This window comes from Hylemonella sp. GW821-FHT12C09 (assembly GCF_058807395.1).
In genome coordinates this window covers 135,001-192,671 of sequence record NZ_JBXAQQ010000004.1, presented here as the reverse complement: position 1 = coordinate 192,671, position 57,671 = coordinate 135,001, and the positions used below count along the sequence as shown (strand labels likewise).

The 57,671-nt window shown below is 65.9% G+C and carries 45 protein-coding genes, 2 rRNA genes, 1 pseudogene and 1 riboswitch (2 of these 49 only partly in view); of the genes and pseudogenes, 9 read left to right on the top strand and 39 right to left on the bottom strand.

Annotated features, from left to right (window positions below; genetic code table 11):
* Positions 1-728 carry the end of a diguanylate cyclase domain-containing protein gene (locus AC1RRP_RS08840; protein ID WP_493035238.1) on the top strand. Its footprint begins 1,090 nt before the window's first position, so 728 of the gene's 1,818 nt are visible here — the last part of the coding sequence; its start codon lies off the left edge, out of view; its stop codon occupies positions 726-728.
* Between the two features lie 24 nt (positions 729-752).
* On the opposite strand, the gene AC1RRP_RS08835 is transcribed toward AC1RRP_RS08840, so the two are convergent.
* Together AC1RRP_RS08835 and AC1RRP_RS08830 are read right to left on the bottom strand one after the other, a co-directional pair.
* Positions 753-1,580, bottom strand: a complete 828-nt coding sequence (locus AC1RRP_RS08835; protein ID WP_493035236.1) for a DUF4399 domain-containing protein — start codon at positions 1,578-1,580, stop codon at positions 753-755.
* Positions 1,581-1,690: 110 nt separating this feature from the next.
* Positions 1,691-7,513: an excinuclease ABC subunit UvrA gene (locus AC1RRP_RS08830; RefSeq protein ID WP_493035234.1), complete on the bottom strand. Its 5,823-nt coding sequence runs from the start codon at positions 7,511-7,513 to the stop codon at positions 1,691-1,693.
* A gap of 141 nt (positions 7,514-7,654) precedes the next feature.
* Between AC1RRP_RS08830 and AC1RRP_RS08825 the strand changes: the two genes are divergently transcribed.
* Positions 7,655-8,758 (top strand): ABC transporter substrate-binding protein, encoded by a 1,104-nt coding sequence (locus AC1RRP_RS08825; RefSeq protein WP_493035232.1) that lies wholly within the window; start codon positions 7,655-7,657, stop codon positions 8,756-8,758.
* Positions 8,759-8,764: 6 nt separating this feature from the next.
* Here AC1RRP_RS08825 and AC1RRP_RS08820 read toward each other — a convergent pair whose 3' ends face one another.
* The 12 genes from AC1RRP_RS08820 to AC1RRP_RS08765 form a co-directional block, all read right to left on the bottom strand.
* Positions 8,765-9,220, bottom strand: a complete 456-nt coding sequence (locus AC1RRP_RS08820; RefSeq protein WP_493035230.1) for a hypothetical protein — start codon at positions 9,218-9,220, stop codon at positions 8,765-8,767.
* A gap of 317 nt (positions 9,221-9,537) precedes the next feature.
* Complete coding sequence (locus tag AC1RRP_RS08815; protein ID WP_493035228.1) at positions 9,538-9,729, bottom strand: hypothetical protein; 192 nt, start codon at positions 9,727-9,729, stop codon at positions 9,538-9,540.
* 101 nt (positions 9,730-9,830) lie between these two features.
* Positions 9,831-11,489: an MFS transporter gene (locus AC1RRP_RS08810; RefSeq protein ID WP_493035226.1), complete on the bottom strand. Its 1,659-nt coding sequence runs from the start codon at positions 11,487-11,489 to the stop codon at positions 9,831-9,833.
* Positions 11,490-11,670: 181 nt separating this feature from the next.
* Positions 11,671-12,297: a 2-hydroxychromene-2-carboxylate isomerase gene (locus AC1RRP_RS08805; RefSeq protein WP_493035224.1), complete on the bottom strand. Its 627-nt coding sequence runs from the start codon at positions 12,295-12,297 to the stop codon at positions 11,671-11,673.
* Entirely contained in the window at positions 12,294-12,518 is a 225-nt protein-coding gene (locus AC1RRP_RS08800; RefSeq protein ID WP_493035222.1) for a DUF1289 domain-containing protein, read from the bottom strand. Before AC1RRP_RS08800 ends, AC1RRP_RS08805 begins: the two co-directional genes overlap by 4 nt.
* A 5-nt stretch (positions 12,519-12,523) precedes the next feature.
* On the bottom strand, positions 12,524-13,429 hold the full coding sequence (locus AC1RRP_RS08795; protein WP_493035220.1) for a hydroxymethylglutaryl-CoA lyase: 906 nt from the start codon (positions 13,427-13,429) through the stop codon (positions 12,524-12,526).
* Between the two features lies 1 nt (position 13,430).
* Positions 13,431-14,351 (bottom strand): 2-hydroxyacid dehydrogenase, encoded by a 921-nt coding sequence (locus AC1RRP_RS08790; protein WP_493035218.1) that lies wholly within the window; start codon positions 14,349-14,351, stop codon positions 13,431-13,433.
* Between the two features lie 36 nt (positions 14,352-14,387).
* Positions 14,388-16,391 (bottom strand): acetyl/propionyl/methylcrotonyl-CoA carboxylase subunit alpha, encoded by a 2,004-nt coding sequence (locus AC1RRP_RS08785; protein ID WP_493035216.1) that lies wholly within the window; start codon positions 16,389-16,391, stop codon positions 14,388-14,390.
* Positions 16,384-17,073: a dethiobiotin synthase gene (gene bioD, locus AC1RRP_RS08780; protein WP_493035214.1), complete on the bottom strand. Its 690-nt coding sequence runs from the start codon at positions 17,071-17,073 to the stop codon at positions 16,384-16,386. The genes AC1RRP_RS08785 and bioD overlap by 8 nt, the downstream gene beginning before the upstream one ends.
* 4 nt (positions 17,074-17,077) lie before the next feature.
* Positions 17,078-18,259 (bottom strand): 8-amino-7-oxononanoate synthase, encoded by a 1,182-nt coding sequence (gene bioF / locus AC1RRP_RS08775; RefSeq protein ID WP_493035524.1) that lies wholly within the window; start codon positions 18,257-18,259, stop codon positions 17,078-17,080.
* A gap of 11 nt (positions 18,260-18,270) precedes the next feature.
* Positions 18,271-19,638, bottom strand: coding sequence for an adenosylmethionine--8-amino-7-oxononanoate transaminase (gene bioA, locus AC1RRP_RS08770; protein ID WP_493035212.1), 1,368 nt, complete (start codon positions 19,636-19,638; stop codon positions 18,271-18,273).
* Positions 19,639-19,689: 51 nt separating this feature from the next.
* Entirely contained in the window at positions 19,690-21,297 is a 1,608-nt protein-coding gene (locus AC1RRP_RS08765; protein ID WP_493035210.1) for a carboxyl transferase domain-containing protein, read from the bottom strand.
* A 136-nt stretch (positions 21,298-21,433) separates the two neighbouring features.
* Here AC1RRP_RS08765 and AC1RRP_RS08760 point away from each other — a divergent pair, with 136 nt between their 5' ends.
* Together AC1RRP_RS08760 and AC1RRP_RS08755 are read left to right on the top strand one after the other, a co-directional pair.
* Positions 21,434-22,111 carry a glutathione S-transferase family protein gene (locus tag AC1RRP_RS08760; protein ID WP_493035208.1) on the top strand — a complete coding sequence of 226 codons (678 nt, stop codon included), beginning with the start codon at positions 21,434-21,436 and terminating at the stop codon, positions 22,109-22,111.
* 84 nt (positions 22,112-22,195) lie between these two features.
* Positions 22,196-24,361 (top strand): putative bifunctional diguanylate cyclase/phosphodiesterase, encoded by a 2,166-nt coding sequence (locus tag AC1RRP_RS08755; RefSeq protein ID WP_493035206.1) that lies wholly within the window; start codon positions 22,196-22,198, stop codon positions 24,359-24,361.
* Here the strand turns inward: AC1RRP_RS08755 and AC1RRP_RS08750 are convergent.
* From AC1RRP_RS08750 to AC1RRP_RS08685, 14 genes and pseudogenes are all read right to left on the bottom strand, one after another.
* Positions 24,358-25,008 (bottom strand): HAD family hydrolase, encoded by a 651-nt coding sequence (locus AC1RRP_RS08750; RefSeq protein ID WP_493035204.1) that lies wholly within the window; start codon positions 25,006-25,008, stop codon positions 24,358-24,360. The two genes, AC1RRP_RS08755 and AC1RRP_RS08750, sit on opposite strands and share 4 nt — an antisense overlap.
* On the bottom strand, positions 25,005-25,406 hold the full coding sequence (locus tag AC1RRP_RS08745; RefSeq protein WP_493035202.1) for a YchJ family protein: 402 nt from the start codon (positions 25,404-25,406) through the stop codon (positions 25,005-25,007). Before AC1RRP_RS08745 ends, AC1RRP_RS08750 begins: the two co-directional genes overlap by 4 nt.
* A complete protein-coding gene (locus tag AC1RRP_RS08740; RefSeq protein WP_493035200.1) occupies positions 25,403-25,819 on the bottom strand; it encodes a rhodanese-like domain-containing protein in 417 nt (138 codons plus the stop codon). Before AC1RRP_RS08740 ends, AC1RRP_RS08745 begins: the two co-directional genes overlap by 4 nt.
* A 16-nt stretch (positions 25,820-25,835) precedes the next feature.
* Entirely contained in the window at positions 25,836-26,723 is an 888-nt protein-coding gene (locus AC1RRP_RS08735; protein WP_493035197.1) for an amidohydrolase family protein, read from the bottom strand.
* 31 nt (positions 26,724-26,754) lie between these two features.
* Positions 26,755-27,882, bottom strand: a complete 1,128-nt coding sequence (locus tag AC1RRP_RS08730; RefSeq protein WP_493035196.1) for an acyl-CoA dehydrogenase family protein — start codon at positions 27,880-27,882, stop codon at positions 26,755-26,757.
* 46 nt (positions 27,883-27,928) lie between these two features.
* Positions 27,929-28,603, bottom strand: coding sequence for an SDR family oxidoreductase (locus AC1RRP_RS08725; RefSeq protein ID WP_493035194.1), 675 nt, complete (start codon positions 28,601-28,603; stop codon positions 27,929-27,931).
* A gap of 1 nt (position 28,604) precedes the next feature.
* A complete protein-coding gene (locus tag AC1RRP_RS08720) occupies positions 28,605-30,125 on the bottom strand; it encodes a methyl-accepting chemotaxis protein (RefSeq protein ID WP_493035192.1) in 1,521 nt (506 codons plus the stop codon).
* Positions 30,126-30,225: 100 nt separating this feature from the next.
* Positions 30,226-31,407, bottom strand: a complete 1,182-nt coding sequence (locus tag AC1RRP_RS08715; protein WP_493035190.1) for an acetyl-CoA C-acyltransferase — start codon at positions 31,405-31,407, stop codon at positions 30,226-30,228.
* Between the two features lie 83 nt (positions 31,408-31,490).
* Complete coding sequence (thiC, locus tag AC1RRP_RS08710; RefSeq protein WP_493035188.1) at positions 31,491-33,377, bottom strand: phosphomethylpyrimidine synthase ThiC; 1,887 nt, start codon at positions 33,375-33,377, stop codon at positions 31,491-31,493.
* 112 nt (positions 33,378-33,489) lie between these two features.
* Positions 33,490-33,591, bottom strand: a riboswitch (TPP riboswitch).
* A 47-nt stretch (positions 33,592-33,638) separates the two neighbouring features.
* Positions 33,639-35,468: pseudogene (aceK, locus tag AC1RRP_RS08705) on the bottom strand (bifunctional isocitrate dehydrogenase kinase/phosphatase).
* A 22-nt stretch (positions 35,469-35,490) separates the two neighbouring features.
* Entirely contained in the window at positions 35,491-36,150 is a 660-nt protein-coding gene (gene can / locus AC1RRP_RS08700; RefSeq protein WP_493035185.1) for a carbonate dehydratase, read from the bottom strand.
* A 30-nt stretch (positions 36,151-36,180) separates the two neighbouring features.
* Positions 36,181-38,223 (bottom strand): LTA synthase family protein, encoded by a 2,043-nt coding sequence (locus AC1RRP_RS08695; protein WP_493035183.1) that lies wholly within the window; start codon positions 38,221-38,223, stop codon positions 36,181-36,183.
* A gap of 54 nt (positions 38,224-38,277) precedes the next feature.
* On the bottom strand, positions 38,278-39,456 hold the full coding sequence (locus AC1RRP_RS08690) for an isovaleryl-CoA dehydrogenase (protein ID WP_493035181.1): 1,179 nt from the start codon (positions 39,454-39,456) through the stop codon (positions 38,278-38,280).
* A gap of 29 nt (positions 39,457-39,485) precedes the next feature.
* Complete coding sequence (locus tag AC1RRP_RS08685; protein ID WP_493035178.1) at positions 39,486-39,887, bottom strand: MerR family transcriptional regulator; 402 nt, start codon at positions 39,885-39,887, stop codon at positions 39,486-39,488.
* Between the two features lie 116 nt (positions 39,888-40,003).
* Here AC1RRP_RS08685 and AC1RRP_RS08680 point away from each other — a divergent pair, with 116 nt between their 5' ends.
* The 3 genes from AC1RRP_RS08680 (at position 40,004) to AC1RRP_RS08670 (ending at position 42,603) form a co-directional block, all read left to right on the top strand.
* Positions 40,004-41,086 carry an MBL fold metallo-hydrolase gene (locus AC1RRP_RS08680; RefSeq protein ID WP_493035176.1) on the top strand — a complete coding sequence of 361 codons (1,083 nt, stop codon included), beginning with the start codon at positions 40,004-40,006 and terminating at the stop codon, positions 41,084-41,086.
* A 51-nt stretch (positions 41,087-41,137) separates the two neighbouring features.
* Entirely contained in the window at positions 41,138-42,250 is a 1,113-nt protein-coding gene (locus tag AC1RRP_RS08675; protein WP_493035173.1) for an HPP family protein, read from the top strand.
* A 128-nt stretch (positions 42,251-42,378) separates the two neighbouring features.
* Positions 42,379-42,603: a hypothetical protein gene (locus AC1RRP_RS08670; RefSeq protein ID WP_493035171.1), complete on the top strand. Its 225-nt coding sequence runs from the start codon at positions 42,379-42,381 to the stop codon at positions 42,601-42,603.
* A gap of 61 nt (positions 42,604-42,664) precedes the next feature.
* Here AC1RRP_RS08670 and AC1RRP_RS08665 read toward each other — a convergent pair whose 3' ends face one another.
* From AC1RRP_RS08665 to AC1RRP_RS08625, 9 genes are all read right to left on the bottom strand, one after another.
* On the bottom strand, positions 42,665-43,921 hold the full coding sequence (locus tag AC1RRP_RS08665; RefSeq protein ID WP_493035169.1) for an MgtC/SapB family protein: 1,257 nt from the start codon (positions 43,919-43,921) through the stop codon (positions 42,665-42,667).
* Position 43,922: 1 nt separating this feature from the next.
* Positions 43,923-44,885 carry a M48 family metallopeptidase gene (locus AC1RRP_RS08660; protein ID WP_493035167.1) on the bottom strand — a complete coding sequence of 321 codons (963 nt, stop codon included), beginning with the start codon at positions 44,883-44,885 and terminating at the stop codon, positions 43,923-43,925.
* Between the two features lie 20 nt (positions 44,886-44,905).
* Entirely contained in the window at positions 44,906-45,640 is a 735-nt protein-coding gene (locus AC1RRP_RS08655) for a lysophospholipid acyltransferase family protein (RefSeq protein WP_493035165.1), read from the bottom strand.
* An 11-nt stretch (positions 45,641-45,651) separates the two neighbouring features.
* Complete coding sequence (gmhB, locus tag AC1RRP_RS08650; protein WP_493035163.1) at positions 45,652-46,218, bottom strand: D-glycero-beta-D-manno-heptose 1,7-bisphosphate 7-phosphatase; 567 nt, start codon at positions 46,216-46,218, stop codon at positions 45,652-45,654.
* Positions 46,219-46,230: 12 nt separating this feature from the next.
* Entirely contained in the window at positions 46,231-48,432 is a 2,202-nt protein-coding gene (gene glyS / locus AC1RRP_RS08645; RefSeq protein ID WP_493035160.1) for a glycine--tRNA ligase subunit beta, read from the bottom strand.
* Positions 48,433-48,436: 4 nt separating this feature from the next.
* Positions 48,437-49,342 (bottom strand): glycine--tRNA ligase subunit alpha, encoded by a 906-nt coding sequence (gene glyQ, locus AC1RRP_RS08640; protein WP_493035158.1) that lies wholly within the window; start codon positions 49,340-49,342, stop codon positions 48,437-48,439.
* Positions 49,343-49,467: 125 nt separating this feature from the next.
* Positions 49,468-50,982: an apolipoprotein N-acyltransferase gene (gene lnt, locus AC1RRP_RS08635; RefSeq protein ID WP_493035156.1), complete on the bottom strand. Its 1,515-nt coding sequence runs from the start codon at positions 50,980-50,982 to the stop codon at positions 49,468-49,470.
* Positions 50,979-51,857 carry a CorC family transporter gene (locus AC1RRP_RS08630; protein WP_493035154.1) on the bottom strand — a complete coding sequence of 293 codons (879 nt, stop codon included), beginning with the start codon at positions 51,855-51,857 and terminating at the stop codon, positions 50,979-50,981. The genes lnt and AC1RRP_RS08630 overlap by 4 nt, the downstream gene beginning before the upstream one ends.
* Before the next feature lie 85 nt (positions 51,858-51,942).
* Positions 51,943-52,659, bottom strand: a complete 717-nt coding sequence (locus tag AC1RRP_RS08625) for a GNAT family N-acetyltransferase (protein WP_493035152.1) — start codon at positions 52,657-52,659, stop codon at positions 51,943-51,945.
* A 146-nt stretch (positions 52,660-52,805) separates the two neighbouring features.
* On the opposite strand from AC1RRP_RS08625, the gene AC1RRP_RS08620 reads away from it, so the two are divergent.
* Together AC1RRP_RS08620 and AC1RRP_RS08615 are read left to right on the top strand one after the other, a co-directional pair.
* Positions 52,806-54,491 carry an AMP-binding protein gene (locus tag AC1RRP_RS08620; protein WP_493035150.1) on the top strand — a complete coding sequence of 562 codons (1,686 nt, stop codon included), beginning with the start codon at positions 52,806-52,808 and terminating at the stop codon, positions 54,489-54,491.
* Positions 54,488-55,420 (top strand): MBL fold metallo-hydrolase, encoded by a 933-nt coding sequence (locus AC1RRP_RS08615; protein ID WP_493035148.1) that lies wholly within the window; start codon positions 54,488-54,490, stop codon positions 55,418-55,420. The genes AC1RRP_RS08620 and AC1RRP_RS08615 overlap by 4 nt, the downstream gene beginning before the upstream one ends.
* Before the next feature lie 63 nt (positions 55,421-55,483).
* On the opposite strand, the gene rrf is transcribed toward AC1RRP_RS08615, so the two are convergent.
* Positions 55,484-55,596 (bottom strand): 5S ribosomal RNA (gene rrf / locus AC1RRP_RS08610).
* A gap of 112 nt (positions 55,597-55,708) precedes the next feature.
* A 23S ribosomal RNA gene (locus tag AC1RRP_RS08605) occupies positions 55,709-57,671 on the bottom strand; it runs 914 nt beyond the window's last position.

The following is a 57,671-nucleotide window of genomic DNA, read 5'->3' as shown; positions in this document are numbered from 1 at the left end:
ATGCGCGCGATGTCGTGATCCCGCAAGCCAAGCGCAACGGCCGCTGCGACAACATCGAATACCAGATGCGCACGCGCGACGGCCGTGTGCTGGACGTTCTGCTCTCGGCCATCTGGCTCTACGACAAGGAGGGCCAGCCCCTGCACAGCCTGGCCGTGCTGCAGGACGTGACCGAGAAAAAACGCCTGCAGGCCCTGAGCTACTACGCGGCCCACGACCCGCTGACCGGACTGCCCAACCGCGTGCTGCTGCAGGACCGGCTGGAACGCAGCTGCGTGCAGCACGCGCGGCACGGCACGCGCTTTGCCATCGGCTTCCTGGATCTGGACCGCTTCAAGGCGGTCAACGACACCTACGGCCACGACGCGGGCGACCTGCTGCTCAAGCGCGTGGCGCGCCGCCTGCTGGCGGCGCTGCGCGCCTCGGACACGGTGTGCCGCCTGGCGGGCGACGAGTTCGTCCTGCTGTTCGCCGACGTCGAGCACAGCGAAGACCTGGCCCCGCTGGTGCAGAAGATCCTGGCCAGCGTGGCGCAGCCCTATCGCCTGGGAGACGGGCCGGAGTCCCCGGTCGTCAGCGTGGCCGCCAGCATGGGCCTGGCACTTTTCCCCGAGCATGGCCAGGATCCCCAGACCTTGATGGGCCATGCGGACAAGGCCATGTACGCGGTCAAGCGCAGCGGCCGCGGCCGTTACGAGTTCTACCGGCCTGACGATCCGTCCGCCTGAGCCGCGGCACCGCGCCGGCGTCGTTCAGCGGGCCACGACTTTCACGTTCACCGCTTCAGCGCGTGCCATCACGCTGGCAGGCTCCGTGGTGCTGGCCAGCTCCAGGCGCAGGGTGTAGTCATCGGCGGGTGGGTTGAGCCAGACTTCCGTCTGCCCCCCTGTGAAGTTCATCACCTCCGGTTTGCGGCCAGGGCGCTCCAGCAGCAAGCGGAAATGGCCGGTGTCAGGCACTTTGGCCCCGACGTGGGAGATGTTGTAGCCGCTGGCATGGAACTGGACCCGGAAGGGCGGGCGTACTGTCGCGCTGTCGGCCGGGCTCATGATCTCGATGCGCGCCGGGCCCTGCACGCTGGCTGGCGTCACACCCGCGTTCTGCTTGCCGATGGTCAGGGTCAGGGGTTTGCTGTAGACGAAAAAGGGGATGTGCCCCTGGTCGGCCAGCAGCATGCGCAGTTCGTACTTGCCGGGCGGCAGGTTCAGCACCGTTTCCATCTGCCCCTTGCCGAAGTGGATGTACTTCTCGGTGAAGGGCAGCGGCTGCTTGAAGTCCAGCGGCAGGGGCTGGTTCACCAGCAGATGGTGGTGTCCGGCGCGGCCGGCCGACTTGCCGGCCGGCACGATACCGCGCATGGACAGGCCGAAGCGCACCACCAACGGCGCCTCCTTCACGTCACCATCCTTGAGGTTGGTGAAATAGGACTCGGCCGTGCGCGTGCTCGGCAAGGTCACCCAGGGATGCGGCACAAGCTCGGGGGCCTCGCCGGCCGGGGCTGCCCCCTGGGCTGCGACCGGACCCGCGAACAGCAAGGCCGCGAGGGCCGGGAACAACAGCAGTGACTTCTTGTTTTTCATGCGGACTTCCAGCAATATGCCGGACGAGGCTAACAGGAAGCGATGGCTGTCTCGATCGTAAGGGCATAGGCTCCAGGATGGTGCACTGGTGTTCGCTGTCCTCGAGTTGATCAGCGTCGCGCCAGCACCGGCCCCAGCGCCTGTCCGGTATGGGTCCCCAGCCGCACCACCTCTTCCGGCGTGGCCGCAGCCACGATGCGGCCGCCTTCCTTGCCTCCCTCGGGACCGAGGTCCAGGATCCAGTCGGCCTCGGCGATCACGTCCAGGTCGTGTTCGATCACCACCACGCTGTGGCCGCCATCGACCAGGCGGTGCAAGACGCGGATGAGCTTGTCCACGTCGGCCATGTGCAGGCCCACGGTGGGCTCGTCCAGCACATAGAGCGTGTGCGGCGCCTTCTGGCCGCGCCGGCTCACCTCGTCGCGCACCTTGCTGAGTTCGGTCACCAGCTTGATGCGCTGCGCCTCACCGCCACTCAAGGTGAGTGAAGGCTGGCCCAGGGTCAGGTAACCCAGGCCCACGTCTTTGAGCAGCTGCAAGGGGTGCGCGATGCTCGGCATGGCGGCGAAGAAGTCCACCGCCTCGTCCACTTCCATCTGCAGCACGTCGCCGATGCTTTTTCCCCGCCAGGTGACGGCCAGCGTTTCCGGATTGAAGCGCGCGCCCTTGCAGGACTCACACAAGACCTTCACATCGGGCAGAAAACTCATCTCGATGGTGCGCACACCCTGGCCTTCACAGGTCGGGCAACGCCCCTCGCCGGTGTTGAAGCTGAAACGCCCCGCCGCGTAACCGCGTGCCTTGGCCTCCAGCGTCTCGGCAAAGAGCTTGCGGATGGTGTCCCAGAAGCCGATGTAGGTGGCCGGGCAACTGCGCGGCGTCTTGCCGATCGGGGTCTGGTCCACCTCGAGCACGCGATCCACGGCCTCGAAGCCGCTGACGCCCTCGCAGCCGCTCCAGTCCACACCCCGCGCCAGCGCGTCGCGCCCGGCCTTGGTGGCGCGCTTGGCCACGACGGCCGCGACATTGGCCAGCAGCACATCGCGCGCCAGCGTGGACTTGCCCGAGCCGCTGACCCCGGTCACGGCCACCAGGCGCTTGAGCGGCACCTTGGCCGTGACGCGCTGCAGGTTGTGCAGCTGCGCGCCCTGCACGGTGAGCCATTGCAGATCCTGCGCCAACACATCGCGGCGCGGCTGCAGCGGGTGCTTCATGGCGTGCAGCAGGTAACGACCGGTCTGCGAGTCGCTCGCATCGGTCACGTTCTTCACCGAGCCTTCGGCCACCAGCCGGCCGCCGCGCTTGCCGGCGCTGGGGCCGATGTCGATGATGTGATCGGCGCGGCGGATCGTGTCCTCGTCGTGCTCCACGACCACCAGGGTGTTGCCCTGGTCACTCAGGCGCTGCAAGGCATTGAGCAGGATCTGGTTGTCGCGCGCGTGCAGGCCGATGGTGGGCTCGTCCAGCACGTAGCACACGCCTTGCAGATGGCTGCCCAGCTGCGCGGCCAGGCGGATGCGCTGCGCCTCGCCGCCAGACAAGGTGGGCGCGCCGCGGTCCAGCGTGAGATAACCCAGCCCCACCTGCTCCAGGAATTCCAGGCGGCTCCTGATCTCGGGAATCAGGTCGCGCGCGATATCGCCTTCGCGCTGGGTCAGACGACCGATCACCTGCAGCGTTTCGACCCAGGCCCGCACATCGCTCACGCTCAGGCGCGCAATCTCGGTGATGCCCACGCCGCCGAACTTCACGGCGCGTGCCGTGGCGTTCAGGCGTGTGCCCTCGCAGCTCGGGCAAGCCTGGTCGGCCACGTCTTCCACCTCGGGTTCGGCAAAGGTCTGCTCGCGACCCTTCTCCTTGTCGTCGCGTACCGAGTCGTCGAGCAGCTTGCGCTGCTCCTTGCTCAGCTTGACGCCCGTGCCCACGCAATCCGGGCACCAGCCGTGTTTGCTGTTGTAGGAGAACAGGCGCGGGTCCAGCTCGGCGTACGACGTGGCACAGACCGGGCAGGCGCGCCGGGTGGAGTACACCTGCAGCGTACCGATGCCGGCGGTGGACACACCGCTCTTCATGGCATCAGCCAGGCCATCCAGGCTGCTGAGCACATGCAGCACGCCCTTGCCATGCTCCAGCGCAGTCGTCAGCGCCAGGCGCAGCGCGGCCTCGTTCTCGGGCTGCACCATGAGGCTGGCCACCGGCAACTCGATGGTGTGCTCCTTGAAGCGGTCGATGCGCGGGAAACCCGTGGTGGGCAGGAAATTGCCGTCCACGCGCAGGTGGGTGTAGCCGCGCGGCCGCGCCCACTCGGCCAGTTCGGTGTAGACGCCCTTGCGGTTCAGCACCAGCGGCGCCAGCAGGCCGACCTCCTGCCCACGGAACTGCTTCATGAGCTGGGCCAGGATGCTGTCGGGCGTCTGCGGCGCCACGGCGGCGCCGTCATGGATGCAGTGCTGCACGCCCAGCTTCACAAACAGCAGGCGCAGGAAATGCCAGACTTCGGTGGTTGTGCCCACCGTGGACTTGCGGCCGCCGCGCGAGAGACGCTGCTCGATGGCCACCGTGGGCGGAATGCCGTAGACCGCGTCCACCTCGGGCCGGCCCGCCGGCTGCACGATGCTGCGCGCGTAGGCGTTGAGCGACTCCAGGTAACGGCGCTGGCCCTCGTTGAACAGGATGTCGAAGGCCAGGGTGGACTTGCCCGAACCGCTGACGCCCGTGACCACATTGAACTTGCCGCGCGGGATGTTGACACTCAGGCTCTTGAGGTTGTGTTCCTTGGCGTTGACGATCTGGATCGCGTCCGGCGCTGTCGATGTGACCCGCACCGGCTTGTGCCCGGGCGTGAAGGCCTGCGGAATGAAACGCGCCGCCCCTTCGTGCGCCTCATGCACCTCGCCCATGGCCAGGGCGTATTCACGCAGCGCACGGCCGGTGTGGCTGCTGGGGTGCAGGCGCACCTCCTCGGGGGTGCCCACGGCCACCAGCTCGCCGCCGGCGTCGCCGCCTTCGGGGCCGAGGTCGATCAGCCAGTCGCTAGCGCGCATCACGTCCAGGTTGTGCTCGATGATCAGCAGGGAATGGCCGGCATCGAGCAGCTTGCGCAGCGCGCGCATGAGCTTGGCGATGTCGTCGAAATGCAAACCCGTGGTGGGTTCGTCGAACAGGAAGAGCGTGCCCTTCTTGCCCACCACTTGCCGGCTGGCCGTGGCGCTTTTGGCGGCCTCGGCCAGGAAACCGGCGAGCTTGAGGCGCTGCGCCTCGCCGCCACTGAGCGTGGGCACGGGCTGGCCCAGGCGCACGTATTCCAGGCCCACGTCGACGATGGGCTGGAGCGCGCGGATCACGTCGCGGTCGTTGGCGAACAGGCCGGCGGCCTCGCTGACGGTGAGTTCCAGCACGTCGGCCACATTCAACAGGCGCCCCCCGCGCTCCACGGTGATCTCCAGGATCTCGGGACGGTAACGCTTGCCGTCGCAATCCGGGCAACGCAGGTAGACGTCGCTGAGGAACTGCATCTCCACATGTTCGAAACCCGAGCCGCCACAGGTGGGGCAGCGACCGTCGCCGCTGTTGGCGCTGAACTTGGCCGCGGTGTAACTGCGCTGGCGTGACAGCGGTGCATTGGCGTAGATCTCGCGGATGGCGTCCCAGGCGCCCACATAACTCACGGGATTGGAGCGCGCCGTCTTGCCGATGGGCGACTGGTCGACAAAGACCACGTCGGCCAGCTGCTCGGCGCCCAGCAGGCGGTCGTGCAGGCCTGGCGTTTCCGTAGCGCGGCCGAAGTGGCGCATCAGCGCCGGGGCCAGCACGTCCTGGATCAGCGTGGATTTGCCGGAACCCGAGACCCCGGTCACGCAGACCAGGCGGCCCAGCGGGATGTCGATGGAAATGTTCTTGAGGTTGTGTTCGCGCGCACCTTCGAGGATGAGGCGCGGCGTGTTCTCGGCCACCATGCGCTTGAAGCCCATGCCGACCTGCTTGCGCGCGCCCAGGTAGGCACCGGTCAGGGTGTCGGCGTTGCGCAGGTCGTCGGTGCTGCCGTCGAAGACGATCTGGCCGCCGCGCTCGCCCGGGCCGGGGCCCATGTCGATCATGCGGTCGGCCGCGAACATCACGGCCGGGTCATGCTCCACCACCACCAGGGTGTTGCCGGCATCACGCAGGCGGTGCATGGCCTCGATGATGCGGTGCATGTCGCGCGGGTGCAGGCCGATGCTGGGTTCGTCGAGCACGAAGAGCGTGTTCACGAGTGAGGTGCCCAGGGCGGTGGTCAGGTTGATGCGCTGCACCTCGCCGCCCGACAGCGTGCGGCTCTGGCGGTCCAGCGTGAGGTAGCCGATGCCCACATCGCACAGGTACTTCAGTCGCGTGGTGATTTCCTCGAACAGCAGTTTCAGCGCCTGGGCCTCGCCCTCGGCATGGGTCGAGGCGGTGATCTCGCTTTGCTGGAAACCGTCGAAAAAGCGTCGCAGCCGATCCAGCGGCAGCAGCATCAGATCGTGCAGGCAAAGGCCCGGCAGGGCCTCCAGCTGGGCGCGGCGCCACTGGGTGCCGACCGGCAGGAAGCGCTTCGCGGGTTCGAGCACGGCGTCGGCATCGGCCTTGCTGCCGATGCGCCAGAGCAGGCTTTCGGTCTTGAGGCGCGCACCGTTGCAGGTCTCGCAAGGCGTGTAGCTGCGGTACTTGGACAGCAGCACCCGGATGTGCATCTTGTAGGACTTGGTCTCCAGGTACTCGAAGAAGCGCTTGATGCCGTACCACTGCTGGTTCCACTTGCCTTTCCAGTTGGGCGAGCCGTAGATCACCCAGTCCTTCTGCTCCTGCGTCAGCTTGTACCAGGGCGTGTCGCGCGGGATGCCGGCCGCCTCGGCATGGCGCATCAGGTCGTCCTGGCACTCGGCCCAGGCGGGGGTCTGGATGGTCTTGATGGCACCGGCGCGCAGGGTGAGCTTGTCGTTCGGAATGACCAGGCCATAGTCCACCCCGATCACACGCCCGAAGCCGCGGCAGACCTCGCAGGCGCCCACAGCCGAGTTGAAGGAGAACATGGAGGGGATGGGGTCGGCGTAGCGCAGGTCGCTGTCGGGGTTGTGCAGTCCCGTTGAGAACCTCCAGATGTCAGGTTCGCCTTCGTCCTTCAGCTGGTAGACATTCAAGCGTCCGCTGCCGCGCTTGAGCGCCACCTCGATGGCCTCGATCACCCGGGCGCTTTCCGCGCTGGCCAGGCGGAATCGATCCGCGACGACGTCCAGAACTTTGACGGCCCCCACGCTCGGCGCTGACGCGTTCTCGCTGCCCCCCGAGGGGGCGCTCGCTTGCATGGGGCGGCCCGGCGCGGCGCTCGTTCTCGGGCCGGCCGGCGTGGCCACCTCACGCTCGGCCTGCACCTTGGTGAAACCGCTGGCCGACAGCCATTGTTCGATCTCCTCGCGGCTGGTGTTGGCCGGCAGCTCGACCGGGAAGGTCAGCACCAGGCGCGGATCGCCGGCTTCTGCCGCACGCTTCTGCAGCTCGGCATAGATGCTGTCGGCGCTGTCGTGCCGTACGGACTGGGCGGTCTGGCGGTCGAACAGCTGGGCCGCGCGCGCATACAGCAGCTTGAGGTGGTCGTTGAGCTCGGTCATCGTGCCCACCGTGGAGCGCGAGGAGCGCACCGGATTGGTCTGGTCGATGGCGATGGCCGGGGGCACGCCCTCCACCTTGTCCACCGCCGGCTTGTCCATGCGGTCCAGGAACTGGCGGGCGTAGGCGCTGAAGGTCTCGACGTAGCGCCGCTGGCCCTCGGCGTAGAGCGTGTCGAACACCAGGCTGGATTTGCCCGAGCCGCTGGGGCCCGTCACCACGGTCAGCTCACCTGTACGAATGTCCAGATCGAGGTTCTTGAGGTTGTGCTGGCGCGCGCCGCGGATGCGGATGGTCCCCTGGGTCATGGCTGCTGTCTTTCGGTTTGGCCCAGGCATTCTAGGCAGGCCCCCTTACCCCAGCATGACCACAGGACTTGCCCCGGGACAGCCAGCTTCCGCTAGACTAGGCTCAATGATCCTCCAAAACTAGAAATCCACGGAGACAAGATGCGAAACTTCAAAGTATTGGGCACCGTCCTGCTCGCCCTGGCGGCGACAGCCAGCCAGGCCCAGATCCTCATCGGCCAGACGGCCGGTTTTACCGGCGCAGTGGCCGCCGGTGTGAAAGAAACCACCGACGGCGCCAAACTCTACATTGATGCCATCAATGCCAAGGGGGGCGTCGCGGGCCAGAAGATCGAGCTGATCTCGCTGGACGACAAGTTCGACCCGAAGCTGGCGGCGGAGAACGCCCGCAAGCTCATCGAGGAGCAGAACGTGGTGGCGCTGTTCCTCAACCGCGGCACGCCACACTCCGAAGCCATCATCCCCCTGCTGGACAAGCACGGCATTCCCCTGATCGCCCCCTCCACGGGCGCCATGAGCCTGCATCAGCCGGTCAAAAAGCACGTCTTCAACGTCCGCGCCACCTACCAGCGCGAAGCCGAGAAGGCCGTGACCCATCTGGCCACCATCGGCATCACCAAGATCGCCCTGGTGCATGTGGATGACAGCTTCGGCAATGACGTGCTGATCGGCGCACAACGGGGACTGGATAACGCCAAGCTCAAGCCGATCCTGCTCGAAAAATACGACCGGACCAAACCCGATTTTTCCAAAATCGCCCCGGCCCTGGCCAGTTCCGGCGCGCAGGCGGTGGTCCTGATCGCCTCGGGCTCGGCCGCGGCAGATGCCGTGAAGGCCTTCCGGACCGCAGGCAGCGCCGCCCAGGTCGTGACCCAGTCGAACAACGCCTCGGGCGGCTTCATCAAGAGCCTGGGCGAGCATGCGCGCGGTGTCATCGTCTCGCAGGTGCTCCCGCAGTCGCTGTCCTACACGCTGGTCAAGGAAGCGCAGGATCTGGCCCGCGCCAAAGGCGCAGGCGAGGTCAGCCCGGCCATGCTCGAAGGTTTTGCCGCGGCCAAGGTGCTGGTGGAGGCCTTGCGCCGCGCCGGCCCCAAACCCAGCCGCGAGCGCATCCAGGCGGCCCTGGAAGGCCTGAGCAAATTCGACATCGGCGGCCTGGAGGTGAACTTCAGCCCGCAGGACCATACGGGCCTGGACTTCGCAGACCTGTCCATCATCACCTCCGACGGCCGCTTCCGGCGCTAAGGCTCTTCAGGCCAGCAAGGCCCGCTCCAGCGACCGGCAGGCCTCATGGCCCACGGCGGCCTGGATCTTCGGAAGCAGCGCCAGCAAGTCCTCGTACCCCGAGGCGCTCTCGACCGCCAGGTTCAGCTTGAAACCCCGCAGGCCCAGCGAAGCCGTCAGCTGGGTGGCCAGCGGATAGGCCTCGGCATACCGTTCCTGTGGGGTGCACGCGCTGCGGGCCGTGGCCGCAGCGGTGGCCGCTTCAGCCACAACGACGGCTGCCGCGTCCGCTCCCAGGAAACCTTGCGCCACCATGTGCTCCACATCGGCCGGCGTCACGCCGAGGCCGGCCGTGGCTGCCAGCACCTGCTCCAGCGTCTTGACCCCATCGAACAGGATGAAGGCCGAGCGCTGCCGGGCCGACAGCGCAGGCGAGCGCTCCTTGAACGCCTGCTGCCCAACGTCTGTTTTTGAGTAGTTCATGTCGTGGAGTGGCCAGGGGTGGTGTTCCAAACTCGCGCCGCGCGCGGCGTGGCTTTTGCGGGATGAGCCGCAAGGCGCAAAACCCAAGGCAAGCCTGAACGGCTTGCCTGGTTTTGCAACGCCGCGGATCGCCCGCAAAACCGCGCCCCTACGGGTTCGGCCAAAAACGGGCCCTTTGCCCACCAAATCGCTTGCGTGTGCCTGCGGGCACACGACGCGCGATGTTGGCGGTCAAATCATCCCGTTTTTGACTCGAACGCGCATGGCGCGAGTTTGGAACACCACCCCATATGCCACCTTGTCTCCTCTGCACTTGCTTACCTGGCGGCGCTGGCTGCCGGCGCCGGCGCCGATGCAGCAGCGGGCGGGGCCGACGCCGGTGCCTCGGGGGCGTGCACGGCGTCGGCGCCATGCTTCTCGCCACCCATGTCGAGCTGGTCACCGCCCTTGATGATGACGAAGAGGGCGAGTGCTGCGAAGACGATGAAACCGATGATGATTTTCCACATGGTGTGTGTCCTTGAAAGAAAAGGCCCTCGCCAGAGGAGAGGGCCGCTGTGTCCACCCGCCTGGCCGGCCAGGTCGGGAGGGACGCGAGGTACGACGGGCTTCAGTCGTTGGCGTAGATGTCCACGTCCTTGGTTTCCTTGACGAAGATCATGCCAATGACGAAGGTCATGCCGGCGATGATGATCGGGTACCAGAGGCCGTTGTACATATTGCCGGTCTGCGCCACGATGGCGAAGGCCGTGGTGGGCAGCAGGCCGCCGAACCAGCCGTTGCCGATGTGGTACGGCAGCGACATGGAGGTGTAGCGGATGCGGGTCGGGAACATTTCCACCAGCATGGCGGCGATCGGGCCGTAGACCATGGTGACCAGGATCACCAGATAGGTCAGGATGGCGATGACCATGACCTTGTCGACCTTGGCCATGTCGGCCTTGGCCGGGTAGCCGTGTTCCTTGAGCGCGTCGGCCACGGCCTTCTTGAACTCGGCGTCCTTGGCCTTGGCTTCGTCGGCCGGAATGCCCTTGGCGGTGTAGCCGGTGATGACGGTCTCACCGATCTTGATGGAAGCCGGCGTGCCAACAGCACCCACGGCGTTCTCGTAGCTCACCGAAGCGCCGGCCAGCACCTGCTTGGCGATGTCGCACGAGCTGGTGAACTTGACGGTACCGGTCGGGTTGAACTGGAACGAGCACTCGTTCGGATCAGCCGTCACGACGACCTTGCTCGACTGCTGGGCCTTGTACAGGTCGGGGTTGGCGGCCTTGGTCAGCGCCTCGAAGACCGGGAAGTAGGTCACGACGGCCAGCAGGCAGCCGGCCATGATGATGGGCTTGCGGCCGATCTTGTCGGACAGGGAGCCGAACAGGATGAAAAAGGGCGTGCCGATCAGCAGCGAGACGGCCACATAGATGTTGGCGGCAGCGCCGTCGACCTTGAGCGCCTGGGTCAGGAAGAACAGGGCGTAGAACTGGCCGGAGTACCAGACCACGGCCTGGCCGGCGGTCAGGCCGATCAGCGCCAGGATCACGATCTTCAGGTTCTTCCACTGGCCGAAGGACTCGGACAGCGGCGCCTTGGAGGTCTTGCCTTCAGCCTTCATCTTGGCGAAAGCGGGCGACTCGTTCATGGACAGACGGATCCAGACGGAGATGGCCAGCAGCAGGATGGAGACGATGAACGGAACACGCCAGCCCCAGTCGGCGAAGGCCACTTCACCGATCAGGGTACGGGTGCCCAGGATCACCATCAGGCTCAGGAACAGGCCCAGGGTGGCCGTGGTCTGGATCCAGGAGGTGTAGGCACCGCGCTTGCCGTGCGGCGAGTGTTCGGCCACGTAGGTGGCGGCGCCACCGTACTCACCACCCAGCGCCAGGCCCTGCAGCAGGCGCAGGGCGATCAGGATGATGGGAGCGGCCACGCCGATGGTGGCGTAGTTCGGCAGGATGCCCACGATGAAAGTGGACAGGCCCATGATCAGGATGGTGACCAGGAAGGTGTACTTGCGACCGATCATGTCGCCCAGGCGGCCGAAGAAGATGGCACCGAAGGGACGCACGATGAAGCCCGCGGCAAAAGCCAGCAGCGCGAAAATGAAGGCCGAGCCGGCATCCAGTCCGCTGAAGAACTGCTTGGCGATGATGGCCGCCAGCGAACCGTAGAGATAAAAGTCGTACCACTCGAAAACGGTACCCAGGGAAGAGGCGAAGATCACCTTCTTCTCTTCCGGTGTCATCGGCCGTGCGGCCTGTGCAGTTGCCATGTTGTGTCTCCTAATAGGCAATCCCCGGAATGGAGATCTGGCCTGATTGTTGGAGACAGCACTGACCCAGCTCTGACGCGAAACCAACCGTGGCTGACGCCGGCCTGAACGCAGGCTGACGAATTAGGTAGTAACCCGCGGATGTTCTTTCACTTGCCGGGAAACGCCGGGCGTCCCGGCCTCAGGCGGCAGGTGCCGCGGTCTGGGCCGACCAGCCCGGCCCGTCGAACCAGGCATCACCGTCGAGGTAACGGCGCAGCATGGGCAGGCTGTCCAGGCCCCAGAACATGCGGCCATCGACCACGAAGGATGGCACGCCGAAGACCCCGGTGGCCACGGCCTCGTCGGTGTTGGCACGCAGGCGGGCCTTGACGGTCTCGTCGTCCGGTTCGAGGGACGGCGCCAGCTGCTCGCGCAGGGACTGCAGGCGCACGGGGTCGTTGGCGTCCAGGCCGCCGTGCCAGACATGACGCAGCAGGGTCTCGCAGACATACCGGTTGGGATCGCCGCCGTTGGCCGCAGCGATGGCCAGGCGCAGCAGGGGCAGCGGGTTGAAGGGATGCACGGCCGGCATCTGCAGCGTGATGCCCTGCTGCTGCCCCAGCCACATGACGTGGCGATAGGTCCACTCGCGCTTGGCCGGCACCTCGGCGGGTCCGAGCAGCTTGTGGTGCCGCAGCATGGCGCCCAGCAGCACCGGCCGGTAGCTGACGGAGTAGCTCAGGCCCATCAGCGCCTCGGGCAACTGCTCGAAGGCCAGGTGCGTGTAGGGCGAGATGAAGTCCAGGTAGAAGGTGATGTGCTTCATGGGTTCACTCCTTGCGCCGTGGCGCGTGCCTCGATGCGGGCCCAGATGGTGCGTTTGCCCGCGTCATCCAGGGTGGACCAGGCGGCGATCTCGTCCAGCGTGCGCAGGCAGCCCTTGCACAAGCCGGTGCCCGTTTCCATGCGGCAGACCGATATGCAGGGCGAGGGCAGGTTGTGAGCCTGTGCCTGCGCCTGTACCGCCTTCCCGGCCAGCCATTCCATCGCGCTCAGGCCCGCTTGTTCAGCAAGGCCGTCGCGGCACGCGAATTGGGCTTGCGTTCGAGGAAGTCGCTGATGTACTGGCCCGCATCGACCAGCTGGTCCAGGTCGATGCCGGTCTCGATGTCCATGCCGCGCAGCATGTAGACCAGGTCTTCGGTTGCCACATTGCCGGTGGCCCCCTTGGCGTAGGGACAGCCGCCCAGGCCGGCCACGGAGGACTGGAAATTCCAGACGCCCATTTCCAGCGCAGCGTAGGTATTGACCAGCGCCTGGCCGTAGGTGTCGTGGAAATGGCCCGAAACGTTGTTGAGATCGTAGTGCTTGAGCGCCGCTTCCATGGCGCGCCGGGTCTTGTTCGGCGTGGCCACACCGATGGTGTCGGCCACATCGACCCGCTGCACGCCGATCTGTTGCATCAGCCGTGCCACCAGCGCCACCCGCTCGGGCGCCACCTCGCCTTCGTAGGGGCAGGCCATGGCGCAGGAGATGGCGCCGCGCACCCGGATGCCAGCGGCCCGCGCGGCGGCAACCACCGGCGCGAAGCGCTCGATGCTCTCGGCGATCGAGCAGTTGATGTTCTTCTGGCTGAAGAGTTCGCTGGCCGCACCGAAGACCACGATTTCGTCGGGCTTAGCGAGCACCGCGGCCTCCCAGCCCTTCAGGTTCGGTACCAGCACCGAATAGCGCACACCGGCCTGGCGCGTGATGCCGGCCATGACCTCGGCGTTGTCGGCCATCTGCGGCACCCACTTCGGCGCCACGAAGCTGGTGACCTCGATCTCCGTCAGGCCGGCGTCCTGCAGGCGCTGCACCAGCCCGATCTTGACGGCCGCCGGCACCGGCTGCTTCTCGTTCTGCAGGCCGTCACGCGGACCGACATCGATCAGTTGAACACGTGATGGAAAACGCATGTCAGTAGCCTTTTGAGGGATCGACGATACCAGCGATGGATTCCCCGCGCTCCAGCCGGGCGATCTTGCTGGCGATCTGCGCCACGCTCTCGTCGCGCAGGGTGCGCGCCGCCGTGTGCGGTGTGATCGTGATCTTCGGATGGCGCCAGAAGGGGTGACCGGCCGGCAATGGCTCCTGGCGGAACACATCCAGCGCGGCGCCGGCCAGATGGCCGCTGTCGATCAGCGGGATCAGGTCTTCCTCCACCAGGTGCGCGCCGCGCGCCACGTTGATGACGTAGCCGCCGGGCTGCAATTGCGCCAGTGTCTCGCGATTCATGATGCCGCGGGTCTCTTCGGTCAGCGGCAGCAGGCAGACCAGCACCTTGGTTTCGGCCAGGAATTCGGCGAACTGTGCTTGCCCCGCATAACAAGGCACGCCATGCAGTTCCTTGGGGGACCGGCTCCAGCCCCGCACCGGGAATTCAAAGGCCTGCACGGCACGGACCACGCGCTGGCCCAGCACACCCAGGCCCATGATGCCCACGGGAAAGTCCTCGCGCAGGCGCGGCTTGCGGAAGGACCACTTGGCGTTCGCCACGTCGGCGGCATACATATCGAACTCGCGGAAGTGACGGATCAGCGCGTGCACCACGTATTCCGCCATCTGCACCGACATGCCGGCATCATCCAGACGCACCAGCTTCGTCGTCGCGGGCAGTTTGAGCTGTGTGAGCGCGTCGACACCGGCGCCGATGTTGAACAGGGCCTTGATCTGCGGCTGCTCGTCGAGGAATTGTTGCGGCGGTGCCCAGACCACCGCGTAATCGGCCGGGCCGGCACCGGGCGCCCAGACCTCGATCCGGGCCTGCGGTAGCGCCGTGCGCAGCGCGGCGAGCCAGGGTTCGGCCTTGAAATCGGTACAACAGAAATAGATCTTCATGACGGCGAGCTTAAGGGCACAAACGCAAAGACCAGGTCACGTGGCCGACAGCTTCAACAACTCCGCGCCCTCGGCCACCTGGTCCCCGGGCGCGTAGAGCAGCTCAGCCACCACACCCGCGGCCGGTGCCGCGATGGTGTGCTCCATCTTCATGGCCTCCATCACGGCCAGCACCTGTCCTTTGCTCACGGTGTCACCCGCCTTGACGGCAAAAGACACCACCTTGCCCGGCATGGGCGCGGTCAGGCGGCCACCTTCGGCCTGCGCCTCGCCGGCATGGGCCAGTGCGTCCAGCACCGTGATCCGGGTGGCGCCCTGCGGGGTGAACACATGGGCCACCTCGCCGCTGCGCAGCACCTGCACGAGCACACGCAGGCCGCCGTAGTGCAGGACGATGTCATCGCCATCGCGCTTGAACTGCAGCGTGGCCCCCGCCTCTTCCACCCGCAGCTGCAAGGCGCCGTCGTGCAGATAGCTCAGCACCGCCGTGTGCTGATCGCCATGGAACTCCAGGTCGAAGTAGCGTTGCGTCAGGCCGTGCGAACGCCAGCCGTCGCGCCGCGCCCAGGGGTCCAGCCAACCCGCCGAAGGTGCGTTGCCCTGCTCCTGCAACAGCGTGTGCGCCACCACGGCCGCGGTGGCCAGGGGCAGGCCCACCTTTTCCTGTTCGAACAGCACCGCCGCCTCACGCGGAATCAGTGCGGTGTCCAGGTCGGCCTGCGCGAAGGAGCGGCTGCCCACCACATGGCGCAGGAACTGCACATTGGTCTGCAGGCCCACGATGCGCGTGGCCGCCAGCGCAGCGTCGAGCCGGGCCAGGGCCTGTTCGCGCGTGTCACCGTGCACGATGAGCTTGGCCACCATGGAGTCGTAAAAGGGAGAAATGGCGTCGCCCTCGCGCACACCGGAATCGACCCGCACCGCGCCGCGCTCGAAGGTGCAGCACGGCGGCAACGCGTAGACCTGCAGCGTGCCCGTGGCCGGCAGGAAATGCTTGTCCGGGTTCTCGGCGCAGATGCGCGCCTCGATGGCGTGACCCTGGATCTGCAATTGATCCTGTTTCAGGGGCAAGGGCTGGCCGGCGGCCACGCGCAACTGCCACTCCACCAGGTCCAGGCCGGTGACGGCCTCGGTCACCGGGTGCTCCACCTGCAGGCGCGTGTTCATCTCCATGAAGAAGAAGGTCATCTTCCCCTCGCGCTGCTCCACGATGAACTCCACCGTGCCCGCGCCCACGTAGTTCACGGCGCGCGCCGCCGCCACCGCCGCCTGGCCCATCTGCTGCCGCAGCTCGGGCGTCATGCCCGGCGCCGGCGCTTCCTCCAGCACCTTCTGGTGGCGGCGCTGCACCGAGCAGTCCCGCTCGAAGAGGTAGACGCAGTTGCCCTGCGAGTCGCCAAAGACCTGGATCTCGATGTGGCGCGGGCGCAGCACGTATTTCTCGATCAGCACCGCCGCGTCGCCAAAGCTGTTGATGGCCTCGCGCTGGCAGGACGCCAGCGAACTTTCGAAGTCCTCGCGTTTTTCCACCACGCGCATGCCCTTGCCGCCGCCGCCCGCGCTGGCCTTGATCAGCACCGGGTAGCCGATACGGTCGGCCTCGTGCTGCAGCAGCTTCACATCCTGGTCGGCACCGTGGTAACCCGGCACCAGCGGCACGCCGGCTTTTTCCATCAGGCGCTTGGATTCGGCCTTCAGGCCCATGGCCTGGATGGCCGAGGCCGGCGGGCCGATGAAGACCAGACCGGCTTTCGCGCAGGCCTGGGCAAAGGCTTCGTTCTCGCTCAGGAAACCATAACCCGGGTGGATGGCCTGCGCCCCCGTGGCCTGGGCCGCGTCGAGGATGCGCTCCCAGCGCAGATAACTTTCGGCCGGTGCACTGCCGCCGATGTGCACGGCCTCGTCGCAGACGCTGACGTGTTTGGCGTTGGCATCGGCATCGGAATAGACGGCCACGGTCTGGATGCCCAGGCGTCTGGCCGTTGCAGCCACCCGGCAGGCGATTTCACCGCGATTGGCAATGAGAATCTTTTTAAACATCGATCTTCACCTTTCCAAGGTCGAGATAAGCGGCCGCCGCGTCTGCGGTGGGATGTTCGAGCCGTGGCACATGGCCGAGCAGCGGGGCCGAGATGCGCGCCGCGATCGCCTCGATATTGCCGTCCATATGGCCCATGGCCGGGTCTACGGTGTTGGCCACCCAGCCGGCCAGCTTGAGCCCGCGCGAGGCAATGGCCTCGGCGGTCAGCAAGGCATGGTTGATACAACCCAGGCGCAGGCCTACCACGAGAATGACGGGCAAGCCCAGCTGGCGAGCCAGGTCCGAGGTGTCGTAACCATGGGTCAGCGGCACGCGCCAGCCCCCCACACCCTCGACCACCACGGCCTCGGCCTGGGCGCGCACCTGCTCGTAGCTGGCGATGATGCGGCGCGGCTCGATCAACACGCACTCCAGCGCCGCGGCGATGTGCGGTGCGGCCGGCGTGCGCAGCAGGTAGGGGGTGGTCAGTTCGCGCGGCAGCTTCAAGGGCGCGGCGTCATAGAGCTGGTCCACGTCCTCGTTGTGCCAGAGACCGTCGCGTTGTTCGGCGCCGGCCGCCAGCGGCTTCATGCCGGCGGCGCGTACCCCCGCCTGTCCGAGGGCATACAGCAGGGCGCTGCTGATCAGGGTCTTGCCGATCTCGGTGTCGGTCCCCGTGACGAAGCAGGAGAAAGCCTTCATGGTCTCAGGCCTCCTGCGCCAGTTGATCCAGCGCCGCCAGCAGCCGCGCCACATCTTCATGGGTGTGGGCGGCCGACAGCGTGATACGCAGGCGCGCGGTGCCCACCGGCACGGTCGGGGCGCGGATGGCTGACACCCAGAGACCCCGGGCTTCCAGTGCCTGCGCTGCTGCCATCACCTCGGCGTTGCCGCCGATGATCAGCGGCTGGATCGGCGTGGCCGAGGCCAGATGCGACCAGCCCCGGCGCACGGGCATGGCACTGAGCTGGTGGCACAGCAAGTCCAGCTGGGCGCGCCGCTGCTGCCCTTCCCGGCTGTCGATGAGGTTGATGCTGGTCAGCAGGGCGTGGGCCAGCGCCGGCGCGGCGGCGGTTGTATAGACATAGGGCCGCGCGCGCTGCACCAGCCAGTCGATCACGGTTTCGTGCGCGGCCACGAAGGCACCGCTGACACCGGCAGCCTTGCCCAGCGTGCCCATGTAGACCAGCTGGGGTGAGCGCAGTTTGAAATGTTCCAGCGCGCCACGACCGTGCTCACCGAGCACACCGAAGCCGTGCGCGTCGTCCACCACCAGCCAGGCGCCAAGGCGTTCGCACAAGGCCAGCAGGGCCGGCAAGGGGGCGATGTCGCCATCCATGCTGAAGACGCTGTCGGTGACCACGATCTTCGTTGTCGCCGTGCTGGCGACCAGCGCCGTTTCCAGCGTGGCCACGTCGCTGTGCGGATAGACCGTGACCTTGGCCCGCGCCAGGCGCGTGCCGTCGATGATGGAGGCGTGGTTCAGCGCATCGGAAAATATCTCGGCCTCACCCGCTGCGGCCGCGGCCAGGGCCGTCAGCACCGCCAGGTTGGCCATGTAACCGGTGCTCAGGTACAGCGCGCGCGCTTGCTCCAGATGCGGCGCCTCGAAGGCGGCCAGGCGCTCCTCGAGCTCCTCGTGGGCCCTGGAATGCCCGCTGACCAGGTGCGAGGCGCCGCTGCCGGCGCCGTAGCGGCTCACGCCCTCCTGCAGCGCCGCGGCGATGCGCGCATCGGCCGCCAGGCCCAGGTAGTCGTTGCTGTTGAAGCTCAGCATCGGTCGACCATCAACTGTGACCTGCGGCGCGCAGGCGGTTTCGGCCGTGCGGCGGCGGCGACGCAGACCCTGTGCATCGAGCTGCTCGATCTGTGCCTGCAAGTGGTCCATCAGTGCGAAGCTCACGCCATCACCTCTTCGAAGGTGGCACGTGTACGCTCGGCCAGCAGGGCGATCTCTTCGTCGTTCAACACATAGGGTGGCATCAGATAGACCGTGCGGCCGATGGGGCGCAGCAGCAGGCCGCGCTGCAGGGCTGCGGTAAAGAAGCGGCGCGAGAAGGTGGACGCCTTGTCACCCTCGGTCACCACAGCGTCGAAAGCCCAGATCATGCCGCGCCGGCGGAAATGCCGCACCCGCTCATCGGTGGCCAGAGGTGCCAGCGCCAACGTCAGTTCATGCGCCTTCAAACGGTTGGCGTTCAGCACATCGTCCTGCGCAAAGATGTCCAGCGTGGCCAGCGCCGCGCGGCAGGCCAGCGGGTTGCCGGTGTAGGAATGCGAGTGCAGAAAACCCCGCGTAACGTCGGCGTCGTAGAAAGCCTGGTAGATGCTCTCGCGGGTCATCACCAGCGAGAGCGGCAGGTAACCCCCGCTGATGCCCTTGGACAGGCAGACGAAGTCGGGCCACACCGGTGTTCCATTTTCACCGGCCTGTTCGCAGGCGAAGAAGGTGCCGGTGCGGCCACAGCCCACGGCAATCTCGTCGGCGATCAGGTGCACCTGGTGTTGGTCGCAGATGGCACGCACAAGGCGCAGGTACTCGGAGTCATGCATGGCCATGCCGGTGGCGCACTGCACCAGGGGCTCGACGATCACCGCGGCCACCTTGCCGCTGCGCTCCTGGAGCAGCGTTTCCAGTGCGGCGGCGGCGCGACGCGCCACGTCCGCGGCACTCTCGCCGGGCTGGGCCAGCCGCGCGTCCGGCGAGGCCACCACATGGGCGCGCTGCAGCAGCGGGCCATACGCGTCACGGAACAGGGCCACGTCGGTCACCGCCAGCGCGCCGATGGTCTCGCCGTGGTAACTGCCGGAAAGGCAGACGAACTCCTGCTTCTGGCTCTGGCCGCTGTTGCGCCAGAAATGGAAACTCATCTTGAGCGCGATCTCCACGGCCGAGGCGCCGTCGGATGCATAGAAGCAATGCCCCAGCACACCGCCGGTCAACGCGCCCAGGCGCTCCGAGAGCTCCACCACCGGCTGGTGCGTGAAACCCGCCAGCATGGCGTGCTCCAGCTTGTCGAGCTGGTCTTTGAGTGCGGTGTTGATGCGCGGGTTGGCATGACCGAAGAGGTTGACCCACCAGGAGCTGATGGCGTCCAGGTAGGCCTTGCCCTGCACATCGACCAGCCAGGCACCGCGGCCATGGCTGACCGGGATCAGCGGCACGGTCTCGTGGTGCTGCATCTGGGTACAGGGGTGCCAGACGCTGCGCAGGCTGCGCGCGACCCAATCGTCGGATAGCAGGGCGGAGGAAGTTGAGGCTTTCAATTCAGTTCCGGATTTCTTCAAGGGGCCCGCATTCTGGCAGGCCAGGCCGCATCACATGCGGAACACACCGAACTTCATGTCCGGGATCGGCGCATTGAGCGAGGCCGACAGGCCCAGCGCCAGCACCCGCCGCGTGTCGGCCGGGTCGATCACGCCGTCATCCCACAGGCGGGCCGTGGCGTAGTAGGGGTGGCCCTGCTCCTCGTACTGCCGGCGGATCGGGGCCTTGAAGGACTCTTCCTCCTGTGCGCTCCACTGACCGCCCTTGCCCTCGATGCCGTCGCGCTTGACGGTGGCCAGCACACTGGCGGCCTGCTCACCGCCCATCACGCTGATGCGTGCGTTGGGCCACATCCAGAGGAAACGCGGACCGAAGGCGCGGCCGCACATGCCGTAGTTGCCGGCGCCAAAAGACCCGCCGATGATGACGGTGAACTTGGGCACATTGGCGGTGGACACGGCCGTGACCATCTTGGCGCCGTTGCGCGCGATGCCCTCGTTCTCGTACTTGCGGCCCACCATGAAACCCGTGATGTTCTGCAGGAAGACCAGGGGAATCTTGCGCTGGCAGCACAGTTCGATGAAGTGCGCGCCCTTGAGCGCAGATTCGCTGAACAGGATGCCGTTGTTGGCGATGATGCCCACCGGCATGCCCTCGATGCGCGCAAAACCCGTCACCAGCGTGGTGCCGTAGCGCGCCTTGAACTCGTCGAACTCGGAGCCGTCGACGATGCGCGCAATGATCTCGCGCACATCGAAGGGCTTGCGCGTATCGGCCGGGATCACACCGTAGAGTTCCTCGGCCGGGTAACGTGGCGGCAGGGGGTCGCCCACAGCCAGCGGCGGGGCCTTGCTGATGTTGAGGTTCTTCACCGAGGCCCGTGCCAGCGCCAGCGCGTGCAGGTCGTTCTGCGCCAGGTGGTCGGCCACGCCCGACAGGCGCGTGTGCACGTCGCCACCGCCCAGGTCTTCGGCCGTCACCACCTCGCCGGTGGCGGCTTTCACCAGCGGCGGGCCACCCAGGAAGATGGTGCCCTGGTTCTTGACGATGATGGCCTCGTCGCTCATGGCGGGCACATAGGCGCCGCCGGCCGTGCACGAGCCCATGACCACCGCGATCTGCGCGATGCCCAGCGCGCTCATCTGGGCCTGGTTGTAGAAGATGCGACCGAAGTGATCCCGGTCGGGGAAGACCTCATCCTGATTCGGCAGGTTGGCGCCGCCCGAGTCCACCAGGTAGATGCAGGGCAGGCGGTTCTGCTGAGCGATCTCCTGCGCGCGCAAGTGCTTCTTGACCGTGACGGGATAGTAGGTACCACCCTTCACGGTGGCGTCGTTGCAGACGATCATGCAGTCCACGCCGCTGACGCGGCCGATGCCGGCGATCAGGCCGGCGCAGGGCGCGTCACCGTTGTACATATTGAAAGCCGCCAGCGGCGACAGTTCGAGGAAGGGCGTGCCGGGGTCGAGCAGGCGCTGCACGCGCTCGCGCGGCAGCAGCTTGCCGCGGGCGGTGTGCTTGGCGCGGGCAGCTTCGCCACCGCCCTGGGCCACCTTGTCGACCTGGGCCTGGTGATCGGCCACCACGGCACGCATGGCGGTCGCGTTGGCCTGGAAATCGGCCGAGCGGGCGTTGAGTTGGGTTTCCAGAATCGGCATGAACGTTCTTTCTCAACAACAGCCCGCCATTTTCATATCGCGGGATTTGATTGACGTTTACGTAAACGTCAATTGTGGCAGATTTCCAGCCCTTGGCCGTGCCGGAAGGAGGCCCATTTTGCGGCAAGATGAAACCATGCTCCACCTCCACCACTGCGTCAGCGCCCGCTCCTTCCGGCCACTCTGGATGCTCGAGGAACTGCAGCTGCCCTACACCCTGCAGATGCTGCCCTTCCCGCCGCGCGCCCACGCGCGCGACTACCTGCAGCACAACCCGCTGGGCACGGTGCCCCTGCTGGTGCACGGGGAGGTTCGCATGACCGAGTCGGCCGCCATCTGCCAGTACCTGGCGACCCTGAAGCCCGAAGCGGGTTTGGACGTAGCGCCCGGCGAGCCGGATTTCGGCGCCTACCTCAACTGGCTGCACCTGGGCGAAGCCACGCTGACCTTTCCCCAGACCCTGGTGCTGCGCTACCGCCATTTCGAGCCGCCCGAGCGGCGCCAGCCGCAGGTCGCCGAGGACTATGCCAGATGGTTCCTGGCCCGCCTGCGCGTGGTCGAGGCCGCTGTCGCCCGCCAGGATTACCTGTGCAAGGGACACTTCACGGCCGCTGACGCCAGCGTAGGCTATGCCCTGCTGCTGGCAGAGCATCTGGGCCTGGCGCCGCAGTGGGGCCCTGCCACCACGGCCTACTGGCAACGGCTGCAGGCCCGCCCGGCCTTCCAGCGTGCGCTGGCGGCGGAACAGGCCGCGGCACGGGCCCAGGGCGTGGACCCCACGCCCTCGCCGGCCCTGCGGCCTCACGACAGCTGAAAAAGATTCGGCGCACCACAGCAGTGCGCCACCCCTGGCATGACGCTTGCTCACCCTTCAGGGTCTGCACAGGAAAACACCGTCGTGACCGTCCACCCCGCCCGCATCCGTCGCAACAGCCTGCTGAGCATCGGCGAGCTCGACCGGGCGCGCGTGCTCGACACCCTGGTCAACAACCTGGACGGCATGGCCTACCGCTGCCTGCACGACGCGAGCTGGCGCATGGTCTTCGTCAGCCAGGGCTGCCTGGCCCTGACCGGTTACGCCCCGGCGGAACTGGTGCAGAACGCGGCCATCAGCTGGGAGGACATCACCCACCCGCTGGACCGCTGCCGCGTGCGCGGGCAGATCGATGCCGCCGTGCGCAGCGGGCAACGCTTCACGGTGGACTACCGCATCACCACCCAGGCCGGGCAGATCAAGTGGGTGCACGAACGCGGCATCGCCGTTCCCGACGAGCAGGGTGAGCTGGTGATCGAAGGTTTCATCGAGGACGTGACCGCGCAGCGCGAGATGGCGCAGGCCCAGAAGGAAGCCGAACTGCGCTACCGCAACATCTTCGAGCACGCCTCCGAGGGCATCTTCCAGTCCTCGCTCGATGGCCGTTACCTGGCCGCCAACCCGGCCCTGGCCCGCCTCTACGGCTACAGCAGCCCCGCGGCGCTGATGGCCGGCCTGGACGACATCGGCCGCCAGCTCTACGCCCGCAGCGGCCAGCGCGAGCGCTTCCACCAGCTCATGGCCCAGCAGGGCGAGGTGCTCAACTTCGAGTCCGAGGTCTACCGCCAGGACGGCACGCGCATCTGGATCTCGGAGAACGCCCACGCCGTGCGCGACACGGACGGCCAGACCCTCTATTACGAGGGCACGGTGCAGGACATCTCGGAGCGCAAGCGCCACCAGGAAGAACTGGAGCGCCAGGCCAACCACGACATGCTCACCGGCCTGCCCAACCGCATCCTGCTGGGCGACCGGGTCGAGCAGGGCATCGCACGCGCGGCGCGCCTGGGTTATTACCTCACCGTGGTCTTCATCGACCTGGACAACTTCAAGTTCATCAACGACAGCCTGGGCCATGGTGCCGGCGACGAGCTGCTCAAGGAAATCGCCAGCCGCCTGCGCCACTGCGTGCGCACCTCCGACACCGTGGCGCGCCTGGGCGGCGACGAATTCGTGCTGCTGCTGGGCGACCACTTCCGCACCAGCACCGTGATCTCGCAGCTGCGCCGCGTGCTGGCCGAGATCGGCCGCCCCGTCATGCTGTCGGGGCGCGAGTTCCACGTGGGCGCTAGCCTGGGCGTGGCCATGTACCCGGGTGACGGCGAAGACCCGGCCAGCCTGCTCAAGCACGCCGACACGGCGATGTACGCCGCCAAGAACCGCGGGCGCAACAACTTCCAGTTCTTCACCAGCGAACTCAACCGTGTGGCCGACGAGCGGCTCAACCTGGAAGCCGCGCTGCGCCAGGCCATCGAGCGCGATGAGTTCGAGGTGCACTACCAGCCCAAGGTGGACCACCGCCGCCGCATCGTCGGCGTGGAGGCGCTGGCGCGCTGGACCCACCCCGAGTACGGCCCCATCAGCCCGGACCGCTTCATCCCCATCGCCGAGGAAACCGGGCTCATCGTGCCGCTGACCACCATCATCCTGCGCCGCGCCTTCGCCGCGGCGCGCGACTGGAACCGGCGCCTGCCCACGCCCCTGCGGGTGGCGGTCAACCTCTCGCCGCGCCTGTTCCTCAGCGGCGACATCGTGGCCCACGTGGCCGGCCTGCTGGAGGAAGCCCAGCTGGCCTCATCCCTGGTCGAACTGGAAATCACGGAAACCGTCTTCATGGGCGACAGCGACAGCGTGGTCGCCACCCTGGGCGACTTCAAGGCCCTGGGCGTGCAGCTGGCCATGGACGACTTCGGCACCGGCTATTCAGCGCTGAGTTATCTGCGCCGTTTCCCGCTGGACATCATCAAGATCGACCGCTCGCTGGTCACCGGCATCGAACACGACGAGGATGTGGCCATGATCGCGCGCGCCGTGATCTCGCTGGGCCAGAGCCTGCGCAAGACCGTGGTGGCCGAGGGCGTGGAAAACCAGGCGCAGTTCGACTTCCTGCGTTACCAGGGCTGCCACGAATTCCAGGGTTATCTGCTCTCGCGCCCGCTGCCGCAAGCCGAGATGACGCGCCTGTTGCAGGCCGGCGGCGTGATCCCGGCGCCGGCGCGCCCGGCCTCGGGTTTTGCGCCGCTGGCTTAGGACAAGAGCGCGGGCAGCTGCGCCATGTCGCCGAACACCGCAGCCACACCGGCGCGCAGAAACGGCTCGGCATCCCCCTGCGGCACATAGGCAAACACCGTGGCCCCGGCGGCCAGGCCGGCGGCGGCGCCGATCAGCGTGTCTTCCACCACGGCGCAGCGCTGCGGCGGCGCCGCGAGGGCGGCTGCAGCAGCCAGGTAGACATCGGGGTGCGGCTTGGAGCGCGGCATCTCGTGGCCGCTGAAGATGCGACCCTCGAAATAGTCGTGCAGGCCCACCTTGCGCAGCTGCAGTTCGACCTTGTGGCGATCAGCCCCCGAGGCGCAGGCAATGCGCGCATCCAGCCGTTCGTGCACCGCATGCACGGCGGCCTGCGCGTTGGCCACGATGCGCAGCTCGTTCTCCAGCGCAGCGTTGCGGCGTTCGCGGAAGCTGGCCAGCCAGGCCTCGGTCAGCGGCTGGCCGGTGTGAAACTCGATGCGCTCCTTCTCGTCGCGCACCATCTTACCGATGAAGATGCGCATGCACTCGGTCTCGCTCAGCACCCAGCCGCGCTCGGCCAGCATGGTGCGCAGCACACCGTTGACGATGGGCTCGGAATCGACCAGCACGCCATCGCAATCGAAGAGCACGGCCTCGAATCTCACGTCAGATCTCCATCGACGTAGTACCAGCGCCCGTCTTCGCGCACAAAACGGCTGCGCTCATGCAGGCGTAGGGCGCGGCCGCTGCGGTCGCGCTGGCGTGCGACGAATTCGACTTCGGCATGCGTGGCATCGATGGGCTGGTGCTGTTTCACCTCCAGCCCCAGCCACTTCACGCCGGCATCGAAACCCAGTTCCGTCGGCCGGGTGCTGGCATGCCAGGTGACGAGCAGGTAATCGGCCCGTTCCAGCACGAACGCGCTGTATCGCGAGCGCATCAGCGCCTCGGCATCGGGGGCCGGTCTGCCGGCAACCTCTGCGAGATAGGGGCCGCAGCAGCGCGCATGGCTCAGCACACGACCGGTTGCATCGCGCCGGCCGCAGGGGCAATCCGTGCTCATCCGCCCTTTTTGGCCTTGCGCTGTTCCAGCGTCTCCACCGGACCGCCGTGCTTGACCCACTCGGCGAAACCGCCCTCGATGTGCGAGACGTTGGTCATGCCCATGTCCTGCAGGGTCTTGGTCGCCAGCGCGCTGCGCCAGCCCGCGCCGCAGAAAAGGATGAAGTGCTTGCTTTCGTCGGCCCATAGGGGCTTGTGGTACGGCGACTCGGGGTCGACCCAGAACTCCAGCATGCAGCGCGGCGCATGCGTGCTGCCGGTGACAGTGCCCTCTTTCAGTTCACGCACATCGCGGATGTCGACGATGTGCACCTTGGGGTCGTCCAGCATGGCCAGCACCTCGGGCACGGTGTGGGTCTTGACCTCGGCCATCGCTTCGTCGACGAGGGCACGGAATCCTTTGGTGATGGGCATGGCGCTACTCCTTCAGTCAATCCGCCAGACGGTACACGCGCGCAGCGGTGCCGCCAAAGATATCGGCCTGCTCGGCCGGCGAGAGGTCTTGCACGGCCGCGCGGTGCGCCGCCATCAGGCTGGCATGGTCGGTCCAGAGCTTCTCGATGGGAAAGTTGGAGCCGTACATGCAGCGCTGGGCGCCGAAGAAGCGCACGGTCTGCCCCACCACCATGGCAATGTGCGCCGGATCGTTGCGCTGCAGGAAGGTGCCCAGGCCCGAGAGCTTCACAAACACATTGCGCTGTGCGGCCAGCTTGCCCATGCCTTCGCGCCAGGCCCGCACCCCCACGTGCGAGGTGTCGGCCAGCATGCCGGCATGGACCAGGATGAAATTGACCTTCGGGTTCGCAGCGGCCAGCTGCGCCGCATCGGCCATCTGGCCGGAGAAGACCTGCAGGTCGAAGCTGTAGCCGTAGTCTGCCAGGTGAGCAATATTGCGGCTCAGCAAGGCGCTGCGCACCTGCTCGGGGCCCGGGGCGAAGCGGTAGAGCGGGTTCTCGTGCCAGTGCAGCTGCATGCGCACGCCGCACACCAGCGGGTATTTTTTCAGGAGGTCGAGCTGCGGCCGCACATCGGGCGCCATCATGTCGGCATAGGCCACCATGGCGTGCGGCCAGCCGGTGCGTTGTGCCTCGGCCTGCACCCAGGCGGCTTCCTGCTCGAATTGCGCGGCCGGCCAGTTGGTCTGCACGTAGACGGACTGCGTGATGCCCGAGCCGGCCTGGTCGGCAAGGAACTCTTCCACCATGTAATCGCGCCGGATCGCCTCGTAAGGCCCGAAGATGCGCGGCACCATGGGGCCCTGCAGCCAGGGCAGGTCCTGCTGGCGCCAGATGTGGTGGTGGGCGTCGATGATTTTCATGCGTCTCCTCTTTCAAGGGGGAGTATGACGCTCAAAGCGCGCGCTGGATCAGTATTTTCTGCACGTCGCTGGTGCCTTCGTAGATCTGGCAGACGCGCACGTCGCGGTAGATGCGCTCCACGGGGAAGTCGGCCACATAGCCGTAGCCGCCCAGGGTCTGGATGGCAGCACTGCAGACCTGCTCGGCCATCTCGCTCGCAAAAAGCTTGGCCATGGCGGCCTCCTTCAGGCAGGGGCGTCCGGCGTCGCGCAGCGCAGCGGCGTGCCAGGTCAGCTGGCGCGCGGCCTCGATCTTCGTCGCGCACTCGGCCAGGCGAAACCCCACGGCCTGGTGGTTGAAGATGGGCTGGCCGAAGCTCACGCGCTCCTTGGCGTACTGGATGGCCACGTCCAGCGCGCTGCGCGCCATGCCTATGCTTTGCGAGGCGATGCCGATGCGCCCGCCCTCCAGCCCGCCCAAGGCAATCCTGTAGCCCTCGCCCTCGGCACCGATCAGGTTCTCGGCCGGGATGCGGCAATCCTCGAAATTGATCTGTGCGGTATCGCTGCTGTGCTGGCCCAGCTTTTCCTCCAGCCGGGCCACCACATAACCCGGCGCATCGGTGGGCACCAGGAAAGCGCTCATGCCCTTCTTGCCGGCGCCCTTGTCGGTCACGGCGATGACGATGGCCACCTGCCCGTTTTTTCCGCTGGTGATGAACTGCTTGACGCCGTTGAGCACGTAAGCGTCGCCCTCGCGCTGGGCCGTGGTGCGCAGGCCCGAGGCGTCCGAGCCCACGTGCGGCTCGGTCAGGCAGAAGGCGCCCAGCATCTCACCACGCGCCAGCGGCGCCAGCCATCTGGCTTGTTGCTGCGCGTTGCCGTGTTTCATCAGGATGGCGTTGACCGGGCAGTTGGTGACACTGATGGCCGTGCTGGTGCCGCCATCACCCGCGGCGATCTCTTCCAGGACGAGGGACAGGCTCAGGTAATCCAGACCGGCACCGCCCTGCTCCTCGGGCACGCAGATGCCGTAAGCGCCCAGCGCGGCCAGGCCGCGGTGCACCTCGCGCGGGAAGTGGCGCTCCCGGTCCCAGCGCGCGGCGTGCGGCCAGAGTTCGGCACGCACAAAGTCGCGCACCGCGTCGCGGATCATTTCCTGGTCCTGAGTCAGCAGCATGGGGCCCGCTTTCAATTGACGTTGACGTAAACGTCAATTATGCCGCTCAGAAGCTGTCGTAGCGGCGGCCGTCGTGGTGCAGGAAAGCCCCCTGGTGCTCGGGGCGAAGACCGGCCAGGGTGCGGCGCATGGCGGTCACGCTTTGCTGCACGGTCAGCGGCGCACCGGCGCCTCCCATATCGGTCTGGACCCAGCCCGGACACAGGGCCACCATGATGACGCCCGGGTAGTCAGGCTGGGCGGCGACCACCGCCATATTGAGCGCGGCCTTGCTGACGCGGTAGGTCCAGCCGTAGCTCGACTCGACGGTGCCGATCTGCCCCATGCCGCTGGTGATGAAAGCGAATCGGCCGCCCTGCCGCGACGTTGCGACCAACGGCGCCACCTGGGGGATGGCCTGCATGGCCCCCAGTACGTTGGTGTGCAGGACACGGTCGAACTCAGGCTGGGTAGGCGGCGTACCGGCCCCCGCACCGGACCAGACCCCGGCCACGTAAAGCGCGATATCGATCGACTCGCCGTCGAGCAGCCAGGCCAGGCCGCTGACGCTGGCCGGATCGGCCACGTCAACCTTGAGCGCCGTGGCCCCCAGCTCCTGCAGCCGTGCGAGGCCCGCTGCATCGCGCGCCGTCGCCAGAACACGTGCACCCTCCGTCAGGTACTGGCGCACGAACTCCAGGCCGATGCCGCGCGAGGCGCCGATGACGAGAACCGTCGTCACTTCAGAGGCGGAACGTACCCACCAGCTGGTTCAGGTGCTGGGCCTGCTCACGCAGACTCATGGCCGCGGCAGTGGACTCCTCCACCAGCGCGGCGTTCTGCTGGGTGGCCTGGTCCATCTGCTGCACGGCCTCGCCAACCTGGGCCACGCCCTGGCTCTGTTCGGTGCTGGCCGCGCTGATCTCGCCCATGATGTCGGTCACGCGGCGGATGCTGGCCACCACCTCGTTCATGGTGGCACCGGCCTGGTCGACCAGGGTCGTGCCCTGCCCCACGCGTTCCACGCTGTCGGTGATGAGCGTCTTGATCTCTTTCGCGGCCTCGGCACTGCGGCCGGCCAGGCTACGCACTTCGGAAGCCACCACGGCAAAACCACGGCCCTGTTCGCCCGCGCGGGCAGCTTCCACGGCCGCGTTCAGCGCCAGGATGTTGGTCTGGAAGGCGATGCCGTCGATCACGCTGATGATGTCGGCGATTTTCTTGCTCGAATCATTGATGCCCTTCATGGTGTCCACCACCTGGGCCACCACTTCGCCGCCCTGCACCGCGACCGTGGACGCACTCTGGGCCAGCTGGTTGGCCTGGCGGGCGTTGTCGGCGTTCTGCTTGACGGTCGAAGAGAGTTCTTCCATCGAGGCCGCGGTTTCTTCCAGCGCGCTGGCCTGGCTCTCGGTGCGCGCGCTCAGGTCCTGGCTGCCGGCAGCGATCTCGCTGCTGGCCGTGGTGATGCTGTCGGTCGAGTGGCGCACCTCGCCCACCAGACGGCGCAGCGACTCCTGCATCGTCACCAGTCCTTCCATCAAGCTGCCCCGGAACCGTGTCGGCGGCACGGGATAGGCCAGGTTGCCCTCGGCGATCTCCGACAGGGCCTGGCGCGCATCACCCGGGTCTCCGCCCAGTTCGTTGCAGACCGTGTTGCGCAGGTAGAGCGTGAAGCCGGTGGCCACCGCCACAGCCAGCACGGCCAGGGAGATGGAAAAAAGGATGACCCGGTTGGCCTGACGATCAACGTTGGCCTGCGCTTCTTCCGACACCTTGCCGGCCACCTCGACCTGCTTGAGCAGCTCGCCGCGCAGATTGCGCCAGGCTGGCGTCTCGGTGCTGTTGAGGAACTGCACCGTTTGCGTCGACTGCTCCTTGATCAGGGCCAGCACTTTTTCCTGAGCCTGGGCATGTGCCGCACGCAGCGGCGGCAACTTGGCCAGGCCTTCCTCGAAGGCCGTCCCCTTGGCGGTCTTGACAGCGTCGCCATAGGCCTTGTCATAGGCCGCACGCGCCACGTCCAGGTTCTTGGGCGCCTGGGGATTGGCCGGGTCGAGCACGATGTTGCGCAAGGCCTGGCCCATCTGCAGGCCCTGGGCGTACATCTCGTTGAGCCCGGCGCTGATGCGCTGCTCGGTCTGGATGTACCGACCGAACTGGTTCTTGGTGTAGACCAGCCCGCCGATGCTGCCGGCCAGGCCGACGATGAAAAGCGCCGCGGGAACCACGGCACACAGGAGAAGTTTGGAGCTGAATTTCATGCCTGGGTCCTGATGAGGCGCAAGGCCTGCATCATCGCCCACTTATGGAAACTTTGCCAGACCCCTGAGGTGATCTATGGCGTGGATAAACGCCGGTTTTTCAGAGCATTTCCAGCGCCACCGCGGTGCCTTCGCCGCCGCCGATGCACAGCGTGGCCAGGCCGCGCTTGAGGCCACGGGCCTTGAGTGCGTGCATGAGCGTGACCATGATGCGTGCACCACTGGCACCAATCGGGTGGCCCAGCGCGCAGGCGCCGCCGTTGACGTTGACGATGTCGTGCGAAACCTTGAGCTCTTCCATCAGCGCCATGGGCACCACGGCAAAGGCCTCGTTGACCTCCCACAGGTCCACGTCCTTCACGCTCCAGCCGGCAGCCGCCAGGGCTTTTTGCGTGGCACCCACCGGAGCGGTGGTGAACCACTCGGGTTCCTGCGCGTACATGGCGTGCGACACGATCTTCGCCAGCGGCTTGCAGCCCAGTTTGGCGGCGGTGGAGGCGCGCATCATCACGAGCGCTGCGGCACCGTCGTTGATGGACGAACTGCTGGCGGCCGTGATGGTGCCGTCCTTCTTGAAGGCGGGCTTGAGCGCCGCAATCTTGTCGAGCTTGGCTTTGCCCGGACCTTCGTCGATGGCGACCACGGTCTCGCCAGCGCGGGTCTTCACGGTCACCGGCGTGATCTCGGCCGCAAAACCGCCGTTCTGGATGGCAGCCTGCGCGCGGCGCACGCTGCTGCTGGCGAAATGGTCCTGCTGCTCGCGCGTGAACTTGTACTTGGCGGCACAGTCCTCGCCGAAGGTGCCCATGGAGCGGCCGGCCTCGTAGGCGTCTTCGAGGCCGTCGAGCATCATGTGGTCGTAGATCTTGTCATGACCCATGCGGTAGCCGCCGCGGCCCTTGAGCATGAGGTAGGGCGCATTGGTCATGCTCTCCATGCCGCCGGCCACGACCACGTCGGCCGTGCCGGAATGCAGCATGTCGTGCGCGAACATGGCCGCGCGCATGCCCGAGCCGCACATCTTGGACAGCGTCACCGCGCCCGCGCTCTTGGGCAGGCCGCCCTTGAAGCCGGCCTGGCGCGCCGGGGCCTGACCCTGGCCGGCCATCAGGCAGTTGCCCATCAGCACTTCGTTGACGAGCCCGGCCTGGATGCCGGCGCGCTCGACAGCGGCGCGGATGGCCGCACCACCCAGGTCATGGGCCGAGAGGGAGGAAAAGTCGCCCTGGAAAGCCCCCATGGGGGTACGGGCGGCGCCGACGATGACGATGGGATCGGACATGGTGTGCTCCTGAGGCAAAAACTTGTGCCCCTATTTTGCCGCGAAAGGCCCGCACCCAGGGCCCAACGCGGCGGTCAGGAGGACTACGTAGGGGTGTTCCCCCGGTCGACGGTGATATAGATCTCGCCGCCGGTGCGCCGGAACTCGGCGGATTTCTGCGTCATGCCGGCATCCAGCGCCTGGACCTCGCTCACGCCCTGGGTTTTCGCGTAGTCGCGCACCTCCTGCGTGATCTTCATGGAACAGAACTTGGGCCCGCACATGGAGCAGAAGTGCGCCACCTTGGCCGCGTCCTTGGGCAGGGTCTCGTCGTGGAAGTCGCGCGCGGTGTCCGGGTCCAGCGAGAGGTTGAACTGGTCCATCCAGCGGAATTCAAACCTCGCCTTGGACAAGGCATCGTCGCGCGCCCGCGCCCCCGGGTGGCCCTTGGCCACGTCGGCTGCGTGCGCGGCGATCTTGTAGGTCATGATGCCGGTCTTCACATCATTGCGGTCCGGCAGCCCCAGGTGCTCCTTGGGCGTCACGTAACAGAGCATGGCCGTGCCGAACCAGCCGATCATGGCCGCGCCGATGCCGCTGGTGATGTGGTCGTAACCCGGGGCGATGTCGGTCGTCAGCGGGCCCAGCGTATAGAAGGGGGCCTCGCCGCAGTGCTTGAGCTGCTCGGTCATATTGGCCTGCACCATGTGCATGGGCACATGGCCCGGACCTTCGATCATGGTCTGCACATCGTGTTTCCAGGCGATCTGCGTGAGCTCGCCCAGGGTGCGCAGCTCGGCGAACTGGGCCTCGTCGTTGGCATCCGCGCCCGAGCCGGGGCGCAGGCCGTCACCCAGCGAGAAGCTCACGTCGTAGGCCTTCATGATGGCGCAGATTTCCTCGAACTGCGTGTAGAGGAAGTTCTCCTGGTGGTGGGCAATGCACCACTTGGCCAGGATGGAGCCGCCGCGCGAGACGATGCCCGTGACCCGGTTGGCCGTGAGGTGGATGAAAGGCAGGCGCACGCCGGCGTGGATGGTGAAGTAGTCCACGCCCTGCTCGGCCTGCTCGATCAGCGTGTCGCGGAAGATGGCCCACGTCAGGTCTTCAGCCACGCCGCCCACTTTCTCCAGCGCCTGGTAGATCGGCACGGTACCGATGGGCACGGGCGAGTTGCGCAGGATCCAGTCGCGTGTGGTGTGGATGTTCCTGCCGGTGGACAGGTCCATCACCGTGTCCGCGCCCCAGCGGGTGGACCACACGAGTTTTTCCACCTCTTCCTCGATGCTGGACGTCACCGCCGAGTTGCCGATGTTGGCGTTGATCTTGACCAGGAAGTTGCGCCCGATGGCCATGGGCTCCAGCTCGGGGTGGTTGATGTTGGCCGGAATGATGGCGCGCCCGCGCGCCACTTCGTCGCGCACGAACTCGGGGGTCACCACCTTGGGGATGCTGGCGCCAAAGCTGTTGCCGGCCAGGCGCTGTTCACGCTCGGGGCTGTCCAGGTAGGGGGCCGTCCACTCGCGCTGCTGGTTCTCGCGCAGGGCCACGTACTCCATCTCGGGGGTGACGATGCCGCGGCGCGCGTAGTACATCTGGCTCACATTGGCGCCCGCCTTGGCGCGGCGCGGCGTGCGCTGCAAGCCGGCGGCCTGGGCGCGCAAGGCGGCCAGGGCATCGGCTTCAGCCCCCTTGAGACCATCGTCCAGCGCCACACGCGCGCGGCCGCTGTAGGACTCGGTATCGCGACGGGCTTCGATCCAGCCCTGGCGTAGCGCGGGCAGACCGCGCATCACGTCGACCTCGGCCTGCGGGTCGGTGTAGGGGCCGGAGGTGTCGTAAACCAGCACCGCCTCGCCGTTGCTCTGCGTGATCTCGCGCATGGGCACGCGCACATCGGGTCGCGTGCCGGTCACATGGATCTTGCGCGAGGCCGGCAAGGGCTCACGCGTGAGGCTGATGAACTGGCTGAGTTGGTCGGGTGCATTCACTGTGGATCTCCTTGAAACAAATGGTTTTGCTCCGAAGGAGGTTCACAGAAGGCGAACCGGAAGACGGCACGAGGCCAGCAAGGGGAAACAGACGCGGCACGCCACGCTGGGTGGACGGCAGGTCAGGCTCTTCTTACGCCGGCATTAACCGGATCAAGTTCGCGGGTTCGGATCACCATCTCAGCACATCGCGTGTGCACCCCGGGCAAGACGGAATGTAGCCGACCCGACGTGGCCCGGAACATGACCCAGGTCAATTTTTCAGATGGCGCTGCGCTGTTGCGAAAAGCGCCGGCTGCGCTCGTAGGGAAAGACGTCGTAGACATGCCCCTGCTGGATGCGCTCCTTGTGACTCTGCCAGAAGGCCGGGTCGAGCAGGTCGGCATGGTGTTGCATGAACACCTCGCGCACGACCGGGTTGCCCAGCAGGAAAGGCGCGAAGGTCTCGGGGAAGACATCACGCGGGCCGACCTTGTACCAGACCTCGCCACTCATCTCCTCTTCCTCATGGCGCGGCGCCGGCACCTGTCGGAAGTTGCAGTCGGTGATGTACTCGATCTCGTCGTAGTCGTAGAACACCACCTTGCCCTGGCGCGTCAGTCCGAAATTCTTCCACAGCATGTCGCCGGGGAAGATGTTGGCGGCCACCAGGTCCTTGATGGCATTGCCGTACTCGATGACGGTGCGCTCCAGCTGGCGGCGCGCCCGGCGGGCTTCCTCGGAGCTGCTGGCCGGGTCGGTCGCGCCCGCGTCAAAGGCTTGCTGCAGGTAGATGTTGAGCGGGATCATGCGCCGCTCGATGTAGAGGTGCTGGATGACGACTTCTCGGCGTCCATCCTGGTCGCGGTCGCTGATCTCGAGCTGGCTGGGCGCGAACTCCCGGATCTCGGCGAGCAGTTCCTCGTCGAAACGCTCCAGCGGGAACGCCACCAGGCTGTACTCCAGCGTGTCGGCCATGCGGCCCACGCGGTCGTGCTGCTTGACCAGCAGGTATTTGCCTTTCACCTGTTCACGCGTGGTGTCCTTCGGCGGCGGTTACCAGTCCTTGATGATCTTGAAGACGTAGGGGAAGGAGGGCAGGTCGAACACCAGCATGACCATGCCCTTGATGCCCGGTGCGATACGGAAGCGGTCGCTCGAGTGTTTGAGGTGGTGAAGAAAGTCGCGGTAGAACAGCGTCTTGCCCTGCTTGGCCAGGCCCAGGGCGTTGTAGAGTTCGGCGCGGGGCTTGCGCGGCATGAGGCTGCGCAGAAACTGCACGTAGGCCGAGGGCACCTCCATGTCCACCATGAAATAGGCCCGCGCGAAGCTGAAAAGCATCAGCAGGTCATCCTCACCGAACAGCGCCGCGTCGATCACCAGGCGGCCCTGTTCGCCGTGCAGGATGGGCAGGGCGAAGGGCACTTCGACGAAGCCATTGATGATCTTGCCCACCACGTAGGCCCCCTTGTTGCGGAAGAACAGGCTGGAGAGCACCTGCACCTGGAAATTGGTGCGCAACCGGTTCTGTCCCAGCAGGTCGTTCACGGCGACCAGCACATCGCCCACGTCACGCGCCAGGTCTTCAAAAGGGCACTGCAGCTGGAAGTTGCCGATGATGCGCTCCACCGTCTCGCGCAGGGTCTCGCGCGTGGGGTAGTAGGCACGGTAGGTCGGCCGGGCGGCGGGTTCGTCGTTCTCGATGTACTCGGTGCTGACCGCCGGGCGCACGAAGATGAAGTCGTTGTGGAAATGCGTGCGGTGCAGGATCTTGGTGGTGACCGAGTTGAAGAAGGTCTCGGCCAGCTCGGGCTGGTGGTGATTGACCAGCAGGCCGATGTAGTGCAGCTTGACCTGCTGCCAGATGGCCATGGGCTGGGCGCCGGCCTGGAAGGTCTGCTCCAGCCGGCTCACGCACTCCTTGACACGCAGATCGTAGAACTCGATGCGCTCGCGCTGGGCGCGCTGCTGGCCCTGCCAGTCGGCGGTCTCGAAACGCTGCTGGGCGCGTGCGGGCTCGGTGCGGAAGAGCTGGTAATGGCGGTTGAAGCCGTCCAGCATCGCCTGGGCGATGTCGTAAGCCAGCGTCGAATCCAGGCGCTGGGGGAACATCGCGTTCAGCCGGCGCGGGCGCTCACCCGCGCTTGATCTGGGCCACGCCGGCGATGGCCTGGCGGTACAGCGGCTCCAGCGCTTCCTGACCGTCCACGGTCATCTGCAGGTCCTTGAGCAGCCCGTCGTGTACGCCGTAGACCCAGGCATGCAGGGTCACGTTCTGGCCACGCCCCCAGGCATCCATCAGCACCGTGCTCTGCGCCACGTTGACCACCTGTTCGATGGCATTGAGCTCGACCAGCGCATCGTGGCGCGCCGCCTCGGGAATGCTGTCGAGCAGCTCGCGATGGCGATCCCGCACGTCCATGATGTGGCGCAGCCAGTTGTCGGCCAGGCCGATGCGCGCGCCTTCCAGCGCGGCCTGCACACCTGAGCAGCCGTAATGGCCGACCACCATCACGTGCTCGACCTTGAGCCGTTCCACCGCGAACTGCACGGTGGACAGCGCGTTCAGGTCCGAGTGCACCACCACATTGGCCACATTGCGGTGCACGAAGACCTCGCCCGGCTCCAGGCCGGTAATCTGGTTGGCCGGCACGCGGCTGTCGGAACAGCCGATCCACATGTACTTGGGCTTCTGCTGCGACTTCAGGCTGGTGAAGAAGCCGGGGCGCTCGCGCTCCATCTGCGCGGCCCAGACGCGGTTGTGGGCGAAGAGATCGTCGAGGGTCTTGCTCATGGCTTGATTTTCCTACAGGAGCCTTGTTTTTCAGCGGCGCAGGGCCACACGCACGTTCCAGTCCAGCAGGCCGAGCTGGGCACGCGCCAGCGCGTCCTGCTGCGCGTCGAACTGGCAGCTGGCGGCGTTCCTGGGATCGACCGGCGAACAGACAAAGCTGGCGGGGTTGCCCAGCGTCCAGCTGCCGCGGGCATTGCGCGCCGTGCCGTAGTAGTTCACGCTCAGCGGTGCATTGAGCGCCGGCTTGGACTGCTGCGCCGGATCGAGCAGCAGATTGCGCCCGGTCTGCACGTAGCCGCTGTTCACGCCCAGCAGGGGCAGCAGCGTGGGGAACATGTCGCGGTGGCTGGCCGGCAGCAGGCGTTGCGGCCCGCAGGCCAGCCCCTCATCCCAGATCATGAAGGGCACCTGGCTGAGCAGATGGCGCCGCTCCGGCGTGGCATACAGGCCGAAACTGCGCACATTGTGGTCGCCGGTGGCGGCGATCACGGTGTTGTGACGCAGGGGACCATTGCGCACCTCCTGCACCAGGCCGCCGAGCTGGTCGGTGGCGTAGTGGTAGGAATCGATGTTGAGCCACAGCGTGTCGGCACTGCGCTCACCCCCCCACTTGGCTTCCTTGCGCTTGACGCGCTGGTACTCGGGTGGCAGGTCGTAGGGCGGATGATTGGTGGCCGTCAGCACGAAGACGAAAAGCGGCTGGTCCTGCGGCTTCTTCAGGCGCTGCGACAGGTAACGGAACACGTAGCTGTCCCACACGCCCCAGATGCCCAGGTCCGCCTCGGGGTAGGCCGCCTTCAGGTGGCTGGCGTCGATCACCTCGTCGAAACCCTGGGTCTTGAGCACGCGGTCCAGCTCGCGCCAGCCGGCGCGCGCCGAGGTCACGAACAGGGTGCGGTAGCCCGCCTGCCTGAGCAGCAGCGGGACCGACCAGGGGATCGGCGTCTTGCCCTGCGGCCCCAGCGTGAGCGGCGTGATGGGCGTGGAGAAGAGGATGGCTTCCAGCGAAGGGTGGGTGCCGGGCTGGGCCGAGTCGAAGTTGGAGAAGTGGCAGGCACCGGGCAGGGTGGGCGCCAGCCGGCCCAGCACATCGAAGTCCTTGGCATCCTGGTAGAGGAAAGGCTCGGCGCTCCAGGACTCCATCAGGAAAAACAGCAGGTTCTTGCGCGGCCCCGGTGCCGGCGCCCCGCCCTGCGCCATGAGCGAGGCGCGCAAGGCCTGCTCGTCCCTGGCCTCGATGCCCAGCACCTGCGCGGCCTCCATGGGCGAGCCGAAGCCCAGGCGCTTGAGGCCCAGCAGGGGGTCGTTGAGGTTTTGTGAATCGCGCCGCGCGTCCCAGGCAAACTTGAGCGCGATGACGCCATTGGGCACCATGTCGTTGAGGAACTGCGAGGTGGTGACCGAGACGTTCTGCCGCCCCAGGGCCATGGCGCGCAGCGTGCCCTTGGTCGTCAGCACCAGCAGCAGGAAGGCCAGCAGCACCCCCAGCAACGTGAGCCAGACCGGGATGCGCCGCTCGCTCACCCCGCGGTTGAGCCCCAGGCTGAGTCGCCCGTAGGCGATCTTGCGCGCCGCGATGGCACCCCAGCTGGCACCTACCAGCACCGCCAGCGTCAGGAACACCGGGAAGTCGCTCCAGATGGTCTGGAGGATGGCCTTGGTGTCGTCTTCGAAGAAACCGAACACCACGGGGTCGATGGGCGTCTTGTAGAAGCCGAAGTAGTGCAGGTTGATCAGGCTGGCCGTCACGAACAGGAACGCCACCGTGCCCGCCAGCCAGCCATGCCAGCGCGCCGGCACGACAATGAGCAGCGGCCACATCAGGATGGCCGCGGCAGCGCAGACCTTGAGGTCGAAACGCGCGCCCTGGTAGACCACGGCCCAGACATCGGAGAGCGGCGCCTCCAGGCCTTCGGGCCAGTGCCAGGCGATCTGGCCCATGCGCAGCAGGGTCAGCGTGAAGGCCACACACAGCACCATGACCCAAGCCTGCAGTGTGGCCGAAGCCAGGGCACCCAGCAAGTGGTGGCCGAAGGTGCGCAGCGAGAACTTCACGTCAGACTTCCCTTTCATCTCAGGGAGGTATTGTGCCGCCTGCCGGTTTCAGGCCCATGACACCCGGCGGGCTCACATGGTCTCGGCAAAGAGTTCGCGGCCGATCAGCATGCGGCGGATCTCGCTGGTACCGGCGCCGATCTCATACAGCTTGGCATCGCGCCACAGGCGGCCCAGCGGGTATTCGTTGATGTAGCCGTTGCCGCCAAAGATCTGCACGCCCTCGCCGGCCATCCAGGTGGCCTTCTCGGCCGTCCACAGGATGACCGAGGCGCAGTCCTTGCGCACCTGGCGCACGTGCTCGGCGCCCAGCAGGTCCAGGTTCTTGGCCACGGTGTAGGCGAAGGAGCGGCCGGCCTGCAGCACGGTGTACATGTCGGCCACCTTGCCCTGGATCAGCTGGAATTCTCCGATGCTCTGGCCGAACTGCTTGCGGTCGTGGATGTAGGGGATGACGTTGTCCATCACCGCCTGCATGATGCCCAGCGGCCCGCCGGTGAGCACGGCGCGCTCGTAGTCCAGCCCGCTCATGAGCACCTTGGCGCCGCCATTGAGCGTGCCCAGCACGTTCTCGGCCGGCACTTCGACGTTGTGGAACACCAGCTCGCCGGTGTGGCTGCCGCGCATGCCCAGCTTGTCGAGCTTCTGCGCGATCGAGAACCCCTTCATGCCCTTCTCGATCAGGAAGGCCGTGACGCCGCGCGCGCCGAGCTCGGGCTCGGTCTTGGCGTAGACCACCAGGGTGTCGGCATCGGGGCCGTTGGTGATCCAGAACTTGCTGCCGTTGAGCAGGTAATAAGCGCCCTTGTCCTCGGCCTTGAGTTTCATGCTGAGCACGTCGCTGCCAGCGCCGGGCTCGCTCATGGCCAGCGCGCCCACGTGTTCGCCACTGATCAGCTTGGGCAGGTATTTCCTGCGCTGCGCCTCGTTGCCGTTGCGCTTGATCTGGTTCACGCAGAGGTTGCTGTGCGCGCCGTAGCTGAGGCCCACCGACGCACTGGCGCGGCTGATCTCCTCCATGGCGATCATGTGGGCCAGGTAACCCATGTTGGCGCCGCCGTACTCCTCGCCCACGGTGATGCCCAGCACACCCAGGTCGCCCATCTTGCGCCACAGGTCCATGGGGAATTGATCGTTGCGGTCGATCTCGACAGCGCGCGGGGCGATTTCGCTTTGTGCGAATTCACGCACCGCATCGCGCAGCGCGTCGATGTCTTCGCCAAGCTGGAAGTTGAGTCCGGGCAGGTTCATGAAAAATCTCCGTGGTGGTTCAAACGGCCTTACTTGCCGTTCTTCTTGTCGAGCTTGGCCAGCAGGGCGCGGGCCTCGCGCTGGTGCGCCTTGATCTCGTCCAGGTTGGCCTGCAGGTCGGCCATCTGCTCCTCGACCTGGGTGCGGTGCGCGGCCAGCACATCGAGAAACTTCTTGAGCTGCAGCCCGGTATCCCGCGGGCTGTCGTACATGTCGATGATTTCCTTGGCCTCGGTCAGGCTCAGGCCCAGGCGCTTGGCGCGCAGCGTGAGCTTGAGGCGCGTGCGGTCGCGCCCGCTGTAGACGCGGATGCGGCCGCCCGGTCCGCTGCGCTCGGGCTGCAGCAGGCCCATGTCCTCGTAGAAGCGCATGGCGCGCGTGGTCAGGTCGAATTCCCGGGCCAGATCGCTGATGCTGTAGGTCGTTGCCATGGATGGGTCTGCGTTACAGTGGGTTCAACAAAGGCGACAGCGCCGCGCCAGTGACGCCTCCTAGAATGAGGGCCCGTCACTTGACGTTTACGTAAACGTCAATTCTGTCACAGAACATGAACGAACTCGAACGCCAGCTCCACTACCCCCTGGGGGACACCCTGCCCGAAACCGGCCAGACCATGGAAGTGGCCCCCGGCGTGCGCTGGGTCCGCATGGCCCTGCCCTTTGCGCTGGACCACATCAACCTCTGGCTGCTGCGCGACCGGCTCGACGGCCGCGAAGGCTGGACGGTGGTGGACTGCTGCATCAGCCGCGACGAGGCCAAGGCCCAATGGGAGCAGATCTTTGCCAGCACCTTCGAGGGCCTGCCCCTGCTGCGTGTCATCGTCACGCACATGCACCCGGACCACATCGGCCTGGCCGACTGGTTGTGCGCGCGCTGGAGCACCCCCGAGTTTCCCTGCCGCCTGTGGATGAGCGCCACCGACTACAACCTGGCGCGCATCGGCTCCTCCGGCAGCAACGGCTTCGGCGGCGACAGTTCGGCGCTGTTCTTCTCGTCTCACGGCCTGCGCGACCCACTCTCCATGGAAAAGATCCGCGAGCGCGCCAGTTATTACCCCACCCTGGTACCGGCCGTGCCGCGCCAGTTCCGCCGTCTGATGGAAGGCGACGTGGTGGACATCGGCGGTCGTGGCTGGCGCTGCATCAGCGGCCACGGCCATGCGCCCGAACACATTGCGCTCTATTGCGCCGACCTGAATCTGCTGATCGGCGGCGACATGATGCTGCCGCGCATCTCCACCAATGTCAGCGTCTTCGACATGGAGCCCGAGGCCGATGCCTTGAAGCTCTTCCTGCAATCGATCGACAAGTTCAAGGACCTGCCGACCGACACGCTGACCCTGCCCTCGCACGGCAAGCCCTTCACCGGCCTGCACCGGCGCATCGAACAATTGCACGAACACCACCGCGACCGCCTGGCCGAGGTGATGGAAGCCTGCGCGCTCAAGCCCTGCAGCGCCGCCGACGTGCTGCCCATCCTCTTCAAGCGCAAGCTCGACCTGCACCAGACCACCTTTGCCATGGGCGAGGCCGTGGCCCATCTGCATGCCCTGTGGTTCGAGGGCAAGTTGCAGCGCAGCCGCGACGCCGAAGGCGTCTACCGTTTCCACCGGCCTCATTCCACTCACTGAAACCGGGCCCTCCTACAATGCCCCACCTTGGTGCTTACAGGAGCGGCTCGCGTGCATCCCCTTCTTCCCTGGCTGCGCAGTTTCTGGCCTGCGCCGCTCTCGGTCAGCCGGCGTGAGATCTGGCTGGGCTGCCTGGGCGCCGGCCTCGGCCTGCTGGGCACTGAATGGCTGAGCCACCAGTCCCTGGGCGAGCTCAACCCCTGGTTCATCGCCCCCATGGGCGCTTCCGCCGTGCTGCTCTTTGCGGTACCGGCCAGCCCGCTGGCCCAGCCCTGGTCCATCATCGGCGGCAACCTGGTGTCGGCGCTGATCGGCGTTCTCTGCGCGCACACCCTGGGCCACGACGGCCTGGCAGCGGGTGCCGCTGGCGCGCTGGCAATCGCGGCCATGTTCGCCTTGCGCTGCCTGCACCCGCCCGGTGGGGCGGTGGCCCTGACGGCCGTGCTGGGCGGGCCGGCCATCGCCCAGCTCGGCTATGGTTATGCGCTGTGGCCCGTCGCTGCGAACTCCACGCTTCTGCTCGCGCTGGCGCTGCTCTTCAACAACCTGATGCAGCGGCGTTACCCGCACCAGCCTGCGCCCCAGCCCCACCCGCACCGCACGGCGGACCTGCAGCCGAGCGCGCGCCTGGGCCTGAGCAAGCAGGATCTGGATGCCGCCCTGGCCAGCCAGGGTGAGCTGCTCGACATCAGCCCCGATGACCTGGAAGAAATCCTCACGCGCGCGCAGCTGCACGCCAGCCGCCGCAAATGGGGCGACGTGCTCTGTCGCGACATCATGTCGCGCGACGTGGTCCATGTCGGCCCGCGCGACTCGGTCGACGAGGCCTGGGCCCGGCTGGCGCGGCACAAGGTCAAGGCGCTGCCCGTGGTCCGCGACGACGGCACGCTGGCCGGCATCGTCTCGCTGCACGACTTCTTTGTCGGCCACGGCGCGCCGGACCCGCGCAAGATGCCCGTGATGAGCACGGCGCGCTACGTGGCCGACATCATGACGCGCAAGGTGCGCGTGGCCCGCCCGGAACAGCTCATGGTGGATCTGGTGGGCCTGTTCTCCGACGGCGGACTGCACCACATGCCGGTGGTGGATGAGCAGTTGCGCGTGGTCGGGATGATCACGCAGTCCGATGTGGTGGCGGCCCTGTTCAAGACCGGTGCGGCCTGAGCGGCCCGGGTCGGCACACGGATACGTCTCGATACACATGCGAGGTCAACTGGGCCTGCAGGCCTGCCGTTGTGTCAGTGTCTCCGTATCCAACGGGGTCACAACATCAACCTTGAAAGGCAAATGAAATGAGCAAGATCCTCGCCACCCTGATCGCCGGCCTGTTCGCAGCCAACGTCTTTGCCCAGGCTGCTGCACCCGCCGCTCCTGCCACGCCCGCAACGCCGGCCACCCCCGCTGCTGCGGCCAAGCCGGCCATGAAGACCGAAGCCAAGGGCGAGAAAAAAGCCGAGGCCAAGAAGGCCGCCGTCGCCGCCAAGAAAGCCGAGAAGAAGGCTGACGCCAAGAAGTAATCCGGCCCTGCCGCACCCTGTGCAGCCCGCCCGCATGTGATGCCGGCGGGCTGTTCTGTTTTCAGAACGACAGGCGCAACCAGCCCCAGCAGGCCCACGCGGCCAGCGCCACCAGCATCAGCCCGGCGCCCACGATGCTGCCGTAACGTGCCCCTCCGGTCACATAGGCAGACACGATCTTGCTCGCGTTGTTGGTGCTGAAGGCCAGCAGCACGGCGGTGAGCATGGTGAACGGCTCGATCTCATCGCGTGCCGCCAGGCCCATGACCGCCGCGGCCGATGAATGCGCGTCGGCAAAACCCGCCAGCGCCGTGGCGGCCAGGGTGGCCAGCGTCCCCATGCCCTGCTGCAGCCAGGCCACGACGGCCGCTATGCCGGTGAACAGCAGGGCCAGCAGGATGGACTGGCGCAGGCTGAAGGCCCGCCCCTGCGCCGGCGCCTCGTCCGGCGGCACCGGGCTGCGCCGATAGGCGGCCAGCCCGAGCAGCAGCGCCATCAGCAGGGCGCTGCCCATGGCCGGCGCGACGAGGTGCAGACCCGCCGGATAGAGTAGCCCGGCGATCAGCATCACCTGCAAGGTCGTGGAGACCGTGGAGAACCAGGCACCCGCCACGCAGGCCATGCGCAATTCCGGATGACGGGCGACACGTGCGCCCATGGTGGCGATGGTGGCGGTGCTGGAGACGAAACCCGCCACCAGCCCCGACAGCGGCAGACCGAGCCGGCTGCCGAACAGGCGCAAGGCCACGTGACCCAGTGCCTGCACCGCCATGATGAGCACGACCAGCTGCCAGACCACGCGCAGGTTGATGCCCCCCAGCCAGGGCAGGGCCCGGTCGGGCGCCAGCGGCAGGACCACCAGGGCCGAGGCCGCCAGCAGCAGGGCATCGCGCAGCTCCTGTTCACCGAGCAGCTGCGTCGAGAAACGCTGCAGCGGCACACGCGCCACCAGCAGCACGGCCACGGTCACGCCCAGCGCCGAGGCCAGCACCGGCTCAGGCACGCTGAGCAGGCCCAGCAGAAACGTGAGGAAGAGCGCGATCTCGGTGGTGACCCCCGGATCGCGCGAGCGGTCCTTGAAATGCGAGACCAGCGCCAGCCCCGCCACCAGGGCACCGGCCACGGCCGTCAGCCAGGCCTGGCCCAGCACCTGTGCCCCGGCACCGGTCAGCGAGGCCAGGGCAAAGGTACGGATGCCGGCAAAGCGGCGCGTGGGACCACGGCCCTTGCTGCGCTCGCGTTCGATGCCGATCACCAAGCCCAGCCCCAGGGCCAGCGCCAGGCTGGTCAGGGTGTCGGCGCTGAATGCCGTCGCCATTTCAGTGCCAGCGCGGCAGGGCCTCGTCGCGCAGTTCGCCGCGCAGGCTCTGGTAATCCGGAACGACCGAGCGCACCGTGTCCCAGAAACGCGGGCTGTGGTCCATCACGCGCAGGTGGCTGAGTTCGTGCGCGACCACGTAGTCGATCACGTTCTGGCGGAAGTGGATCAGCCGCCAGTTCAGCCGGATGGCGCCGTCGCTGCTGGCGCTGCCCCAGCGCGTGCCCGCGCTGCTGAGCGAGAGCTTGCGCCACTGCACGCCCAGTTGCGGCGCGTAGTGATGCAGACGCTCGGTGAAAACGCGGTGGGCCTGGCGCATCAACCAGGCCTGAACCGTGTCGCGGATCTGCTGGGTGCTGGCGTGCTGCGGCAGGCCGATGTGCAGGGTCAGGCGTGGCACGCCGTCCAGCGTGAGGTTGGGCGCCTGGGCATCGGTATGCAGCACCACCTCCACGTCATCGGCCTTGAGGCTGCCGCCCACCGTGCTGTAGGCATGGGTCGGGTCGAGCACCACGATGACCGCCTCGCCCAGGAAGGGGAAACTGCTGCCGTCGCGCCACTCGATGTGGGTCGAATCGAGGCGCTGCTGGCGCTCGCGCATCTCGCCGAGCTTGCGCACGATCCAGCTGGCCTTTTCCTGCAAGGCGGCCTCCACCTCGTACAGCGGCACCCAGCGCGGTGCGCTGACCACCAGCCCGTCCGGACCGACCTGCATGCCGATGGTGCGGCGCTTGCCGCGCTTGAACTCGTAGGCCACATGGGCGTCGCACAGACGCGTCTGGCGGTTGGCGCGCGGATGGCTGAACTGGGCCGGGGCCATCACGCTGTCGATGGCCTGGGCCGGCTGGTGCGGGCCGTGCAATGCAGGGGGTGTCGGCTGCGGCGCCGGAGTCAGCGTCGGCGGCGCCTGCACGGGCGCTGCATCGAAGAGGTCGAGGGCGAGCTGGAGGAAGAAGCTGCGCATGCCCTGATCTTAGTGAAGGATCACTTGTAGGCTTCGGGGTCGAGCCGGCGCATCTCGGCCTCGATCCAGGCCTCGACCTCGCGCATCAGCTCGGCCGGCTCACGACCCGCGCTGGGGATGGGCTGGCCGATGGACACGTCCACCAGGCCCGGTCGCTTGATGAAGGCCTTGCGCGGCCAGCACTTGGCAGAACTCACGGCCACCGGAATCACCGGCGCACCCGTCGCCACGGCCAGGCGCGTGCCGCCCGTCTTGTAGGTGCCGGCCTGGCCGCGCGGGATGCGCGTGCCCTCGGGGAACATGATGATCCAGACACCGCGCGCCAGCAGTTCCTTGCCCTGTGCCACCACCTTGGAAAAAGCCAGCGAGCCCTGCGAGCGGTCGATGTGGATCATGTCCAGCCGGCCCATGGCCCAGCCGAAGAAGGGCACGTACAGCAGCTCCTTCTTGAACACGTAGGCCAGCGGATGCGGCATCAGCGTGGGCATGAGAAAGGTCTCCAGCGTGGACTGGTGCTTGACCAGCAGGATGGCCGGGCTGGTCTCGCCCACCGGCAGGTTCTCCATGCCACTGACGCGCACGCGGATGCCGAGAATGACGCGGGCGCCATCGATGGCCCATCCCAGCCAGCGTGCCGCCATCCAGTACAGCGGATTGCCGCGCACGCGGATCGAGGCCACCACCATGATGAGGCCCCAGGGGATCACGGTGACCACCATCCACAGGAGATGCAGCAGGGAACGAAGCAATGCCATGGTGTCTGTCCTCAGGCGTTGTCCCGCACGGTATCGCGCGCCACCAGGTAGTCGGCAAAAGCCAGCAGGTTCTCATGCACACGCGTGCCGGCCGGGAAATTGTCAGGCAGGGGCTGGCCGCGCAGGGCTTCGCCCTTGCCGGTCAGCACCAGATGCGGTTCGCAGCCCGCGGCGGCACCGGCGACGAGGTCACGCGCCGAATCCCCCACGGTGGGCACGCCCCTGAGCGAGACGCCGTACCGTTCGCCAATCTGCTCGAACAGCCCCGGCAACGGCTTGCGGCAACGGCAGGTCTGATCGGGTGCGTGCGGGCAGTAGAAGACGGCCTCGACACGCCCGCCGGCCAGCGCCAGCAGCTTGTGCATCTTGGCATGCATGACGTTGAGCGCGGCCACGTCGAACAGGCCGCGGCCCAGCCCCGACTGGTTGGAGGCCACCACCACGTGCCAACCCGCGTGGTTCAGCCTGGCGATCGCCTCCAGCGCGCCGGGCAGCGGCTTCCACTCGGCTTCGGACTTGATGAACTCCGAACTGTCCTCGTTGATGGTGCCGTCACGGTCGAGGATGACCAGCTTCATGGTGTGCATGTATCAGGCGGCCAATCGGGACAGGTCGGCCACGCGGTTCATGGCATCGTGCAGGCTCTTGAGCAGGCCCTGGCGGTTCAGGCGCAGGTCCATCTCTTCGGCGTTCACCATCACGCCGTCGAAGAAGGCATCCACCGGCGCGCGCAGGGCGGCCAGCGTTTTCAGCGAGGCGGTGTAGTCGCCGGCGTCGAACTGCCGGTTCGCCTGCGGCACCACGTCCTTCAGTGCGGCGTACAGCTGCTTCTCGGCCTCTTCCTTGAGCAGAACCTCGCTGACATGCGCATCAACCTCCTGGGCTTTTTTCAGGATGTTGCTGATCCGCTTGTTGGCAGCGGCCAGGGCGTCGGCCTCGGGCAGGGCGGCGAAGGCGCGCACGGCGGCCAGGCGCTGGGCCACATCACCCAGGCGCTGCGGGCGCAGGGCCAGCACGGCGTCGACTTCCTGGGCACTGTAGCCCTGCTCGCGCAGGCTGCCGGCAAGGCGGTCATAGATGAAATTGGATAGAGGATCATTACCCTTTCCTTCGAATCCAAGCCCGAACTCAAAGTTGCCAGCCGCCTCTTTCACTGCCTCATTCTGCGTGCGCATCTTTGCGACTCCCTCGAATGCGGCCGAAGCCTTATCGACAAGGTCTCCAACTTCGAGCGACAAATTACGCTCGACAAGCATGCGGATCACACCCAGAGCATGACGGCGCAACGCGAACGGATCTTTATCTCCGGTCGGGAGATTGCCGATGCCGAACATACCGACAAGAGTTTCGAGTTTGTCCGCCAACGCAACGACCACGCCTGCGGTGTTGCGCGGCAGCTCGTCGCCAGCGAAGCGCGGTTTGTAGTGATCCTCGATGGCGTTGGCGATCTCCTCGCCCAAGCCGTCGTGGCGCGCGTAGTAGCCGCCCATGATGCCTTGCAACTCGGGGAATTCGCCCACCATATCGGTCAGCAGATCGGTCTTGGCCAGGCGTGCGGCCGCGTCGGTCGCCGCCACCAGCTCGGCATCCCCCAGCTGTTGCGCGACCGCCTTCGCAATCGCGCGCACGCGCTCCATGCGCTCACCCTGGGTGCCCAGCTTGTTGTGATACACCACCTTGCCCAGGCCCTCGACGCGCGAGGCCAGCGTCTTCTTGCGGTCCTGGTCGAAGAAGAACTTGGCATCGGCCAGGCGCGGACGTACCACGCGCTCGTTGCCACCGACCACCGCGCTGGCGTCGGCCGGGCTGATGTTGCTGACCACGAGGAACTTGTTCGTCAGCTTGCCGGCGGCGTCGAGCAGCGGGAAATACTTCTGGTTGGCCTTCATCGTGAGGATCAGACACTCCTGCGGCACGGCCAGGAATTCCTTTTCGAATGCGCAGACCAGAACATTGGGGCGCTCGACCAGGGCGGTCACCTCGTCCAGCAGGGCCTCGTCCTCGATGGCGCGCACGCCGCCGCCGACCTTGGCCGCGGCCGCCGTCAGCTGGCGCACGATCTCGGCGCGGCGCTCGGCGAAGGACGCGATCACCGCGCCATCGTCCAGCAACGCAGCAGCGTAGCTGTCGGCATCCTTGAGCACCACGACCTCCTTCTTCGCTTCGAAGCGGTGGCCGCGCGTGCTGTTGCCGGCCTTCAGGCCCAGCGCCTTGACGGGCACCACGGTGCTGCCGTGCAGGGCCACCAGGCCGTGCGCCGGGCGCACGAAATGCACGCTGCTCCAGCCCGGCAGTTCGCAATCGGTCTCGAGCTGGTAGCTCATGACCTTGGGGATGGGCAGCTTGGCCAGCGCCTCGTCCAGCGCCTTCTGCAGGCCGCTGTCCAGCGTGGCGCCGGTGACCAGGCTGTCGTAGTACAGGGCCTCGGCCTTGCCGTCGGGCGCGCGCTTGAGCGCGGCGACCGCCTGGGCCGGGTCGGACACATCGGCGCCCAGGGCCGAGAGCTTCTTGATCAGCGCCTGCGTGGGATTGCCGGCCGGGTCCAGGCCCACGGCCACGGGCATGAGCTTTTGCTGCACGGCCTTGTCGGCTGCCTTCAGCAGGACTTGCGAGATGTGCGCGGCCAGGCGGCGCGGCGAAGCATAGGCCGTCACGACAGATTCGGCCGTGACCAGCCCCATGGCACGCAGCTGCTCAGCCAGGGTGGTGGCGAAACTGTCGCCGAGCTTCTTGAGCGCCTTGGGCGGCAGCTCTTCGACAAACAGTTCAACGAGAAGGTTTTGGGTCGTCATGGTGTCAGGCTGCCTTCTTCGTCATTTGCTCGACCCAGGCCCGCGGCGCCATGGGAAAACCCAGTCGTTCACGGCTCTCGTAATAACTCTGCGCCACGGCGCGCGCCAGGTTGCGGATGCGGCCGATGTAGGCGGCGCGCTCGGTCACGGAAATGGCGCCGCGTGCGTCCAGCAGGTTGAAGCTGTGCGCGCACTTGAGCACCTGCTCATAGGCCGGCAGCGCAAGCTGCTGCTCCATCAGGTGCTTGGCCTGTTTCTCATGCGCCGTGAAAGCGGTGAAGAGGAAGTCGGCGTCGCTGTGCTCGAAGTTGTAGGCGGACTGCTCTTTTTCGTTCTGCAGGTAGACGTCGCCATAACTCAGGGTTTCGGTCCACTTGAGGTTGTAGACGTTGTCCACCCCCTGCAGGTACATGGCCAGGCGCTCCAGGCCGTAGGTGATTTCGCCCGTGATGGGCCTGCAGTCGATGCCGCCGACCTGCTGGAAGTAGGTGAACTGCGTCACCTCCATGCCGTTGAGCCAGACTTCCCAGCCCAGACCCCAGGCGCCCAGCGTGGGGTTCTCCCAGTCATCTTCCACAAAACGGATGTCGTTCTTCTTCAGGTCGAAGCCCAGCGCTTCGAGCGAGCCCAGGTAGAGCTCCAGGATGTTGCTCGGCGCCGGCTTGAGCACCACCTGGTACTGGTAGTAGTGCTGCAGGCGGTTGGGGTTTTCGCCGTAGCGGCCGTCCTTGGGGCGGCGGCTGGGCTGCACGTAGGCGGCTTTCCAGGGCTCGGGGCCGATGGCGCGCAGGAAGGTGGCGGTGTGCGAGGTACCCGCACCGACTTCCATGTCGTAGGGCTGCAGGAGTGCACAGCCCTGGGCATCCCAGTAGGCCTGCAGTTTCAGAATGATTTGTTGGAAGGTCAACATGGTTGAGGCAAAAGCAGGCGAGACGGGCCGGGCGGGCCGGTGCCGCGCGCTGCTGGCGCTGAAATAGGCGGATTTCCGCGTAAGCCCTTGATTTTACGGGGCTTCGGGCCCGAGCCCGGAGGGAATCAGGCTCTTTTGCGCCAGATGGCCCACAGCAGTCCGGTCAGGCCGGCCAGCCACAGCGGCCACAAGCCCGTGTGCGCCACCCAGCGGGCATATAGTGTCAGCCCCTCGCGCCCCTCCACCTCGCCCAGCAGCACGCCACGGGTGTGGCGTGGCAGCTCGGTGATGACCTGGCCGCGGTGATCGATGATGGCCGTGGAGCCTGTGTTGGTGGCCCGCACGAAGGGGCGTTCGAATTCCAGCGCGCGCATGCGCGAGATGTGCAGGTGCTGGTCGATGGCCACCGTGTCGCCGAACCAGGCGATGTTGCTGAGGTTCACGAAGACCGTAGGCGCCTGGGCCAGGTCACGGAAACGCGCGCCCAGCTCCTCGCCAAACAGGTCCTCGTAGCAGATATTGGGGGCCAGCCTCTGGCCTTGCCATTCGAAAGCGGGTTGGCCCACCTCCCCGCGGTTGAAGTCCCCCAAGGGGATATTCATCAAGGCCGTGAACCACTTGAAGCCGGTCGGGATGAACTCGCCAAAAGGAACCAGGTGGTGCTTGTCGTAGCGCCAGGGCGCCTGGCCCGGCGCCAGGCCCACGGCGGAATTGGTATAGCCCTCGCGGTAACTGCCCAGCGGCAATCCGATCAGCGCCGCCTCGGCGCCACTGGCATAACGCCGACGCAGCGCGTCCCAGTAGCCCTCGGGCAGTTGTTGCGGCAGCAGAGGCAAGGCCGTCTCGGGGGCCACGATCAGCGGGGCATGTCGTTGCTCGAGTTGTTCTGCGTACCAGCGCAGGGCCGTCGGCACCCCGGTGCCGGGCTGGAACTTCTCGTCCTGCGGGATATTGCCTTGCAGCAGGGCCACGCCCAGCCGTCCCGTGGAGCGGGTCACCGGGGCGCCCTCCATCTGCTGCACGGAGGGCAGGGCCAGCAGCGCCAGCGCCGCCAGGCGCTGCCAGTGGCCACAGGCCCAGATCTGCGGGATCGTCATGGCCAGCCAGGCCGCCAGGGCCGAGATGCCATAGACCCCCAGCCACGGCGCGTAGCCGGCCAAGGGGCCCTCGACATGGGCGTAGCCGCTGCCGCCCCAGCCGAAACCCGTGAACCAGACGCCGCGCGCCAGCTCCGCCAGCAGCCAGAGCGCCGCAAACAGCAGGGCCCGCGCGGCCCGTTCGCGGGGGGCGTACCGCACTTGCAGGGCGCAGGCCGCCGCGTAATAAAGCGCCAGGGCGCCGGCCAGGGCCAGCACGGCGAGCACAGCCAGTGCAGCCGGCAGGCCACCATAGGTATGCATGGAAATGTAGAGCCACCAGAAAGTGGCCGCGAGCCAGGTCGTGGCAAACAGCCAGCCGGACAGGACCGCCTGCTTCCAGTGCGTGCTGCGTTCGATCTGCCAGGCCAGCAGGCCCAGCGCGAGGAGTTGCAGCCACCAGCGCGGCTGGCCGTCCCAGGGTGCGGCCATTGCCAGCGCCTGGGCCAGACCGGCCCCGCTGCTCAGGATCCAGGAGCCGACGCGCGCCCAGCGCTCAGTCATGGGCCCCGGCCTTGCGCGGGCACCACGGACGAGACCTTGAACCACTTCACGGCACCGCCCTTGGTGTGCAGCACTACGAACCTCAACCCGGCGATCACGTGTTGTTCGCCGCGCTTGGGCACATGCCCCATCTCGTGGGCGATGAGACCGCCGATGGTGTCGAAACTCTCTTGCGGATCGCTGCCGGTGACCTTGACGTCAAAGGCCTCGTTGACCCGATCCACGGACGCCCCTCCGCTGACGCGGTAGGTCTGGTCGGCCAGGCCGAAGATGTCGCCCTCGTCCTCTGAAATGTCGAACTCGTCCTCGATCTCGCCCACGATCTGTTCGAGCACGTCCTCAATGGTGATGAGCCCCGCCACGCGGCCAAACTCGTCAATCACGATGGCCAGATGGTTGCGGTTGCCGCGGAATTCGTGCAGCAGATCGTTCAGGCCCTTGCTCTCCGGGACGAAGACCGCCGGGCGCAACAGGGCGCGGATATTGAGTTCCGGCGCGCGCTGGAGCTTGAGCAGGTCCTTGGCCAGCAGGATGCCGATGATGTTCTCTCGCTCACCCTCAAAGACCGGGAAACGCGAGTGCCCCGTGTCGATGATCACATGCAGCAGCTCATCGAAGGGCGCGTTGATGTCGACCAGGTCCATGCGCGGTGCCGGCACCATGACATCGCCCGCCGTCATCTCGGCCATGCGCAGCACACCTTCGAGCATGTAGCGGGACTCGGCGCCGATGATCTCGTTGACCTCGGCCTCGGCCAGGGTTTCGATCAGCTCGGCGGTGGAGTCCGGTCCGGGGTGGATGAACTCGGCCAGTTTCTTCAGGAAGGTGCGCTTGTCCTCTTTTTCAGGGGTGCGCGCAGGGTAAGGGTCAGGCACTGACGGCAGCACGGACGTGCAGTTGTTGGGACCCCCATAGGATAGCGGAACACCATCTCAGGGCTGTGACTGCCCATTGCCGGCCTCAGGGGGCGGATTTGTGACGCGCCTCCCGCACGCCGCGGCGGACATCCTGCAGCCCGGTGATGAATGCCCAGAACTGCTTGGCCTGCACCTTGAGCCGGTAATCGGTCTGGGCCAGCTGTTCCTCGACCATTTCCGTCACCTGGCTCTCGAATGTAGAAGGCGGAAGACGCAAGTATGCACTTGCTTCCGAGCCATCGTATTCCACCGTGGCCCCCGCCTTGCGGGCAATGTTGAGCATGGCCTTGTTCTCGCTCAAGGCGTGGATGAACATCAGGTGCACGCCCTCGTTGCGGGCATGGCGCATGGCCCGCGCAAAGAGCTTGCTGCCATAGCCGTGACCTCGCACCGAAGGCAGCACCGAGACGCCGAATTCAGCACAGGCATCGAAACTCTTGTCGACGGAATGCGCCAGATGGGCCATGGCCACCAGCTCGAGCCTCCGGTTGTAGATACCGAAAATCGCATCACGCTCGAAGTCCAGTGTGTCGACATAGGCCTGGATCTGGGCATCGTTGGCCAGATAACCGAAGCGCAGGTAGCGATCGTGCTCGTCCAGCGCCTGCAGGTGGCGCGCTATGCGTCCCTGGTGCCGGGCCCCCAGACGCCGGATCACGGCGACCCAGGGCGCCCGTGCGGTTGCGCTTTGCTCGGGGGGAAGCACTCGCAGCAAATCGTTGTCGCGTTCCGTTCCGGGAACTTCCTTGTTGACATCCATGGCACGAATGTAAGGTGATTTTCCTTTTTCATCCAGTGGCCCGGCCGTCTTGACGCGTGCGTGACAGTTTTGACCGGCTACCTAGGACAAGCCCGATGTCGCCGTCTCCCCGGCTGCGGTCCAATAGCAAGCTCATGGAGTGATTGATGGAAAAATTCTGGTTGCACAGCTATCCTGCCGGCGTCCCCCACGATGTTGATCCGGGACAGTACAGTTCCCTGGCCCAGTTGCTGGAGGAGTCCTTCCGCAAAAACGCTACCCAGCCCTTCTCTGTTTGCATGGAACGGTGGATGAGCTATCGGCAGCTCGACGAGCTGTCGGCGTCGCTGGGAGCCTGGCTGCAACGGCTGGGCCTGGAGCCCGGCGCGCGCGTGGCCATCATGTTGCCCAACGTTCCGCAGTTCGCTGTCACCATGGCGGCCATCCTGCGTGCCGGCTATACCTGCGTGAACGTCAACCCGCTATACACCGCACGCGAGCTTGAGCACCAGCTCAAGGATTCCGGGGCCACCGCCATTGTCGTGCTGGAGAACTTCGCCCATACGCTGGAAGAGGTCATCGAGTGCACGCCGGTCAAGCATGTGGTGCTCACCGCCTTCGGCGACCTGCTGGGCCCCTGGTACGGGCGCTGGCTCACCTTTGCCGTGCGCCATCTGGCTAAGATGGTCCCGCCCTTCAAACTCCCGTTGACAGAGGGTCGCACCGTGACAGCCTTCCGCAAGGCACTGGCGGAAGGCGCTCACCACACACTCAAGCCTTCGCCCGCCAACCTGGATTCGGTGGCTTTCCTGCAGTACACGGGCGGCACCACAGGGCTGAGCAAGGGCGCCGTGCTGACCCATCGCAATATCGTGGCGGCCATCCTGCAGGCCGAGGCCTGGTTCACGCCCGCGCTGGACAAGGTGGGCAATGTGCGCAAGACCAACAGCGTCGCCGCACTGCCCCTGTACCACATCTTCGCGCTGACCCTGTGTTTCCTGGCGATCCGCTGGGGTTCGCACATGACGCTGATTCCCAATCCGCGCGACATCGGCAAGTTCATCGAAGTGCTCAAGCGACGACCTTTCCACATGCTGCCGGCCGTGAACACCCTGTTCAACGCTTTGTTGCAGCACCCGCAGTTTCGCACCCTCGATTTCTCACACCTCTGCATCTCTCAGGCCGGCGGCATGGCCGCCTCCGAGGGCACGGCCCGACACTGGCATGAGGTCACGGGCTGTGCGATGGTCGAGGGCTGGGGCATGAGCGAGACCTGCGCCATCGGCACCAACAACCCCGTCACGACCACCAAATTCAGCGGCACCATCGGCCTGCCGCTGCCCGGCGTCGAGATCGCCATCAAGGATGACGGCGGCAAGTCGCTGGCGGTTGGCGAATCGGGCGAAATCTGCATCAGGGGCCCGAACGTGATGACCGGCTATTACCAGCAGGCCGCCGAGACTGCCCAGGCCTTCACGCCGGACGGTTTCATGCGCACGGGCGACATCGGGATCATGGACGAGCAGGGTTACACGCGCATCGTCGATCGCAAAAAGGACATGATCCTGGTCAGCGGCTTCAACGTTTTCCCCAGCGAACTCGAGAATGTGATCTCCCTGTGCGACGGTGTGCTGGAGTGCGCTGTCATCGGCGTTCCCGACGCGAAACAGGGTGAGGCCATCAAGGTCTACGTGGTGCGCAGCGACCCGACCCTGAGCGAGGATGACGTGGCCAAATACTGCGCCCAAAACCTGACCGGCTACAAGCATCCCAAATACATCGAGTTCCGCGACGAACTGCCCAAATCCAACGTCGGCAAGATCCTGCGGCGCGAGTTGCGGGCCGGTAAGTGAGCCCCGTCATCCTGCCGCCCGACATCGTTGTCCTGGAGCGGGGGTGGCTGTCTTCCAACAACATCCTGTTGCTGGGCCCGCAGCAATGCGCCCTGGTCGATAGCGGGTACGGTACGCATGCGGCACAGACGGTCGCACTGGTTCAGGCCAGGCTGGGCTCGCGCCCGCTAGACCTGCTTGTCAACACGCATCTGCACAGCGATCACTGCGGCGGCAACGCCGCCTTGCAGGCGGCGTATCCGGCACTGCTGACGCATATTCCACCGGGCCAGGCCGCAGCCGTGCGCGGATGGGACGAGGGCGCGCTGAGCTACGCGGCCACAGGGCAGTACTGCCCGCGTTTCACCTACGACGAGATACTCACCCCGGGCAAGTCGATCCGCCTGGGTGCACGGGACTGGGATGTCCATGCGGCCCCCGGACACGATCCCGACTCGGTCATCTTGTTCCAGCCTGAGCTAGGGATCCTGATATCGGCCGATGCTCTTTGGGCCCATGGCTTTGGGGTCGTCTTCCCGGAAATTGAGGGTGTTTCCGCCTTTGCCGAAGTTGGGCAGACACTTGAGCTCATAGACTCCTTGCGTCCCAGGCTGGTAGTCCCCGGTCATGGCGCTGTCCTGCACGATGTGCCGGGCGCCTTGGACTACGCACGCCTGCGTCTGGACCAGTTCACTGCGGAGCCGCTGCGGCATGCGCGTTACGCCGCCAAAGTCCTGCTGAAATTCAAACTGCTGGAGGTTCAGCAGATCATGCGCAAGGACCTGATGAGCTGGGCTCGCGCGACCAGCTACTTCAGTCTGCTGCAGGCACGTCACTATGCCCAATCCGATTTCGACGCATGGATAGACGATCTGGTCCAGGATCTGCTGCGATCTGGCGCAGCGCAAGCCGTGGCCATCTCCGGTGAGCCCGGCCTTCTGAATCAATAGGCTATCTTCGTTCGCACAAATAAAAACGCCCCGTCAGTTGACGGGGCGTTTTCTGCTGTAAGAGCCTGACGATGTCCTACTTTCACACGGGAACCCGCACTATCATCGGCGCTGAGGCGTTTCACTGTCCTGTTCGGGATGGGAAGGAGTGGGACCACCTCGCTATGGTCATCAGGCATAACTTTTTGTCATCTTGACTGGGTCAAGACGACCAATTTATAGAGCCAATCAGCTTATTTTGAATGCGTCACTTGGCATAACTTCCTTGATTGCTTCAATCAAAGTTATAGGGTCAAGCCGCACGAGCAATTAGTATCAGTTAGCTTAACGCATTACTGCGCTTCCACACCTGACCTATCAACGTCCTGGTCTTGAACGACTCTTTAGGGGGCTCAAGGCCCCGGCAGATCTCATCTTGAAACGAGTTTCCCGCTTAGATGCTTTCAGCGGTTATCTCTTCCACACATAGCTACCCGGCAATGCCACTGGCGTGACAACCGGTACACCAGAGGTGTGTCCACTCCGGTCCTCTCGTACTAGGAGCAGGCTTCCTCAAATCTGCAGCGCCCACGGAAGATAGGGACCAAACTGTCTCACGACGTTTTAAACCCAGCTCACGTACCTCTTTAAATGGCGAACAGCCATACCCTTGGGACCGGCTACAGCCCCAGGATGAGATGAGCCGACATCGAGGTGCCAAACACCGCCGTCGATATGAACTCTTGGGCGGTATCAGCCTGTTATCCCCAGAGTACCTTTTATCCGTTGAGCGATGGCCCTTCCATACAGAACCACCGGATCACTATGTCCTGCTTTCGCATCTGCTCGACTTGTCAGTCTCGCAGTTAAGCACGCTTATGCCATTGCACTATCGTCACGATGTCCGACCGTAACTAGCGTACCTTCGAACTCCTCCGTTACGCTTTGGGAGGAGACCGCCCCAGTCAAACTGCCTACCATGCACTGTCCCCAATCCCGATAAGGGATCCAGGTTAGAACCTCAAACACACCAGGGTGGTATTTCAACGTTGGCTCCACGATACCTAGCGGCACCGCTTCAAAGCCTCCCACCTATCCTACACAGATCTGTTCAAAGTCCAATACAAAGCTACAGTAAAGGTTCATGGGGTCTTTCCGTCTTTCCGCGGGGAGATTGCATCATCACAAACATTTCAACTTCGCTGAGTCTCAGGAGGAGACAGTGTGGCCATCGTTACGCCATTCGTGCAGGTCGGAACTTACCCGACAAGGAATTTCGCTACCTTAGGACCGTTATAGTTACGGCCGCCGTTTACTGGGACTTCAATCAAGAGCTTGCACCCCATCATTTAATCTTCCAGCACCGGGCAGGCGTCACACCCTATACGTCCACTTTCGTGTTTGCAGAGTGCTGTGTTTTTAATAAACAGTCGCAGCCACCGATTCTTTGCAACCTCATTGGGCTCCCCAAGTAAATGGTTCACCTACTAAAGGCACACCTTCTTCCGAAGTTACGGTGTCAATTTGCCGAGTTCCTTCTCCTGAGTTCTCTCAAGCGCCTTAGAATACTCATCTCGCGCACCAGTGTCGGTTTGCGGTACGGTCGTGTGTAGCTGAAGCTTAGTGGCTTTTCCTGGAAGCAGGGTATCACTCACTTCGGCAGCAAGCTGCCTCGTTATCACCCCTCATCTAAGCCCGGCGGATTTGCCTACCAGGCACGACTACAGGCTTGAACCAACATATCCAACAGTTGGCTGAGCTAACCTTCTCCGTCCCCACATCGCACTACACATCGGTACAGGAATATTGACCTGTTTCCCATCAGCTACGCATCTCTGCCTCGCCTTAGGGGCCGACTCACTCTACGCCGATGAACGTTGCGTAGAAAACCTTGCGCTTACGGCGAGGGGGCTTTTCACCCCCTTTAACGCTACTCATGTCAGCATTCGCACTTCTGATACCTCCAGCAGCCTTTACAAGCCACCTTCACAGGCTTACAGAACGCTCTCCTACCACTTGCACTTGCGTGCAAATCCGCAGCTTCGGTAACTGGCTTAGCCCCGTTACATCTTCCGCGCAGGACGACTCGATCAGTGAGCTATTACGCTTTCTTTAAATGATGGCTGCTTCTAAGCCAACATCCTGACTGTTTTAGCCTTCCCACTTCGTTTCCCACTTAGCCAATTTTAGGGACCTTAGCTGGCGGTCTGGGTTGTTTCCCTCTTGAGTCCGGACGTTAGCACCCGGTGCTCTGTCTCCCAAGCTGTACTCA

What these genes read in the sequence shown, in the direction of transcription:
- AC1RRP_RS08835 (WP_493035236.1), bottom strand. Translation starts at nt 1,580, where the DNA reads ATGAAAAACAAGAAGTCACTGCTGTTGTTCCCGGCCCTCGCGGCCTTG.
- AC1RRP_RS08830 (WP_493035234.1), bottom strand. Translation starts at nt 7,513, where the DNA reads ATGACCCAGGGGACCATCCGCATCCGCGGCGCGCGCCAGCACAACCTC.
- AC1RRP_RS08825 (WP_493035232.1), top strand. Translation starts at nt 7,655, where the DNA reads ATGCGAAACTTCAAAGTATTGGGCACCGTCCTGCTCGCCCTGGCGGCG.
- AC1RRP_RS08820 (WP_493035230.1), bottom strand. Translation starts at nt 9,220, where the DNA reads ATGAACTACTCAAAAACAGACGTTGGGCAGCAGGCGTTCAAGGAGCGC.
- AC1RRP_RS08815 (WP_493035228.1), bottom strand. Translation starts at nt 9,729, where the DNA reads ATGTGGAAAATCATCATCGGTTTCATCGTCTTCGCAGCACTCGCCCTC.
- AC1RRP_RS08810 (WP_493035226.1), bottom strand. Translation starts at nt 11,489, where the DNA reads ATGGCAACTGCACAGGCCGCACGGCCGATGACACCGGAAGAGAAGAAG.
- AC1RRP_RS08805 (WP_493035224.1), bottom strand. Translation starts at nt 12,297, where the DNA reads ATGAAGCACATCACCTTCTACCTGGACTTCATCTCGCCCTACACGCAC.
- AC1RRP_RS08800 (WP_493035222.1), bottom strand. Translation starts at nt 12,518, where the DNA reads ATGGAATGGCTGGCCGGGAAGGCGGTACAGGCGCAGGCACAGGCTCAC.
- AC1RRP_RS08795 (WP_493035220.1), bottom strand. Translation starts at nt 13,429, where the DNA reads ATGCGTTTTCCATCACGTGTTCAACTGATCGATGTCGGTCCGCGTGAC.
- AC1RRP_RS08790 (WP_493035218.1), bottom strand. Translation starts at nt 14,351, where the DNA reads ATGAAGATCTATTTCTGTTGTACCGATTTCAAGGCCGAACCCTGGCTC.
- AC1RRP_RS08785 (WP_493035216.1), bottom strand. Translation starts at nt 16,391, where the DNA reads ATGTTTAAAAAGATTCTCATTGCCAATCGCGGTGAAATCGCCTGCCGG.
- bioD (WP_493035214.1), bottom strand. Translation starts at nt 17,073, where the DNA reads ATGAAGGCTTTCTCCTGCTTCGTCACGGGGACCGACACCGAGATCGGC.
- bioF (WP_493035524.1), bottom strand. Translation starts at nt 18,259, where the DNA reads ATGGACCACTTGCAGGCACAGATCGAGCAGCTCGATGCACAGGGTCTG.
- AC1RRP_RS08765 (WP_493035210.1), bottom strand. Translation starts at nt 21,297, where the DNA reads ATGCCGATTCTGGAAACCCAACTCAACGCCCGCTCGGCCGATTTCCAG.
- AC1RRP_RS08760 (WP_493035208.1), top strand. Translation starts at nt 21,434, where the DNA reads ATGCTCCACCTCCACCACTGCGTCAGCGCCCGCTCCTTCCGGCCACTC.
- AC1RRP_RS08745 (WP_493035202.1), bottom strand. Translation starts at nt 25,406, where the DNA reads ATGAGCACGGATTGCCCCTGCGGCCGGCGCGATGCAACCGGTCGTGTG.
- AC1RRP_RS08740 (WP_493035200.1), bottom strand. Translation starts at nt 25,819, where the DNA reads ATGCCCATCACCAAAGGATTCCGTGCCCTCGTCGACGAAGCGATGGCC.
- AC1RRP_RS08735 (WP_493035197.1), bottom strand. Translation starts at nt 26,723, where the DNA reads ATGAAAATCATCGACGCCCACCACCACATCTGGCGCCAGCAGGACCTG.
- AC1RRP_RS08730 (WP_493035196.1), bottom strand. Translation starts at nt 27,882, where the DNA reads ATGCTGCTGACTCAGGACCAGGAAATGATCCGCGACGCGGTGCGCGAC.
- AC1RRP_RS08720 (WP_493035192.1), bottom strand. Translation starts at nt 30,125, where the DNA reads ATGAAATTCAGCTCCAAACTTCTCCTGTGTGCCGTGGTTCCCGCGGCG.
- AC1RRP_RS08715 (WP_493035190.1), bottom strand. Translation starts at nt 31,407, where the DNA reads ATGTCCGATCCCATCGTCATCGTCGGCGCCGCCCGTACCCCCATGGGG.
- can (WP_493035185.1), bottom strand. Translation starts at nt 36,150, where the DNA reads ATGAGCAAGACCCTCGACGATCTCTTCGCCCACAACCGCGTCTGGGCC.
- AC1RRP_RS08695 (WP_493035183.1), bottom strand. Translation starts at nt 38,223, where the DNA reads ATGAAAGGGAAGTCTGACGTGAAGTTCTCGCTGCGCACCTTCGGCCAC.
- AC1RRP_RS08690 (WP_493035181.1), bottom strand. Translation starts at nt 39,456, where the DNA reads ATGAACCTGCCCGGACTCAACTTCCAGCTTGGCGAAGACATCGACGCG.
- AC1RRP_RS08685 (WP_493035178.1), bottom strand. Translation starts at nt 39,887, where the DNA reads ATGGCAACGACCTACAGCATCAGCGATCTGGCCCGGGAATTCGACCTG.
- AC1RRP_RS08680 (WP_493035176.1), top strand. Translation starts at nt 40,004, where the DNA reads ATGAACGAACTCGAACGCCAGCTCCACTACCCCCTGGGGGACACCCTG.
- AC1RRP_RS08670 (WP_493035171.1), top strand. Translation starts at nt 42,379, where the DNA reads ATGAGCAAGATCCTCGCCACCCTGATCGCCGGCCTGTTCGCAGCCAAC.
- AC1RRP_RS08665 (WP_493035169.1), bottom strand. Translation starts at nt 43,921, where the DNA reads ATGGCGACGGCATTCAGCGCCGACACCCTGACCAGCCTGGCGCTGGCC.
- AC1RRP_RS08660 (WP_493035167.1), bottom strand. Translation starts at nt 44,885, where the DNA reads ATGCGCAGCTTCTTCCTCCAGCTCGCCCTCGACCTCTTCGATGCAGCG.
- AC1RRP_RS08655 (WP_493035165.1), bottom strand. Translation starts at nt 45,640, where the DNA reads ATGGCATTGCTTCGTTCCCTGCTGCATCTCCTGTGGATGGTGGTCACC.
- gmhB (WP_493035163.1), bottom strand. Translation starts at nt 46,218, where the DNA reads ATGAAGCTGGTCATCCTCGACCGTGACGGCACCATCAACGAGGACAGT.
- glyS (WP_493035160.1), bottom strand. Translation starts at nt 48,432, where the DNA reads ATGACGACCCAAAACCTTCTCGTTGAACTGTTTGTCGAAGAGCTGCCG.
- glyQ (WP_493035158.1), bottom strand. Translation starts at nt 49,342, where the DNA reads ATGTTGACCTTCCAACAAATCATTCTGAAACTGCAGGCCTACTGGGAT.
- lnt (WP_493035156.1), bottom strand. Translation starts at nt 50,982, where the DNA reads ATGACTGAGCGCTGGGCGCGCGTCGGCTCCTGGATCCTGAGCAGCGGG.
- AC1RRP_RS08625 (WP_493035152.1), bottom strand. Translation starts at nt 52,659, where the DNA reads ATGGATGTCAACAAGGAAGTTCCCGGAACGGAACGCGACAACGATTTG.
- AC1RRP_RS08620 (WP_493035150.1), top strand. Translation starts at nt 52,806, where the DNA reads ATGGAAAAATTCTGGTTGCACAGCTATCCTGCCGGCGTCCCCCACGAT.